At 35.5% G+C, this 57,671-nt stretch carries 61 protein-coding genes (2 of these 61 only partly in view); 10 read left to right on the top strand and 51 right to left on the bottom strand.

The features are described from left to right. The 25 genes from secY to rpsL all read right to left on the bottom strand — a co-directional run. Positions 1-1,300: the 5' portion of a preprotein translocase subunit SecY gene (gene secY, locus ACMHJ2_RS02785; protein ID WP_413511430.1), read on the bottom strand. The gene continues 47 nt to the left of window position 1, outside the view; the window shows 1,300 of its 1,347 coding nt (coding positions 1-1,300); the start codon lies at positions 1,298-1,300; its stop codon lies off the left edge, out of view. Positions 1,301-1,316: 16 nt separating this feature from the next. Continuing rightward, the gene (gene rplO / locus ACMHJ2_RS02780; protein WP_413511429.1) at positions 1,317-1,769 is read right to left on the bottom strand and encodes a 50S ribosomal protein L15; all 453 of its coding nucleotides are present in this window, start codon (positions 1,767-1,769) and stop codon (positions 1,317-1,319) included. A 12-nt stretch (positions 1,770-1,781) separates the two neighbouring features. After that, positions 1,782-1,964, bottom strand: coding sequence for a 50S ribosomal protein L30 (gene rpmD / locus ACMHJ2_RS02775; protein ID WP_413511428.1), 183 nt, complete (start codon positions 1,962-1,964; stop codon positions 1,782-1,784). Between the two features lie 13 nt (positions 1,965-1,977). Further along, on the bottom strand, positions 1,978-2,502 hold the full coding sequence (gene rpsE, locus ACMHJ2_RS02770) for a 30S ribosomal protein S5 (protein WP_413511427.1): 525 nt from the start codon (positions 2,500-2,502) through the stop codon (positions 1,978-1,980). 6 nt (positions 2,503-2,508) lie between these two features. Continuing rightward, positions 2,509-2,859 carry a 50S ribosomal protein L18 gene (gene rplR / locus ACMHJ2_RS02765; protein ID WP_413511426.1) on the bottom strand — a complete coding sequence of 117 codons (351 nt, stop codon included), beginning with the start codon at positions 2,857-2,859 and terminating at the stop codon, positions 2,509-2,511. A gap of 11 nt (positions 2,860-2,870) precedes the next feature. Continuing rightward, positions 2,871-3,413 carry a 50S ribosomal protein L6 gene (rplF, locus tag ACMHJ2_RS02760; protein ID WP_413511425.1) on the bottom strand — a complete coding sequence of 181 codons (543 nt, stop codon included), beginning with the start codon at positions 3,411-3,413 and terminating at the stop codon, positions 2,871-2,873. Between the two features lie 17 nt (positions 3,414-3,430). Beyond that, positions 3,431-3,829: a 30S ribosomal protein S8 gene (rpsH, locus tag ACMHJ2_RS02755; RefSeq protein WP_002987500.1), complete on the bottom strand. Its 399-nt coding sequence runs from the start codon at positions 3,827-3,829 to the stop codon at positions 3,431-3,433. 22 nt (positions 3,830-3,851) lie between these two features. After that, the gene (rpsN, locus tag ACMHJ2_RS02750; RefSeq protein WP_413511424.1) at positions 3,852-4,121 is read right to left on the bottom strand and encodes a 30S ribosomal protein S14; all 270 of its coding nucleotides are present in this window, start codon (positions 4,119-4,121) and stop codon (positions 3,852-3,854) included. Between the two features lie 5 nt (positions 4,122-4,126). Beyond that, positions 4,127-4,678 carry a 50S ribosomal protein L5 gene (rplE, locus tag ACMHJ2_RS02745; protein ID WP_413511423.1) on the bottom strand — a complete coding sequence of 184 codons (552 nt, stop codon included), beginning with the start codon at positions 4,676-4,678 and terminating at the stop codon, positions 4,127-4,129. Positions 4,679-4,680: 2 nt separating this feature from the next. Then, a complete protein-coding gene (gene rplX / locus ACMHJ2_RS02740) occupies positions 4,681-4,998 on the bottom strand; it encodes a 50S ribosomal protein L24 (RefSeq protein ID WP_413511422.1) in 318 nt (105 codons plus the stop codon). Positions 4,999-5,010: 12 nt separating this feature from the next. Further along, on the bottom strand, positions 5,011-5,379 hold the full coding sequence (rplN, locus tag ACMHJ2_RS02735) for a 50S ribosomal protein L14 (protein WP_158962481.1): 369 nt from the start codon (positions 5,377-5,379) through the stop codon (positions 5,011-5,013). Between the two features lie 2 nt (positions 5,380-5,381). Beyond that, positions 5,382-5,639, bottom strand: coding sequence for a 30S ribosomal protein S17 (rpsQ, locus tag ACMHJ2_RS02730; RefSeq protein ID WP_413511421.1), 258 nt, complete (start codon positions 5,637-5,639; stop codon positions 5,382-5,384). A 17-nt stretch (positions 5,640-5,656) separates the two neighbouring features. Further along, positions 5,657-5,848 carry a 50S ribosomal protein L29 gene (rpmC, locus tag ACMHJ2_RS02725; protein WP_413511420.1) on the bottom strand — a complete coding sequence of 64 codons (192 nt, stop codon included), beginning with the start codon at positions 5,846-5,848 and terminating at the stop codon, positions 5,657-5,659. A 12-nt stretch (positions 5,849-5,860) separates the two neighbouring features. After that, positions 5,861-6,280, bottom strand: a complete 420-nt coding sequence (gene rplP, locus ACMHJ2_RS02720; protein ID WP_002987510.1) for a 50S ribosomal protein L16 — start codon at positions 6,278-6,280, stop codon at positions 5,861-5,863. An 18-nt stretch (positions 6,281-6,298) separates the two neighbouring features. Then, the gene (gene rpsC, locus ACMHJ2_RS02715; protein ID WP_413511419.1) at positions 6,299-7,021 is read right to left on the bottom strand and encodes a 30S ribosomal protein S3; all 723 of its coding nucleotides are present in this window, start codon (positions 7,019-7,021) and stop codon (positions 6,299-6,301) included. Between the two features lie 8 nt (positions 7,022-7,029). After that, positions 7,030-7,440, bottom strand: coding sequence for a 50S ribosomal protein L22 (gene rplV, locus ACMHJ2_RS02710; RefSeq protein ID WP_413511418.1), 411 nt, complete (start codon positions 7,438-7,440; stop codon positions 7,030-7,032). A 9-nt stretch (positions 7,441-7,449) separates the two neighbouring features. After that, on the bottom strand, positions 7,450-7,728 hold the full coding sequence (rpsS, locus tag ACMHJ2_RS02705) for a 30S ribosomal protein S19 (protein ID WP_002987514.1): 279 nt from the start codon (positions 7,726-7,728) through the stop codon (positions 7,450-7,452). An 11-nt stretch (positions 7,729-7,739) separates the two neighbouring features. Beyond that, complete coding sequence (gene rplB, locus ACMHJ2_RS02700) at positions 7,740-8,564, bottom strand: 50S ribosomal protein L2 (protein WP_413511417.1); 825 nt, start codon at positions 8,562-8,564, stop codon at positions 7,740-7,742. Between the two features lie 6 nt (positions 8,565-8,570). Then, positions 8,571-8,861 (bottom strand): 50S ribosomal protein L23, encoded by a 291-nt coding sequence (gene rplW, locus ACMHJ2_RS02695; protein WP_413511416.1) that lies wholly within the window; start codon positions 8,859-8,861, stop codon positions 8,571-8,573. Positions 8,862-8,868: 7 nt separating this feature from the next. Next, a complete protein-coding gene (rplD, locus tag ACMHJ2_RS02690; RefSeq protein WP_413511415.1) occupies positions 8,869-9,498 on the bottom strand; it encodes a 50S ribosomal protein L4 in 630 nt (209 codons plus the stop codon). Continuing rightward, a complete protein-coding gene (gene rplC / locus ACMHJ2_RS02685) occupies positions 9,498-10,115 on the bottom strand; it encodes a 50S ribosomal protein L3 (RefSeq protein ID WP_413511414.1) in 618 nt (205 codons plus the stop codon). Before rplC ends, rplD begins: the two co-directional genes overlap by 1 nt. A gap of 108 nt (positions 10,116-10,223) precedes the next feature. Then, positions 10,224-10,529 carry a 30S ribosomal protein S10 gene (gene rpsJ / locus ACMHJ2_RS02680; protein WP_002987520.1) on the bottom strand — a complete coding sequence of 102 codons (306 nt, stop codon included), beginning with the start codon at positions 10,527-10,529 and terminating at the stop codon, positions 10,224-10,226. Between the two features lie 12 nt (positions 10,530-10,541). Then, entirely contained in the window at positions 10,542-12,677 is a 2,136-nt protein-coding gene (fusA, locus tag ACMHJ2_RS02675) for an elongation factor G (RefSeq protein ID WP_413511413.1), read from the bottom strand. Positions 12,678-12,698: 21 nt separating this feature from the next. After that, positions 12,699-13,175, bottom strand: a complete 477-nt coding sequence (gene rpsG / locus ACMHJ2_RS02670; protein ID WP_413511412.1) for a 30S ribosomal protein S7 — start codon at positions 13,173-13,175, stop codon at positions 12,699-12,701. 25 nt (positions 13,176-13,200) lie between these two features. Then, a complete protein-coding gene (gene rpsL, locus ACMHJ2_RS02665; RefSeq protein ID WP_002987523.1) occupies positions 13,201-13,581 on the bottom strand; it encodes a 30S ribosomal protein S12 in 381 nt (126 codons plus the stop codon). 183 nt (positions 13,582-13,764) lie between these two features. On the opposite strand from rpsL, the gene ACMHJ2_RS02660 reads away from it, so the two are divergent. Further along, on the top strand, positions 13,765-15,426 hold the full coding sequence (locus tag ACMHJ2_RS02660) for a hypothetical protein (protein ID WP_413511411.1): 1,662 nt from the start codon (positions 13,765-13,767) through the stop codon (positions 15,424-15,426). A gap of 90 nt (positions 15,427-15,516) precedes the next feature. Further along, a complete protein-coding gene (gene rlmB, locus ACMHJ2_RS02655) occupies positions 15,517-16,251 on the top strand; it encodes a 23S rRNA (guanosine(2251)-2'-O)-methyltransferase RlmB (RefSeq protein ID WP_413511410.1) in 735 nt (244 codons plus the stop codon). Between the two features lie 80 nt (positions 16,252-16,331). Here rlmB and ACMHJ2_RS02650 read toward each other — a convergent pair whose 3' ends face one another. Next, positions 16,332-17,072: a rhomboid family intramembrane serine protease gene (locus tag ACMHJ2_RS02650; RefSeq protein WP_413511452.1), complete on the bottom strand. Its 741-nt coding sequence runs from the start codon at positions 17,070-17,072 to the stop codon at positions 16,332-16,334. Between the two features lie 189 nt (positions 17,073-17,261). On the opposite strand from ACMHJ2_RS02650, the gene ACMHJ2_RS02645 reads away from it, so the two are divergent. Beyond that, positions 17,262-18,539, top strand: coding sequence for a replication-associated recombination protein A (locus ACMHJ2_RS02645; protein ID WP_413511409.1), 1,278 nt, complete (start codon positions 17,262-17,264; stop codon positions 18,537-18,539). Between the two features lie 15 nt (positions 18,540-18,554). On the opposite strand, the gene ACMHJ2_RS02640 is transcribed toward ACMHJ2_RS02645, so the two are convergent. The 3 genes from ACMHJ2_RS02640 to ACMHJ2_RS02630 form a co-directional block, all read right to left on the bottom strand. After that, positions 18,555-19,253: a YjjG family noncanonical pyrimidine nucleotidase gene (locus ACMHJ2_RS02640; protein WP_413511408.1), complete on the bottom strand. Its 699-nt coding sequence runs from the start codon at positions 19,251-19,253 to the stop codon at positions 18,555-18,557. A gap of 56 nt (positions 19,254-19,309) precedes the next feature. Beyond that, entirely contained in the window at positions 19,310-20,050 is a 741-nt protein-coding gene (locus ACMHJ2_RS02635; RefSeq protein WP_413511407.1) for a JAB domain-containing protein, read from the bottom strand. Between the two features lie 133 nt (positions 20,051-20,183). Continuing rightward, positions 20,184-21,536 (bottom strand): UDP-N-acetylmuramate--L-alanine ligase, encoded by a 1,353-nt coding sequence (locus tag ACMHJ2_RS02630; RefSeq protein WP_413511406.1) that lies wholly within the window; start codon positions 21,534-21,536, stop codon positions 20,184-20,186. A 264-nt stretch (positions 21,537-21,800) separates the two neighbouring features. Here ACMHJ2_RS02630 and ACMHJ2_RS02625 point away from each other — a divergent pair, with 264 nt between their 5' ends. The 3 genes from ACMHJ2_RS02625 to ACMHJ2_RS02615 all read left to right on the top strand — a co-directional run bounded on the left by ACMHJ2_RS02625 (position 21,801) and on the right by ACMHJ2_RS02615 (position 24,031). Further along, on the top strand, positions 21,801-22,250 hold the full coding sequence (locus ACMHJ2_RS02625) for a DUF4190 domain-containing protein (RefSeq protein WP_413511405.1): 450 nt from the start codon (positions 21,801-21,803) through the stop codon (positions 22,248-22,250). Between the two features lie 74 nt (positions 22,251-22,324). Next, entirely contained in the window at positions 22,325-22,624 is a 300-nt protein-coding gene (locus ACMHJ2_RS02620) for a hypothetical protein (RefSeq protein ID WP_413511404.1), read from the top strand. A gap of 132 nt (positions 22,625-22,756) precedes the next feature. Then, a complete protein-coding gene (locus ACMHJ2_RS02615) occupies positions 22,757-24,031 on the top strand; it encodes a hypothetical protein (RefSeq protein ID WP_413511403.1) in 1,275 nt (424 codons plus the stop codon). 142 nt (positions 24,032-24,173) lie between these two features. Here the strand turns inward: ACMHJ2_RS02615 and ACMHJ2_RS02610 are convergent, their stop codons facing one another. The 11 genes from ACMHJ2_RS02610 to hpt form a co-directional block, all read right to left on the bottom strand. Then, positions 24,174-26,330, bottom strand: coding sequence for a S46 family peptidase (locus tag ACMHJ2_RS02610; protein WP_413511402.1), 2,157 nt, complete (start codon positions 26,328-26,330; stop codon positions 24,174-24,176). 54 nt (positions 26,331-26,384) lie between these two features. Next, positions 26,385-26,786 (bottom strand): monovalent cation/H(+) antiporter subunit G, encoded by a 402-nt coding sequence (gene mnhG / locus ACMHJ2_RS02605; RefSeq protein WP_413511401.1) that lies wholly within the window; start codon positions 26,784-26,786, stop codon positions 26,385-26,387. Beyond that, entirely contained in the window at positions 26,779-27,054 is a 276-nt protein-coding gene (locus tag ACMHJ2_RS02600; RefSeq protein ID WP_413511400.1) for a monovalent cation/H+ antiporter complex subunit F, read from the bottom strand. The genes mnhG and ACMHJ2_RS02600 overlap by 8 nt, the downstream gene beginning before the upstream one ends. Continuing rightward, positions 27,051-27,536 (bottom strand): Na+/H+ antiporter subunit E, encoded by a 486-nt coding sequence (locus ACMHJ2_RS02595; RefSeq protein WP_413511399.1) that lies wholly within the window; start codon positions 27,534-27,536, stop codon positions 27,051-27,053. The genes ACMHJ2_RS02600 and ACMHJ2_RS02595 overlap by 4 nt, the downstream gene beginning before the upstream one ends. An 8-nt stretch (positions 27,537-27,544) precedes the next feature. Continuing rightward, complete coding sequence (locus tag ACMHJ2_RS02590) at positions 27,545-29,056, bottom strand: proton-conducting transporter membrane subunit (RefSeq protein ID WP_413511398.1); 1,512 nt, start codon at positions 29,054-29,056, stop codon at positions 27,545-27,547. Further along, positions 29,053-29,406: a Na+/H+ antiporter subunit C gene (locus tag ACMHJ2_RS02585; RefSeq protein WP_413511397.1), complete on the bottom strand. Its 354-nt coding sequence runs from the start codon at positions 29,404-29,406 to the stop codon at positions 29,053-29,055. The genes ACMHJ2_RS02590 and ACMHJ2_RS02585 overlap by 4 nt, the downstream gene beginning before the upstream one ends. Before the next feature lie 19 nt (positions 29,407-29,425). Continuing rightward, positions 29,426-29,866 carry a Na+/H+ antiporter subunit B gene (locus ACMHJ2_RS02580; RefSeq protein WP_413511396.1) on the bottom strand — a complete coding sequence of 147 codons (441 nt, stop codon included), beginning with the start codon at positions 29,864-29,866 and terminating at the stop codon, positions 29,426-29,428. Beyond that, complete coding sequence (locus tag ACMHJ2_RS02575; RefSeq protein WP_413511395.1) at positions 29,847-32,165, bottom strand: putative monovalent cation/H+ antiporter subunit A; 2,319 nt, start codon at positions 32,163-32,165, stop codon at positions 29,847-29,849. Before ACMHJ2_RS02575 ends, ACMHJ2_RS02580 begins: the two co-directional genes overlap by 20 nt. 173 nt (positions 32,166-32,338) lie before the next feature. Then, complete coding sequence (gene obgE / locus ACMHJ2_RS02570; protein WP_413511394.1) at positions 32,339-33,340, bottom strand: GTPase ObgE; 1,002 nt, start codon at positions 33,338-33,340, stop codon at positions 32,339-32,341. A 49-nt stretch (positions 33,341-33,389) separates the two neighbouring features. After that, positions 33,390-33,965: an adenylate kinase gene (locus ACMHJ2_RS02565; protein ID WP_413511393.1), complete on the bottom strand. Its 576-nt coding sequence runs from the start codon at positions 33,963-33,965 to the stop codon at positions 33,390-33,392. Between the two features lie 33 nt (positions 33,966-33,998). Continuing rightward, on the bottom strand, positions 33,999-34,532 hold the full coding sequence (gene hpt, locus ACMHJ2_RS02560; protein WP_413511392.1) for a hypoxanthine phosphoribosyltransferase: 534 nt from the start codon (positions 34,530-34,532) through the stop codon (positions 33,999-34,001). A 964-nt stretch (positions 34,533-35,496) separates the two neighbouring features. Between hpt and ACMHJ2_RS02555 the strand changes: the two genes are divergently transcribed. Continuing rightward, positions 35,497-36,651 (top strand): 5-(carboxyamino)imidazole ribonucleotide synthase, encoded by a 1,155-nt coding sequence (locus tag ACMHJ2_RS02555; protein WP_413511391.1) that lies wholly within the window; start codon positions 35,497-35,499, stop codon positions 36,649-36,651. 3 nt (positions 36,652-36,654) lie between these two features. After that, positions 36,655-37,137, top strand: coding sequence for a 5-(carboxyamino)imidazole ribonucleotide mutase (gene purE, locus ACMHJ2_RS02550; protein ID WP_413511390.1), 483 nt, complete (start codon positions 36,655-36,657; stop codon positions 37,135-37,137). Positions 37,138-37,194: 57 nt separating this feature from the next. On the opposite strand, the gene ACMHJ2_RS02545 is transcribed toward purE, so the two are convergent. After that, the gene (locus tag ACMHJ2_RS02545) at positions 37,195-37,923 is read right to left on the bottom strand and encodes a sterol desaturase family protein (RefSeq protein ID WP_413511389.1); all 729 of its coding nucleotides are present in this window, start codon (positions 37,921-37,923) and stop codon (positions 37,195-37,197) included. 231 nt (positions 37,924-38,154) lie between these two features. Between ACMHJ2_RS02545 and ACMHJ2_RS02540 the strand changes: the two genes are divergently transcribed. Beyond that, positions 38,155-39,669 (top strand): hypothetical protein, encoded by a 1,515-nt coding sequence (locus ACMHJ2_RS02540; protein ID WP_413511388.1) that lies wholly within the window; start codon positions 38,155-38,157, stop codon positions 39,667-39,669. Between the two features lie 57 nt (positions 39,670-39,726). After that, positions 39,727-41,520, top strand: a complete 1,794-nt coding sequence (locus ACMHJ2_RS02535; RefSeq protein ID WP_413511387.1) for a cytochrome c peroxidase — start codon at positions 39,727-39,729, stop codon at positions 41,518-41,520. Between the two features lie 33 nt (positions 41,521-41,553). Here the strand turns inward: ACMHJ2_RS02535 and ACMHJ2_RS02530 are convergent, their stop codons facing one another. The 10 genes from ACMHJ2_RS02530 to rplL all read right to left on the bottom strand — a co-directional run. Next, a complete protein-coding gene (locus tag ACMHJ2_RS02530; RefSeq protein ID WP_413511386.1) occupies positions 41,554-42,624 on the bottom strand; it encodes a mannose-1-phosphate guanylyltransferase in 1,071 nt (356 codons plus the stop codon). Positions 42,625-42,634: 10 nt separating this feature from the next. Continuing rightward, a complete protein-coding gene (locus ACMHJ2_RS02525; protein ID WP_413511385.1) occupies positions 42,635-43,258 on the bottom strand; it encodes a SprT-like domain-containing protein in 624 nt (207 codons plus the stop codon). An 11-nt stretch (positions 43,259-43,269) separates the two neighbouring features. Further along, entirely contained in the window at positions 43,270-43,947 is a 678-nt protein-coding gene (locus tag ACMHJ2_RS02520; protein ID WP_413511384.1) for an SDR family NAD(P)-dependent oxidoreductase, read from the bottom strand. A gap of 2 nt (positions 43,948-43,949) precedes the next feature. Further along, positions 43,950-44,897 carry a M20/M25/M40 family metallo-hydrolase gene (locus tag ACMHJ2_RS02515; protein WP_413511383.1) on the bottom strand — a complete coding sequence of 316 codons (948 nt, stop codon included), beginning with the start codon at positions 44,895-44,897 and terminating at the stop codon, positions 43,950-43,952. 118 nt (positions 44,898-45,015) lie between these two features. Next, a complete protein-coding gene (locus ACMHJ2_RS02510) occupies positions 45,016-46,653 on the bottom strand; it encodes a 2-oxo acid dehydrogenase subunit E2 (RefSeq protein WP_413511382.1) in 1,638 nt (545 codons plus the stop codon). A gap of 9 nt (positions 46,654-46,662) precedes the next feature. After that, positions 46,663-47,661, bottom strand: a complete 999-nt coding sequence (gene pdhA, locus ACMHJ2_RS02505; RefSeq protein ID WP_413511381.1) for a pyruvate dehydrogenase (acetyl-transferring) E1 component subunit alpha — start codon at positions 47,659-47,661, stop codon at positions 46,663-46,665. A 1,131-nt stretch (positions 47,662-48,792) separates the two neighbouring features. Next, positions 48,793-49,107, bottom strand: coding sequence for a DUF3467 domain-containing protein (locus ACMHJ2_RS02500; protein WP_413511380.1), 315 nt, complete (start codon positions 49,105-49,107; stop codon positions 48,793-48,795). A gap of 3 nt (positions 49,108-49,110) precedes the next feature. After that, entirely contained in the window at positions 49,111-53,406 is a 4,296-nt protein-coding gene (gene rpoC, locus ACMHJ2_RS02495) for a DNA-directed RNA polymerase subunit beta' (protein ID WP_413511379.1), read from the bottom strand. 71 nt (positions 53,407-53,477) lie between these two features. Continuing rightward, on the bottom strand, positions 53,478-57,290 hold the full coding sequence (gene rpoB, locus ACMHJ2_RS02490; protein ID WP_413511378.1) for a DNA-directed RNA polymerase subunit beta: 3,813 nt from the start codon (positions 57,288-57,290) through the stop codon (positions 53,478-53,480). Between the two features lie 127 nt (positions 57,291-57,417). After that, positions 57,418-57,671: the 3' portion of a 50S ribosomal protein L7/L12 gene (gene rplL / locus ACMHJ2_RS02485; RefSeq protein ID WP_413511377.1), read on the bottom strand. It continues 115 nt past the right edge of the window; only the last 254 of its 369 coding nucleotides appear in the window; its start codon lies beyond the right edge, outside the window; the stop codon is at positions 57,418-57,420.

Here is a 57,671-nt window from a genome sequence, read left to right as displayed (position 1 = left end):
ACTGTTTGTTTAATAGATATGAATTCACTTGTTGGATTGTATCAATTACAACACTCACCATAATCAATAGTGACGTACCACCATAAAACATTGCCCATCCTTGTTGAACTCCTAAAATACTAACAATAATCGCTGGAAATACAGCTATGATAGCAAGATATAAAGAACCTGGAAAAGTAATCAATGACATGATTCTATCTAAGAAATCTGCGGTCTCTGAACCAGGCTTAACCCCTGGAATAAAACCACCACTTCTCTTCAAATCATCAGCCATTTTATTAGTAGGTACTGTAATTGCGGTGTAAAAGTACGTAAAAATAATGATTAATAAAGCAAAAAGTAAATTATACTCCCAACCAAATACATTATGGAATGTATTACTGATTGATTTTGCAGTATCTGAAGTTGATAAACCGGCTACAGCAGCAGGGACAAACATGATTGCTTGCGCAAAGATAATTGGCATAACTCCTGAGGCATTTAGTTTCAAAGGAATCCATTGACGGTTACCTCCTAGCATAGACTGATCAAAAGTCCCAGATGCACTTCTACGTGCGTATTGTACTGGAATTCTTCGTACTGCTAGCGTTAAATAGATACAAGCAACGATAATCAATAACCATAAAATTACTTCAATAACAACTAACATTGGTCCTCCGTTATTTTCTGTAATACGCGATTGGAATTCTTGAATGAAAGACATTGGAAGTCTTGCAATAATACCAACCATAATTAATAACGAAATACCATTTCCAATCCCTTTATCAGTAATCTTTTCACCTAACCACATTGCAAAAATAGTACCCGCAGTTAGAATCATTACTGAAGAAAACAAGAATGAGAAAGAATTAAAACCTAGCAAAAATGCATCTGACGGCAATTGCACATACAAGTTATAGATGTAACTCGGCCCTTGTAATAAGGTAATACCAATAGTTAACCATCTTGTAATTTGATTCATTTTCTTTCTACCGCTTTCTCCATCATTTTGTAATTTTTGCAGATAAGGAACCGCGATTCCCATCAGCTGCACCACAATGGAAGCAGAAATGTAAGGCATAATACCTAAAGCAAAAACAGATGCCTGTGCAAATGCACCACCTGTAAAAACGTTAATTAACCATCCGATTCCTTGATCCGTTTGATCAGTCAACGCTTGCAATTTCGTTGCATCAATACCTGGTAGAGTTACTTGTGTACCGAAACGGTACACAAGCAATAGTCCTAATGTGATTAAGATTTTATTTTTTAACTCTTCTATTTTCCAGATACTGGCTAATGTTTCAAAAAACTTCTTCATCCTGTTCACTAAGATTTTATAACGTTACAACTTCTCCTCCTGCTGCTTCAATAGCTGCTAGGGCAGAAGCTGAAAATTTATGAGCAGAAACTTTTAATTTTGCTTTTAGCTCTCCACGTCCTAAAACTTTAACTAAACAGTTTTTAGTAACTAATCCTAAATCTACGAATTGAGAAAAATCTACTGTATCCGTTATCTTTCCGCTATCAACTAGACCTTGTAAAGCATCTAAATTGATTGCCGCGTACTCAACTCTGTTAATGTTTTTGAAACCGAATTTAGGAACACGTCTTTGAAGTGGCATCTGCCCTCCTTCAAATCCGATCTTTTTCGAATATCCTGAACGTGATTTAGCACCTTTATGTCCTTTTGTAGAAGTTCCTCCTTTTCCAGAACCTTCACCACGACCAAGACGTTTGTTTTGATTGTGTACTGAACCGTTTGCTGGTTGTAAATTACTTAAATTCATCTTTCACGAATGTTATTTAATTTCTTCTACAGAAACTAAGTGTTGAACTTTATTTACCATTCCTAAAATAGCTTCAGTAGCATCATGTTCAACTACGTGTCCTATTTTACGAAGTCCTAAAGCCTCTAATGTTCTCTTTTGATTAAGAGGACATTTGATTTGGCTTCTTACTTGTTTTATTTTGATCTTTGACATAATATCTCTCAAATTAACCTTTAAATACTTTTTCTAAAGAAATTCCTCTTTGTTTTGCAACAGTAGAAGCACTTCTCAATTGTAATAAAGCATCGAAAGTAGCTTTCACCACGTTATGTGGATTAGAAGAACCTTGAGACTTAGATAATAAATCTGTAATTCCTACAGCTTCAACTACCGCTCTCACAGAACCACCAGCAATTACTCCCGTACCTAATGATGCAGGGATCAATAAAACGCGAGCTCCACTGAATTTTCCTTTTTGTTCATGAGGAATAGTATGACCGTTTAATGGAACTTTAACCAAATTTTTCTTAGCATCCTCTACTGCTTTAGCAATAGCTTCAGATACATCTTTAGATTTACCTAAACCGTGACCCACTACACCGTTTTCGTCACCTACTACAACAACAGCAGAAAAACCAAAAGCTCTTCCTCCTTTTGTCACTTTAGTAACACGGTTAACACTAACCAAACGATCTTTTAAATCAAGACCGCTTGGTTTTACAAATTCTACGTTTTTATAATTTTGATACATAACTAATTAGAATTTTAATCCAGCTTCTCTAGCGCCTTCGGCTAATGATTTAACACGTCCGTGGTATAAATAACCGTTTCTATCAAAAGATACAGTTTCGATACCTGCTTTTAAAGCCTTCTCTGCGATTAGTTTTCCAACCGATGCAGCAGTTTCAACATTGGTTCCTCTTGTTATCCCAGCTTCTCTTGACGATGCCGAAATTAAAGTTACTCCATTTACGTCATCTATGATTTGTGCATAGATCTCTTTATTACTTCTGAATACAGAAAGTCTTGTTCTAGTCGGAGTTCCGCTAACAGTCTTTCTAATTCTGAACTTTATACGTTGTCTTCTTTCAGATTTTGTTAATGACATAGTCTTAATTTTTAAGCTGATTTACCTGCTTTTCTTCTTAATTCCTCACCTACAAATTTAATTCCTTTTCCTTTGTAAGGTTCTGGCTTACGGAAAGAGCGAATTTTTGCAGCTACTTGACCCACTAATTGTTTGTCATGAGAAGTTAATTTTACTAGAGGATTTTTTCCTTTTTCTGATATTGTTTCAACTACAACTTCTGGAGCGACGTCTAGTACGATGTTGTGAGAATAACCTAAAGCTAAGTCTAACCTTTGCCCTTGGTTTGAAGCACGGTATCCTACCCCTACGAACTCTAAAGTTAAAGTAAATCCGTCAGAAACACCAGCAATCATATTGTTGATTAAACTACGGTATAATCCGTGTTTAGCTCTCTCATCTTTTAAATCAGATGATCTTTCTACAACTACTTGATTATCTTCAACTTTAACACTAACTGTGTCGAATTTCTGAGTAAGCTCTCCTAATTTACCTTTAACAACAATAACGCCATCTTGAACATCAACTGTTACACCAGCAGGAATTGTTATCGGACTTTTTCCTATTCTTGACATTTCTTAGTCTTTTTAAATTAGTATACGTAACAAACTACTTCTCCACCAACATTCAATTGTTTTGCTTGTTTTCCAGTCATCAAACCTTTTGATGTGGAAACGATAGCAATTCCTAAACCATTTAAGATTCTTGGAAGGTCAGTTGCAGAAGCGTATTTACGCAAACCTGGTTTACTAATTCTTTGGATATCTCTAATCACAGACTCTTTTGTGTCTTTGTCGTATTTCAAAGCTATTTTGATGGTACCTTGAACAGTACTGTCATCGAATTTATAGCTTAAGATATATCCTTGATCGAATAAAATTTTCGTGATTTCTTTTTTGAAGTTAGATGCTGGGATCTCTACCACTTTGTGGTTTGCACGCACAGCATTTCTAATTCTTGTAAGGAAATCTGCTATTGGATCTGTATACATTGTTTTTACCTTTAAATCTTAATTACCAACTTGCCTTTTTAACTCCTGGTATCAACCCTTGGTTTGCCATCTCACGGAAAGTAACACGAGAAATACCGAATTGACGCATATACCCTCTAGGTCTTCCAGTTAGTTTACATCTGTTGTGTAAACGCACAGGAGAAGCATTTTTAGGTAATTTTTGTAACCCTTCGTAGTCACCCGCTTCCAAAAGAGCTTTTCTTTTTTCAGCATATTTAGTTACTAATGCTTGTCTTTTTACCTCACGGGCTTTCATTGATTCTTTAGCCATAACTCTTAATTCTTTTTAAAAGGTAATCCTAATTCAACTAGTAAAGATTTTGCTTCCTTATCTGTATCAGCAGATGTTACAAACGTAATATCAAAACCAGCGATTTTGTTTACTTTATCAATATTGATTTCAGGGAAAATAATTTGCTCAGTTACACCTAAGTTATAGTTTCCTCTACCGTCAAATCCATCAGATTTAATACCAGAGAAATCTCTTACACGTGGTAAAGCAGAAGTAACTAGACGATCTAGGAATTCATACATTTTTTCACCACGTAAAGTAACTTTAGCTCCAATTGGCATTCCTTTTCTCAATTTGAACGTAGCAACGTCCTTTTTAGAAATAGTAGCTACAGCTTTCTGTCCTGTAATTTTAGTTAATTCCTCAACTGCGTAATCAACTAATTTTTTATCAGATACAGCTGCACCAACACCACGGCTAACAACAATTTTCTCAAGTTTAGGAACTTGCATAATGTTCTTGTATCCAAACTCCTCTTTAAGAGCAGAGATCACTCTGCTATTATATTCTTCTTTAAGTCTTGGTATATAAGCCATAACTATAATACTTGATTTGATTTTTTAGAAACTCTTACATTTTTTCCATTTTCATTCTTCTGCATAGTTACTTTCGTAACGTCATTAGTTTTAGGATCTACGATCGCTAAATTAGAAATATGAATAGGAGCCTCTTTTTTCACAATTCCACCTTGAGGATTAGTAGCACTTGGCTTAACATGTTTTGAAACCATGTTTAATCCTTCAACAATAGCTTTGTTTTTTTCGCGTAATACACGTACGATTTTGCCTTCTAATCCTTTGTGATCTCCAGCGATAACACGTACAGTATCACCTGTTTTTATCTTTAGCTTCATCATCTTTAGAACGAATTACAACACCTCAGGTGCTAATGATACAATTTTCATGAATTGTCTTTCACGAAGCTCTCTTGCTACTGGTCCAAAAACACGAGTTCCTTTCATCTCACCTGCAGCATTTAACAATACGCAAGCATTATCATCGAATCTAATGTATGATCCATCAGCTCTTCTAACCTCTTTTTTGGTGCGAACAACCACAGCTGTAGAAACCGTACCTTTTTTAACACTTCCATTTGGAGTTGCATCTTTGATACTTACTACGATTTTATCACCTACTGAAGCGTAACGACGCTTTGTTCCACCTAACACACGGATTGTCAAAACTTCTTTTGCTCCCGTGTTATCTGCTACTTTAAGTCTAGATTCTTGTTGTACCATAATTATTTCGCTCTTTCAATAATTTCTACTAATCTCCAACATTTTGATTTAGATAATGGACGAGTCTCCATAATTCTAACTGAATCACCAATGTTGCAGTCGTTCGTTTCGTCGTGCGCCACATACTTTTTAGTTTGCTTCACGAACTTTCCATATAATGGGTGTTTTACTTTTTTTACTACAGAAACAACAATAGATTTCTCCATTTTGTTACTAGTAACAACACCTATTCTCTCTTTTCTTTCTTTTCTATTTTCCATCTTTCAGCAGAATACAATTATTGTAACTCTCTTTTGCTTAGCTCAGTATTAACTCTAGCAATTGTTCTTCTAACCTTTCTGATTTGAAGAGGATTCTCTATTGGAGAAATTGCGTGAGTTGATTTTAAGCTATTTAATGCGTTAGTCAATGCTTTTAATTGCTCTTGTAAATCAGCTACAGATAGGCTTACTATTTCAGATTGTTTCATGATAAATTCAAATTATGCTTCGAAATCTCTAGCAATTATAAATTTTGTTTTTACAGGAAGTTTTTGAGCAGCTAAGCGTAAAGCTTCTTTTGCTACAGATAGTGGAACACCACCAACCTCAAACATTATTTTTCCTGGTTTTACCACAGCAACCCAGTATTCCACTGCACCTTTACCCTTACCCATACGCACTTCAAGAGGCTTCTTTGTGATTGGCTTGTCTGGGAAAATCTTGATCCACAATTGTCCTTCACGTTTCATAAAACGAGTTGCAGCAATACGCGCAGCTTCGATTTGACGAGAAGTAATAAATGCTGAATCTAAAGATTTAATTCCGAACATCCCATTTGAAAGTTCATGCCCTCTTTGGGAAATCCCTTTCATCTTACCTTTCTGTACCTTACGGTATTTTGTTCTTTTAGGCTGTAACATTTTTCTTCAGTTTAAAAATTACTTTCTTTTGCGTTGGTTAGGTCTACCTTTACTAGATCCTGCTGGTGATTTGGATTGTTTTTTATCCATACCAGCTAACGGAGAAAGATCTCTTTTACCGTAAACTTCACCTTTCATGATCCACACTTTGATTCCCATTCTACCATACGTAGTGTGAGCTTCAGTAAGTGCATAATCGATGTCAGCTCTGAAAGTAGATAATGGAATTCTTCCTTCTTTGAATGATTCTGAACGTGCCATTTCAGCACCATTCAAACGACCAGAAATCATAACTTTGATCCCTTCTGCATTCATTCTCATCGCAGCACCAATAGCCATACGGATTGCTCTACGGTAAGAAATTCTGTTTTCGATTTGACGAGCGATACTAGCAGCCACTAAAAACGCGTCAAGTTCAGGTCTTTTAATTTCAAAGATATTGATTTGAACTTCCTTATCTGTAATCTTTTTCAATTCCTCTTTCAACTTGTCTACCTCTTGTCCACCTTTTCCGATAATGATACCAGGTCTAGCAGTAGTGATAGTAACGGTTACAAGTTTTAAAGTTCTCTCAATGATTACTTTAGACACACTAGCTTTTGATAAACGAGCATGGATATACTTTCTGATTTTATAATCCTCAGCGATTTTATCACCGTAATCATTTCCACCATACCAGTTTGAGTCCCACCCTCTAATAATACCAAGGCGATTCCCGATCGGATTTGTTTTTTGTCCCATACTGTTTATTAATTGCTTTGTGTGTTATTATTAGATCCTAACACGATTGTAACGTGATTAGAACGCTTTCTAATTCTGTGTGCTCTTCCTTGAGGTGCAGGACGAAGTCTTTTCAACATCATTCCTCCATCTACTCTAATTTCTTTAACAAAAAGCGCAGCTTCTTCTATGTTTCCATCGCTGTTTTTTGCTTGCCAGTTTGCAATTGCAGACAAAAGCAATTTCTCTAAACTACGAGAAGCGTCTTTTGAACTGAATTTTAATATATTTAGAGCTTTTTCTACTTTCTGTCCTCTTACTAAATCCGCTACTAAGCGCATTTTTCTTGGAGAAGTAGGGCAATTGTTTAGCTTGGCAAAAGCAATTTGCTTATTAGCTTCTTTAATTTGCTCAGCTCTTTCTCTTTTACGAACTCCCATAGCTTCTTATTATTTTTTACCTTTATTCTTTGCACCAGCGTGACCTCTAAACGATCTTGTTGGTGAAAATTCCCCTAACTTGTGTCCTACCATGTTCTCTGTAACATAAACAGGAACAAATTGACGACCATTATGTACTGCGATAGTCTGTCCAACGAAATCTGGAGTAATCATAGAAGCTCTTGACCAAGTTTTGATAACAGCTTTATTTCCAGACTCCACATTTTTAAGAACTTTCTTCTCTAATTTAAAGTGAACATAAGGTCCTTTTTTTAACGAACGTGCCATGTTTTACTCTTTTATTTCTTTCTACGTTCAACGATATACTTGTTACTCGACTTAACTTTAGAACGAGTTCTATAACCTTTAGCAGGCATCCCGTTTCTTGAACGTGGATGTCCTCCAGAAGAACGACCTTCTCCACCTCCCATTGGGTGATCTACCGGGTTCATAGCTACAGCTCTTGTTCTTGGTCTTCTACCTAACCATCTAGATCTACCCGCTTTACCAGAAACGATTAATTGGTGATCGTGGTTTGATACAGCTCCAATAGTAGCCATACAAGTTAACAAGATTAAACGCACCTCACCAGAAGGCATTTTAATCGTTGCATACTTACCATCTCTTGCTACTAATTGTGCGAAAGTACCAGCTGAACGAGCAATTACTGCTCCTTGTCCAGGACGTAACTCAATACAAGAAATAACAGTTCCTAAAGGAATTTTACTTAAAGGCATAGCATTACCAACTTCTGGTGCTGCATCAGGTCCTGAAACTACAGTTTGTCCAACTTTAAGACCAGCTTGAGCAATAACATAAGTTTTAGCTCCATCCACATACGCAAGTAGTGAAATAAATGCTGAACGGTTTGGATCATACTCGATTGTTTTAACAACCGCAGGTACTCCTTCTTTTGTTCTTTTGAAATCGATAACACGATATCTTTGTTTATGACCACCACCTGTGTAGCGCATGGTCATTTTTCCTTGACTATTTCTACCTCCAGATTTTTTTTTCGGTGCTAGTAAACTACGCTCCGGCTTATCAGTTGTTATAGCGTCAAAACTATTTACAACTCTAAAACGCTGACCTGGGGTAATAGGTTTTAATTTTCTAACTGACATTATTTATTAGATATTTGAATAAAAGTCTATATTATCTCCTTCTTTCAATTCAACTATTGCTTTCTTGAAAGCATTAGTTTTAGCGTTAATCATACCGCTTTTCGTATACTTAACAGAACGTTTAGCACCGTAATTCATAGTATTCACATTAACAACACTAACACCATAAGTAGCTTCCACTGCTTTTTTGATCTGAATTTTGTTTGCTTTTCTATCAACTACGAAACCATAACGGCCAAAAATTTCGCCGTCTTTTGTTACTTTTTCTGTAATTATAGGCTTAATTAAAACACTCATCTTCCTATTATTTACTTAAATTTTCAACAATTCCAGCCACAGATCCTTCTGTCAAGACTAAGCTTCCCGCGTTCAAAATAGCGTAAGTACTTAATTCTGAGTTAGTTACAACAGCAGCTTTCTCTAAATTGCGTGATGACAAATATACATTTTTATTTGATTCACCCAACACAAATAGAGATTTTTTATTTTCTAACCCTAAAGCTTTCAATACACTAATAAAATTCTTAGTGTTTGGTGCTTCGAAGTTGAAGTTTTCTAAAACGATTAAGTTCTCTTCACGAACCTTAATTGAAAACGCTGATTTTCTAGCCAAACGTTTTAAGTTCTTATTCAATTTGAAAGAATAGCTTCTTGGTCTTGGCCCGAAAACTCTACCCCCTCCTCTGAATACTGGTGACTTGATGCTTCCCGCTCTTGCCGTTCCAGTTCCTTTTTGCTTTTTAATCTTGCGCGTACTTCCTGAGATTTCAGCTCTTTCTTTTGACTTGTGTGTACCTTGTCTTTGATTTGCTAAATATTGTTTAACATCAAGATATACTGCATGATTATTCGGCTCAATACCAAATACTGAATCTAAAAGTTCAACTTTTCTTCCAGTATCTTTCCCTGTAATATCTAAAACTTTTACTTCCATTACTTCTGAATGATTACATAAGAGTTTTTGTGTCCTGGAATAGCTCCTTTTACAACAAGTAAGTTTTTATCAGCAACTACTTTTAAAACTCTAAGATTTTGTACTGTTACATTTTCTCCTCCCATTCTTCCTCCCATGCGCATTCCTTTGAATACTCTAGATGGATAAGAAGAAGCTCCTACAGAACCTGGCGCTCTTAAACGGTTTTTTTGACCGTGAGTAACTTGACCTACTCCGCCAAAACCATGACGTTTAACAACCCCTTGGAAACCTTTTCCTTTAGACACTCCTTGAACGTCTACAAACTCACCTTCTGCGAACAAATCAACGGTGATTACATCACCTAATTTGTGCTCATTTGCGAATTCTTTAATTTCAACGACTTTTCTTTTTGCAGATGTTCCCGCTTTCTTAAAGTGACCTAACTCAGCTTTAGTAGCGCTCTTCTCTGTCTTGTCATCGAAACCAAGTTGTAACGCTTCATACCCGTCAACCTCTATGGTTCTGACTTGGGTAACGACACATGGACCAACTTCGATTACTGTACATGGAATGTTTTTTCCATTTTCGTCGAAAATACTAGTCATGCCGATTTTTTTACCAATTAACCCAGACATAAATATTTAATTAAATTATTTAAACTTATTTTAAAGAATTAAGTATTAAAGTCTACACTTCAATACTTAACTCTTACTCTTTATTATCTTGAAATTACTTTCAGATTATCACACTTTAATCTCAACTTCAACTCCACTTGGTAACTCTAATTTCATTAGAGCATCAATTGTTTTAGAAGAAGAAGAATAAATATCTAACAATCTTTTGTAAGAACTAACTTCAAATTGTTCTCTTGCTTTCTTGTTTACGTGTGGTGAACGTAAAACAGTAAAGATTTTTTTATCAGTTGGTAACGGAATTGGACCTGTTACTACTGCACCTGTACTTTTTACAGTTTTTACGATTTTCTCTGCTGATTTATCAACCAACATATGATCGTAAGATTTTAATTTTATTCTGATTTTTTGACTCATTTTACTCTAAAATTAAGCGTTTCCTTTTGCTTTAGTGATTACAGCCTCTGAAATATTTGATGGTGTTTCAGCGTAGTGAGAGAACTCCATTGTAGAAGTAGCTCTACCCGACGATAACGTTCTCAATGTAGTTACATATCCGAACATTTCTGATAATGGCACAGAAGCTTTAACAACTTTTGCTCCATTTCTATCATCCATATTGTTGATTTGTCCACGACGACGGTTCAAATCTCCAACGATATCACCCATGTTTTCTTCAGGAGTCAATACCTCTAATTTCATGATTGGCTCAAGAATTACAGCACCAGCAGCTTTAGCAGCAGCTTTGTAACCCATTTTAGCTGCTAATTCGAACGACAATGCATCCGAGTCAACCGCGTGGTAAGAACCATCTGTTAAAGTAACTTTCATCGAATCCATTTCGAAACCTGCTAAAGGCCCTTGTTTCATCGCTTCTCTAAATCCTTTCTCTACAGAAGGGATATATTCTTTTGGTACGTTACCACCTTTAACTTCATTAACAAACTGCAAACCTACGAATGGCTTACCGTCTACCTCGTCAGCTGGACCAATTTTAAACACGATATCCGCAAATTTACCACGACCACCAGATTGCTTTTTATAAGCTTCTCTATGTTGTGTATCACGAGTAAGTGTTTCTTTGTATTCAACTTGAGGCTCACCTTGGTTAACTTCAACTTTGAATTCACGTCTCATACGATCGATTAACACATCTAAGTGTAACTCTCCCATACCAGAAATAACTGTCTGTCCAGAAGCTTTATCTGTTTTCACTGTGAACGTTGGATCCTCTTCTGCTAATTTAGCTAAAGCAGTACCCATTTTGTCCATATCCGCTTTTGTTTTTGGTTCAATAGCGATACCAATTACTGGATCAGGGAATACCATACTTTCTAATACGATTGGATGTTTTTCATCACATAAAGTATCTCCAGTTTTGATATCTTTAAATCCTACAGCAGCACCAATATCTCCAGCCTCAATAAATTCGATTGGATTTTGTTTGTTTGCATGCATTTGGTAGATACGAGAAATACGCTCTTTGTTACCTGAACGAGTATTTAAAACATAAGAACCAGCATCTAAGTGTCCTGAATAAGCTCTAAAGAAAGCTAAACGCCCCACGAATGGATCTGTAGCGATTTTAAATGCTAATGCAGCAAAAGGCTCTGTAGCTGATGGTTTACGTGTAATTGGCTCTTCCGTATCAGGATCTGTTCCTTCTATAGCTTCCTTATCCATTGGAGAAGGTAAGTAACGACAAACAGCATCTAACATGAACTGAACTCCTTTGTTTTTGAATGATGAACCACAAGTCATTGGGATGATGCTCATATCTAATGTAGCAGCACGAAGCGCTTTATGCACTTCTTCCTCAGTGATTGAATTTTCATCTTCCATATATTTCTCAAGAAGACTCTCGTCATACGCCGCAATCTCCTCGATTAATTGACCTCTGTATTGTTTAACCTCATCCAACATATCTGCTGGGATTTCAACAACGTCAAAAGTAGAACCATGATTTTCATCATGCCATACAATTGCGCGGTTTTTCACTAAGTCAACGATACCTTTAAAATCAGCTTCATCACCAATTGGTAAAACGATTGGCACTGCATTTGATTTCAACATATCTTTAACTTGCTGACAAACCATTAAGAAGTTAGATCCTTGACGGTCCATTTTATTAACGAACCCCATACGTGGAACTTTATAATTATCAGCTAGTCTCCAGTTAGTTTCAGATTGTGGCTCAACACCATCAACTGCACTAAATAAGAATACTAATCCATCTAATACACGTAAAGAACGGTTTACCTCAACAGTGAAGTCAACGTGTCCTGGAGTATCAATAATATTGAAGTGGTACTCCATAGATTCAGGCAACTTCTCACCTTGACTAGTAGGAAAATTCCAAGTACAAGTAGTCGCTGCTGAAGTAATAGTAATACCTCTCTCAGCTTCTTGCTCCATCCAGTCCATTGTAGAAGACCCTTCGTGAGTTTCTCCCATTTTATGGTTTTTACCTGTATAGAACAAAATACGCTCTGTAGTTGTAGTCTTACCAGCATCGATGTGAGCAGCGATACCAATGTTTCTTGTATATTTTAAATCTCTTGCCATTGTATATAGTTTCTGTACGAATTAAAATCTAAAGTGAGAGAACGCTTTATTAGCTTCCGCCATTTTATGCGTATCCATTCTCTTTTTAACCGCAGCACCTTCTTCTTTAGCCGCAGCTAAAATCTCAGAAGCTAATCTTGCAGCCATAGATTTTTCATTTCTTCTTCTCGCATACAAAATCATCCATTTCATTGCCATAGAAATCTTTCTATCTGGACGAATTTGCATAGGGATTTGGAATGTAGCACCACCTACACGACGAGAACGAACCTCTACGTGTGGCATAACATTAGTTAAAGCCTCTTTCCAAAGCTCCAATGAAGATTTTTCTTCATCTTGTTTTTTCTCTTCAACGATTGCTAAAGCATCATAAAATACTTTAAAAGCCGTAGACTTTTTACCGTCCCACATTAAGTTATTAACAAAACGCGTCACTAATTGATCATTAAATTTCGGATCTGGTAAAAGAGGTCTCTTTTTCGCCTGTCTTTTTCTCATGTCTTTTTCTTAAACGTTTAAACGATTATTTTTTGTCTTTAGGGCGTTTTGCACCATATTTAGATCTTCTTTGAGTTCTACCGTTTACTCCAGCAGTATCCAAAGCTCCACGTACGATATGATATCTAACACCTGGCAAATCTTTTACCCTTCCACCTCTAACTAATACTATCGAGTGCTCTTGTAAATTGTGTCCTTCTCCTGGGATGTAAGCGTTTACTTCATTACCATTTGTCAAACGTACCCTTGCAACTTTACGCATTGCAGAGTTAGGTTTTTTTGGTGTAGTAGTATAAACACGCGTACAAACACCTCTTCTTTGAGGACAAGAATCCAAAGCAACCGATTTACTCTTCTTAGTTAATTGGGTTCTCCCTGTTCTTACTAATTGTTGAATTGTTGGCATAATGTTTATTAATAATTTCTACAATATATTATTCCCCACTATATACGGGGTTGCAAATGTATAAAGTTTTTTTCTTTTTTCAAAAGACAATTTATTTATTTTCAAGTAATTTATTTATTTTATTCTTTAAGTCTCAGCTTCTTACTTTTTTTATTTTACTTTACAACCAAATTATTAGCTGAAGTGTCCAAAATAATTCTCTTGTTTTTTTCATTCTTTCTTTTGTGCTTTTCCAGTTATGGACAACAAGCACTTCTGACACTTGAATTAACTTCAAACCAAGAAAAAGAGCGTGAATTGCTTCGTTCTATTGCTTACAAAAGCCAGCATCCAGACTTACAATCTATGTATCAAACCCTTGACAGTGTAGATCAATTGCTTTACAAAAAAGGGTATTTATCTTTTACAAAAAACAAAGCTCAAGAGCAGGATACAATAACGTATACTTATCAATTAGCAAATCCAATACGCCAAATTATTTTATCCAATACGCTCTTGTCTCAAGCAACACAGAAACAAATAGGCTTTCTAAAAGATAGTTTAACGATTGACTTTGAATCCTTAGCCACTATCTTACAGCAATACACTCAACGTTTGGATCAAGAAGGATTAGGCATGTCTACCTTGCAATTAACGAATCACCGAATTCAAAATGATCTTTTATATTGTGATTTAAATCTCAACCTAGCACAAAGTAGGATTTTAAACCAAATCGCGATACAAAGTAGTACGAAGGTTCCGGAAAAGATAATTAAACAGGTGACCAAGCGCTATATTAACAAACCCTATAGTGAACAACTGGTTACAGATTTATCCCAAACACTAGGCGAACTAGACTTTTTGACGCAATACAAAACGCCAGAAACTTTATTTACTGATGATGCAACTACCTTGTATCTATATGTAGATAAAGCGCAAACAAATTCTTTTGATGGTTTTATGGGATTTAGTACGAATGAAGAGGATAAGTTTACTTTAGCGGGTTACTTAGATCTGGCTTTAAACAACGTACTAAATAAAGGAGAATCGCTTCAATTGTATTGGAGAAGTGATGCGAATAAACAAACACAGTTTGATTTTAAAACCTCTTTTGTGTATCTTTTTAATACACCTTTAAACCTCAGTACTCAACTAAACATTCAAAAACAAGATACTATTTTTCAAAATACCAAGCTTGCTTTGCAGGTTGGTTATGCTATTCAATACAATCAAAATATCAAAGTAGGTTATCAAAGTACTTCTTCAACCACCAACAGTGTATTACCTGCCATGGAAAATTTTGACAGTAAATTTTTCACTGTCAATTACACCTTATTTAAAAAGAGGTCAAACCTGCCTTTGTTTCCTGTTAACTACTCGTTGGATCTATTAGTTGGCACGGGAAATCGAACAACAGAATCGGAGAAGCAATCTCAATACATTCTGCAACTCCTGGCTTATAAGAATATTGAATTAGCTCCTAAACACTATTTCTATATCCATTGGACCTATTACTCTTTATTTAGTAAGGACTATTTAATCAATGAATTGTACCGCTTTGGAGGAACTCACTCTTTGCGTGGCTTTCAGGAAAACAGTTTACTTGCTAATCAATTGAACTTACTCAATACAGAATATCGCTTTTTAGTACACCCAAGTTTATATCTACACACCATTTTTGATTATGCAATTCAGGAATACAAACCCTTAGATCAAAAAAACACGTTATACAGTATAGGTATGGGATTAGGCTTTATTACTTCGTCAAGTTATTTTAATCTTTCTTTTGCCAATGGAAAACAGCCAGGTATTCCTTTTTCATTTGACAATACAACCATTCACATTGGATTTAAGACGTTATTCTAGTTCTTTTTATATAGTTAAAAAACAGAATTAACTCCTTATTTAGCCTAAAAAACATCTAACGTATATTAAAAATATAGCTACCTTTGCACCATGGATCAGGAGAATCAAATATTTGGTATTCGTGCGATAATCGAAGCCATAGAAGCAGGAAAAGATATAGATAAAGTATTCTTACAAAAGGATGCTCAAGGGGAATTAATGACTGAGTTAATCAAAGCATTAAAGAGAAATAATGTAAATTTCTCTTATGTTCCGATTGAGAAACTCAATCGCTTAACCAAGAAAAATCACCAAGGAGCTATAGGCACTATTGCCCCTATCACTTTTGTAACCTTAGAGGAATTAGTTGAGACAACCCTAGCGCAAAAAGAGAAGCCTCTTTTCGTAATTTTGGATCAATTATCTGATGCGCGTAATTTTGGTGCCATCATACGTACGGCTGTTTGCTGTGGAGCTGATGGAATTATTATATCAAAAAATGGCGCTGCTCCAGTAAATGGAGATACGATTAAAACTTCTGCAGGTGCTGTTTTCAATATTCCTATTTGTAAAGTTGATCATATTAAAGATGCTATTTTTTACTTACAAGGATCTGGTGTGATAACATTGGGGGCCACAGAAAAAGCAGAAAAAGATATCTATGATGTTGACTTAAATGTTCCATTGGCTCTTGTTATGGGAAGCGAAGATAGAGGAATCAATCCTTCTGTATTGAAAGTGATTGATGAAAAGGCAAAACTTCCGATGCTCAGCACTATTGATTCTTTGAATGTTTCTGTTGCTTGTGGAGCTTTTTTATATGAAATAATCAGACAAAGACGATAATTTAGGTGATGTGTGAAGATGAGTGAACCGTCTCAGGAAAAGGACTTGTGTATTAAAAAAATACACAAGTCCTTTTTTGTTTATGCTTTATATAAAATAGGTAATGTTTTTCGATAGGGGTTTTTCATTTCCAGTGCTTCTTTGAGTTCTTTCGGGATAATAACAAAGTTACCATTTTCATCAAAGCACTGCATAAAGGGGTCTATACTAGCATCGTAGTTGGGCGCTTGCCAGTCATATTTATATACTTTTTCTGCATAGACAGGAGATTTCAATACAAAAGATAAAATCATTCCTGTAATAAACCCACTTAAATGTCCTTCCCAAGAGATTCCTTCTTCAATATCCGGAAAAACATACCATATCATGCTTCCATAGAGTAATACGATTAAAAAAGATAAAGCTACTAATCGAAAATATCGGGTTTGGATTCCTTTAAAAAACATATAACTCACTAAAACATAAATCAAGCCGCTTGCCCCAATATGATAACTTTCGCGCGCAATCAACCAAGTACCAAATCCAGATAATAAAATCCCCCAACCTAAAACTTGCCACACTTGTTTTTTATAAAAAAACTGAAGCAATAGCAACAAGACAAATAGCGCTATCGAGTTATTGTATATATGTTTTATCCCCCCATGAATAAAAGGACTGAATACAATCCCTCTCAAACCTTGCAAGGTACGTGGATAAACTCCGTATTGATATAATTGTAAATAATCTTTCCAATCCAACCAAAAAACACTCCAAATCACCATTAAAAATACAATAGGAAGAATGATTAGGTTTGCGGATAGGACCAATTGCTTATCTTTCATTCGTATACTCTCATTACTGCGTTGTTCCTCCATTTAAAATAATTGTACCGTTAGGGATGAAGTATAAAGATATAAAATAGTACTTCATAAGCAAGCGTATAAATCGGATGGTTTAGCTACAATTTTACCTGACTTCTTTTTATTCGGCATTATAGGTTGTATTTTTGTCTTTCTTAAAATCATATTGTCATGGATGCACCATTAGCAGAAAGAGTACGACCACAAACTTTGGCTGACTATGTTAGTCAAGCTCATTTAGTTGGTGAACAAGGAATTTTAACGAAGCAGCTACAAACTGGTTTTATTCCCTCTTTACTTTTTTGGGGACCTCCAGGCACTGGTAAAACAACGTTAGCTGAAATTTTAGCTAAAGAGAGCAAACGTCCCTTTTATGCGTTAAGTGCTATCAATTCGGGAGTAAAAGATGTTCGCGAAGTGATTGAAAAGGCTAAATCTAATCCAGGTTTATTCACTGCGCGTAATCCCATTTTATTCATTGATGAGATTCACCGCTTCAGCAAATCACAGCAAGATTCACTCTTAGCTGCTGTTGAGCGTGGTTGGATTACCTTAATTGGAGCAACCACTGAAAATCCAAGTTTTGAAGTGATTCCCGCTTTGCTTTCTAGGTGTCAGGTTTACACGTTAAATGCGTTTACTGTAGAGGATTTAGGCCTACTATTAGAGCGTGCTATTGCCAGGGACTCCTTTTTAAAATCCAAGCACATTACACTTAAAGAAACGGAAGCCTTATTTCGCGTATCTGGGGGTGATGGTCGAAAGTTGCTAAATACTTTTGAATTGATTGTCAATGCAACAATAGGAGATGAAATCATTGTAACCAATGCGTACGTCATGCAGGTTGTACAAAAGAATACTGTACTTTATGATAAAACAGGAGAGCAACACTATGATATTGTATCGGCCTTTATTAAATCCATTCGAGGTAGTGATCCGAACGGAGCAGTGTATTGGTTAGCTCGTATGATTGAAGGAGGGGAAGATGTAAAATTCATTGCGAGACGCTTGGTCATTGCAGCCTCTGAAGATATTGGCAATGCTAATCCAACCGCTTTGATTATGGCAACAAACACCTTTCAGGCTGTTTCTGTAATTGGTTATCCCGAAAGTAGAATCTTACTCAGTCAATGCGCTATTTACTTAGCTACATCTCCTAAGAGCAATTCAACCTATCTGGCTATTGGCAAAGCGCAACAATTGGTCAAACAAACAGGGGATTTATCGGTTCCTATTCACTTGCGCAATGCACCTACCAAATTAATGAAAGAACTTGGATATGGAGAGGATTATAAGTATGCACATGACTATCCCAATAGTTTTGTCAATCAAGAATTTCTACCTGTCGAACTAAGTAGTACCATTTTATATGAACCTGGACAAAACAGCAGGGAAAATAGCACCCGTGAATTTTTAAAAAATAGATGGCAATTCAAATACGACTACTAATAAAAAAGCCTGCAATTAGAGCAGGCTTTTTATATCTAATAAGGTATTCACTTGGGGTATCGTATCTGGAACTGTATTATAATGTTCATTGTAATAAATCACATCCATCCCTACCTTTTGCGCTCCTTCAATATCTGCTAAAAGATTATCGCCAATCATAACCGTATCACTTACGGCTACCTTAGCTAATTGTAAAGCATAAGTAAAAATCTTAGCATCTGGTTTTTTCACACCTGCTAATTCAGAATTTGTTATGGTTTGAAAATACTTTTCTATTCCTGAATTCTTTATTTTTCGTGCTTGTACTTGATCAAAACCATTTGTAATAATATGAAGTTTATATTTATCATTCAAATAAGTAAGGATTTCTATAGCGCCATCAAATAAGTAATTATAACTAGTTAAATAGTTCAGATATTTATCACCTACTTCAACAATTTGATCCGACGATGTTGAAAAATCTAGTAAATTAAAGGTATCGCGTATTCTTCCAACTCGGAGTTCTTGTTGTGATATTTGATTTAAACTATATCGATCCCAATATTCGGCATTGATACTTACATAATAGTTTAAGAATTGTTCAATGCTAAAAGGCATTTTCATTTCTGCTAATACTTGTTCAAAAGCTAAGGCTGAATTCTTTTCAAAATCCCAAAGCGTATGATCAAGGTCAAAAAATATATCGGTTTTATGTTCAAATTTTTTCAAAGACATACCTACTTTTTCAATTTAGACTACAAAAGTAAACAATTTGAAAAAAACAAGGCTACTTATAATAGACCATGATCTGCAAAACTATAATAATCATATTCGGTGATGATAAAATGATCTAAAATAGAGATATCCATAATATGCCCTGCTTCTTTAATTTTCTTTGTTATCTGTATATCTGCTTCACTTGGGTTTAGTTTTCCAGAGGGATGATTATGAACCAAAATTACTGCTGTGGCAGATTTTTCGAGCGCTAGTTTGAATAAAATTCTCAAATCTACTACCGTCCCTGTCACACCACCTTTGCTGATATTTACACTATCGATCAATTGGTGTAGAATAAAAGGCTCTTCTCGATTAGCGACAATACCTCGAACTAAGTTGGCATTGTTTAAAAAAACTACCCAAAATTCTTCATGGGTTAATTCGCCTATTTTGGGTTGCATCAACTCAAAGACATCTTTGCTACAGCTGATCTTATGTCGATTCGTACTATCTGCCATTCTACGACGTTGTCCTAACTCCAAAGCAGCGATAATAGTTATCGCTTTAGCCTCTCCAATTCCTTTAAAGCGCTGTAAATTCAAAACCGATTGTTTGGCTAACTCCGCCAAATTTGTTTCATTAGCCTCCAAAATTCTACGACTGAGATCAATGGCTGATTCAGTTTTATTTCCGGAACCGATTAAAATGGCAATCAATTCTGCATTACTCAATGCGCTTTTACCTTTTAGGATCATCTTTTCTCTTGGTCGATCATCTTCCGCCCAAGTTGAAATTGGTTTTCTAGTTTCTGACATATTCTCACAGCGTTAACTCTTACACTACTGTTTCAAAAACCAATCCTAAATTATACTCCTCCTCCTCGGGTGTGCGAATAGTGAATATACCTCTATAAAAAAATCCTTTCAATGAAAGGATTTTTTGTTTCTGTTATAAAGTTTGTACATATTCATTTAAATCTAAACCGCCATAGTCACCTGAACTCATAAATACCAAGACGCTATCTTTTAGATTTAACGTTTTGATATAGGTTTTAAAATCACCTGCATTGGTATACGTTGCTAATGTAGATAACGCAAAAGCGGTTTTCATTTGGTCAGCAGAGATTTCTGGCATTCGCTTAATTTTTAAAGCATCCAAAGAATAGAAAACGACAGCTTGATCGGCAGCATCTAAGCTTCCTTCATACTCCGATAAGAAATCGGCATTTAAACTACTGTAGGTATGCAGTTCTAAACAAGCTACTAATTTTTTATTGGGATACTGTTCACGCACCGCTTTCATCGTAGCTTTTACTTTACTGGGTGAATGAGCAAAATCTTTATACACCACAGTTGTGTCTTTGTCATACAATTTCTCTAAGCGTTTTGACGCTCCTTTAAAGCTTGTAATTGCATCAAAGAAATCATCTTCATCCACGCCCATATTCTGACAGACCCATTTTGCACCACTAATATTACTTATATTATGTTGTCCAAAAACCTCAAGTGGCATAGGTCCTTCAGAGGTAACTAAATAAGCTACACCGTCGACAATTTCATTTGCCAAGGTTGTATAGGGAATCCTGCGTATTGGATTGGTACTGTCTTCTGCAATTTGCTTTACAATAGCATCTTCTTCATTGTAAATCAAAATACCACCATTGGTGATTTTATCAATAAAGATTTTAAATTGGTCAACATAATTTTCAAAAGTGGGAAATACATTAATATGATCCCAAGCAATACCGCTTAATAAAGCAATATTCGGTTCATACAAATGAAACTTTGGTCTTCGATCAATAGGAGAAGACAAGTATTCATCTCCTTCTATAAGAATAAAGTCATTTTCATTCGTTAGGTTGACCATACGATCAAAACCTTCTAATTGTGCACCTACTAGATAGTCTACTTCAATTCCATTATAATTCAAAACATGTAACACCATAGAAGTAATGGTTGTTTTTCCGTGGGATCCACCAATAACTACACGGGTTTTATCTTTGGAATGCTCATAAATAAACTCAGGATACGAATATATTTTTAGACCCAACTCCTTTGCTTTTATCAACTCGGGATTATCTTCTTTAGCATGCATTCCAAGAATCACAGCATCGATATCTGTTGTGATTTTTTCTGGAAACCATCCTTCTTTTTCTGGCAGTAGACCCTGTTTGGCCAAGCGCGTCTTGGATGGTTCAAAAATAGCATCATCACTTCCTGTAACACCCTCTCCTTTTGCATGCAATGCCAACGCTAAATTGTGCATGGCACTCCCTCCTATTGCGATAAAATGTATGCGCATTATCTTTCTTTTTAAGTCCATTTTTATTTGAGGTTAAAATTACGCTTTTATTACTAAAAAAACAGAATACATTTAGGATTGGATTTAGAAAAAAACGGCGGCACATTTGTCTGAAATTGCAGCACATTTAAACTCAGGTGCATAACTTTATCAACTTTATATTTGATGATTAAATCTTATAGGAACTAAATTTTCCTTTTTTCTAGTAACACTTTAGATAAAATATATCGTATTTTCGCTAAAAATTTTTATAAATATCACCCTATGGAAAATTACACACCACCCCCAGTACCACAACAAAAAAGTGGTAACAACACACAAGTTTTAGGTATTTTAGCCCTTGTTTCAGGAATTATTGCTTTAGTTACTTCTTTTATCCCTTGCTTTGGAATTATTGCGCTTATTGTTGCAGTTGTAGCTGTAGTACTTGGGATTTTAGCTATTTCAAGTGCTAAAAAATTCAATGAGTCTAAAGGCTTAGGAATAGCTGGACTTGTTCTTGGTGCTATTGGTTTAATCATTTTACTTGCTTGGGGGGCTTTACTTGCTTCTTTTACAACTGCTGCATTTAAAGATATAAATGAGATGCAGAAAGAAATGGATAGCATGAATACGGAAGATTATACGCCATATTTAGATGAAGAAGGTACGGAAGATGATTCTCTTAAAAATGCAGAAGATCTCTTTATTATAGAAGATCAAGCGGCTGAATAAACGTGACTAATTACAGGATTATTAATTGGATTTTTTTCTTGCTGACATGTGGTTTATTCGGTTATATCTGGTTATTGAATGCAATACCTACAACTGCATTGAGCCTTCGTTCTTCTTGTGAAGGACTGCCTGAAACACTCTGTAGAAGTAGAGGATTAACTAGAGATTTCAAGTCGTTATTACAAGGGAAAAACGATTTAATTAACCCCAACAGTTATTCCCTGTTTTTATTTTTTATCTATGTCGGAGTCAGTAGAGGAATTTTACTTTTACTTCCTTTGGCAAACGATAAAAAAGCAATTCTATATTTAGATATTGCAATTTTAACTAGCTTCTTTTTATATGCTTTTTTACCTCTATTAGGTATCATTTAAAAATAGATTTTGAGTAAAAAAATCAAAGATTAAAATACATAAAACGGTTGTAAATTTAATATTTACAACCGTTTTATGTTTGTATAGACTACTGCTTTTTTTTTGTAAATTAGCTTAAACGTGATTTTTTAAATGAAAAAAGAAATAAAAATGTTCTTTTGTAAACGACCAATGATGCGAATATTTACCCTTTTTATTCTACTAGTTACACTACCAGTACTGTCACAAAACAAAAAAGAGTTTTTAAGACAAAACTGCTTTGACTTGGAGCAAAGTACTTTTATTTTTCCCGAAACAAACTTCAATATCCTTGGTTTTGGAGCCTTCCATGGAAGTGCAAAAACGTATGATGCTGAATTTAGCTTGATCCGAAGTTTGAAAAAACAAAACGCAATAGACTACTATATTCCGGAAACAAATTTTAGTCAGGCTTTTTTCTTTCAGCGCTATTTAGACACAGGAGATGAAGCGCTTTTGAAAGAATTAGTAGTAGCATTTCAAAGTATTGTCAATCAGGAGGGAACTGTTGAGACTTTTACACATTGGAAAAAGCTGAGAGCGTTAAATCAATCGTATCCAAAAAACCCAATCAAAATAATTGGGTTTGACATTATCAATGAATACCGATTTCCAATAAAGCACCTTTTGTACTTAACCGAAAATAGTCAAAACTGGGCGTTGAAAGAGGAGTTAAAAAAGACATTCTCTACCAAACATATGGATTTTAGCCTTGAGAACAAAGAACTGTCTCAACTGCTAAAAAGCTTTATAAACGATTATGAAATACATAAAAACATATATGCTAATCAGATTAGTGACACCTTAAGTTTTCATCATATACTAAAAAACATTGCCTCTAATTTTGAAGAAAAAAGAGATAGAGAGCAACTCATTTTTGAAAACTATCTATTTTTAAAAGACGTTTATCATTTGGAGACCAAAAAGCAATTTGCCAAGTATGGTTTTTTTCATATCGAAAAAGAACGTGAACAGGATTATCCTTCTTTTTTTACAAGACTAATTGAACAAAAGGTATATGATAGAGATAAAGTAATCACAATTATAGGATATTTGACGAACAGTGAAGTTCTCTGGGATACGATTTATGATAAAGATGGTAATTACCAAAGCTATACCGTCGAAAAGGGATACGGAATTGGCGATTATTGGAAAGAGTATTTTAAAGGGATCCGAAATCTAAAGAAAACCAAATTATCCAATCTAACGCTTTTTAAATTAAATAATATAGACTCTCCTTACCATTCTGGAACAGATTTAATCGAAGTAAAACTCTTTTTAAAAAAGAGCAACGGAAAAGAATTGAAGGGAAAAGTCACCACGGATTTTATGGATTATGCGCTTTTGATAAGCAACTCAAAACATCAAACTCCAATTGAAGCGATGTAATTGATTTAAGAGACAACCTATCTAAATTGGTTAGTGTTTGTTTGTCCAATGCTTTTACCTTGCCTTATCCTGTCTGAATGCAAATAAAAAAGCAGTAATAGACCTGAGTTTATTACTGCTTTTCTGCTTGTTGTATTTTGTCTTACTTGGTTACAACGTTCATTTCTTCAACAATGTGTTTTGCATCTGCAAATTTGTCGATAATAAACAATACATAACGAATATCAACATTAATCGTTCTTTGTAATTCTGGATCATAAATTACATCTCCAGCCATAGCTTCAATATTACCATCAAAAGCTAAACCGATTAATTCACCTTTTCCATTTAATACTGGCGAACCTGAGTTACCTCCAGTAATATCATGGTTTGTCAAGAAGTTAACTGGCAAATACCCTTCTTTATCAGCATATACTCCATAATCTTTTGCAGTATACAGATCGATTAATTTTTGAGGTACTTCAAATTCATCATCACCAGGAATATTTTTAGCAACAGTTCCTTTTAAGGTTGTATACCAGTTTTCTTTGGCGTCATTTACTTTATTTCCTCTTGGTAATCCTTTTACAGTACCATAAGTTAAACGCAAGGTTGAATTAGCATCTGGATAGTATTTCCCTGTTGGATTACTTTTTCTTACTCCATCTACAAATAGGCGATATGCTTTTTGGTACTTATCTTCTAATACAGTTAGCTCATCGCTTTTTGCACGATATTGCTCCATAATCGCTACTGACAATTTTAATAGAGGATCTCTAGAAATTGTTGTTTTCGATGGATCAGCTAAGTAAGCTTCAATTTTCTCTTTGTTTACAAATACACTTTGTTCAAAAGCTTCATTGACGAATTTTTCGAAATCACCGTTGTATTCTTTTTGGATTTGAGCAATATAAGGAGCGATAGCATATCCTTCCGATTTAGTAGCATAAAGGGCTAACTGTTTTGCCAACATCTCTTTTTCTAGAGCTGCATCTTGTCCTTCATATATATCATTTACATAAGCAGTAAACTCTTCGCGCATTTCGTCCCTTTTCTTAGCATCTCCAGCCGCATAGGCTTCCATTCCACCAGATAAACGGTAAGGAGTAGCAGCTAAAGCAGAAGTACGCAACAGCGTCATTAAATAATTATCCTGACGCGATTTTAAATTCGTAGCCGCATAGTATGCATTGATATCTGCAATTACCTTTCCATACTTTGCCTTATTTTCTTTTTTATCCGCCCATTTCTGGTACTCTTTTTCTGCTTTTGTTTTTGTAGCTACGGTTTGATGTTGGTTTAAAGCATCAATCATTCCCTGTCTATTTTTCCAATAGTTAGCTACACCAGCATATTTAGAAGCATAATTTAAACGTACTGCATCATCTTTTGCCATGTACTTTTTCATTACATCCATTCCCAGTTTAGAACCTTCTACCCAAGCTGGATAAGCATAGGTAATATTTTGTGCTACCCCTTGTGCTGGCATCCAACGGTTTGTTCTCCCTGGATATCCTAAAATCATAGAGAAATCACCTTCTTTAATACCTGCAATAGAAACAGGCAAAACATGTTTAGGTTTCATCGGAACGTTCTCAGCTGCATATTCTGCAGGTTTTCCACTCTTATCAGTGTACACGCGGAACATAGAGAAATCTCCGGTATGACGAGGCCATTCCCAGTTATCTGTATCTCCACCGAATTTTCCAATACTGTTTGGAGGTGTTCCTACTAAACGAACATCATTATAATCTTCGTACACGAAGTAATAGTATTCATTTCCTTGAAAAAATGATTTTACAGATACGGTATACTTTCCATCTCCATCATTTTCTTTTTGAATTTTAGCAATTTCTTGATTGATTGCTTTTTCTCTATCTCCTTCAGACATTTTATCGTTAACAACGCTTACTATACGTTTTGTAACGTCATCCATACGAACGAAGAAACGCACAGATAAACCTTTTGCAGGTCTTTCTGCTGCTTTATCTTTAGCCCAAAATCCTTTGGTTAAAATATCATCTTCTGGCGTAGATAAACTTGCTATTTTATCATATCCACAGTGGTGGTTTGTCAAAACCAACCCTTGATCTGATATCATTTCTGCTGTACAACCCCCATCAAATTGCACGATTGCATCTTTCAATGAGTGATTGTTAATACTGTAGATTTCTTCAGCGGTAAGCTGTAATCCCATTTTTTCCATATCGCGTTGATTCAAACGCTCAATGAACATTAAAAACCACATTCCCTCATCTGCCTTAATTTTCAAAGGCGCAACAAGTAAAAATGCAGTCAGTAATAGAATGATTTTTTTCATAATTATAATAGTATGTTACTTAGGTATGCGAAGATAATTGAATAAACAAAATATTTAATCCTTATCTTCATTTTTGTGGTTATTAATCTTTGGTTTGCTATTTTTCCCTTCCATCTCTCTCGTTTCTTCGAAGCCATAACGATCTTTTAATTCGTCAATCACGGATTTATTCCACAGTTTAATTCCTGTCATATATGCCGTTCTCGCTATTAAGAAAGCGGCTACAGGAGACGTTATAAACAAGAAAAAAATAATGGCGAAAACTTTAGTTGTAATGGAAAACTCAGAGAAATGAATAGCCGCAGCGCCGAGAATACATCCAATACCCAACGTTGCTGCTTTAATGGTAATAGAAAGTCGCGTATAAAAATCGGGCAATCTAAAAATACCTATAGAAGCGATTAAAATAAAAATAGCTCCTAAGGTACTCAATATCATGATTAGTAAATCAGTCATTTCTATCTCTTTTATCTAAATAAAACGAAAAGGCTACTGTACTCAAAAAAGCGATTAGCGCCATAATTACAGCAACATCCAAAAAAATAGGATTATTGGCAATCAAACTAAACAAGCCAATAAAACCAACTCCTACGGTAATAAGTAAATCAATCGCTACAACGCGATCCGCAACTGCAGGTCCTTTTAAAAATCGTATAAAAATGAGAATTAAGGACAAACAGATGATAGGCATTACTACATATATCAAATAGTTTTCTACTGTCATCGTAAAATAGCTAATAATTTCATTTCTGTTCTTTCTTTCATGCGTTGAATGAATTTTTCTTTATCCTTCAAATACATGGTATGAATAAAGATATGGCTTTTATCATCTGAAATATCAATTACCATCGTTCCCGGAGTAAGTGCAATAATATTGGCCAGCATCGTTATTTCAAAATCTGTTTTTGCATCAATTTCATACTTAATAATTCCTGGTGTCGTATGATAATTTGGCGTAATTACATCTATCGCTACTTGCAGATTGGCTTGCAGCATATCAATAAAAAAGTAAAATACAAAAACAATAATTTTGGGTACGCGATAAAAATATTCTTTATCTGCTTTATTTGAAGATGTCTTTGTAAGCATCCACAGGATAAAGAAACCAGCCACACCACCAAAAAAGAAGTTGGCATAATTTAATTGTCCTGTCAGGGCAACCCAAACAAAAGTCAATAATATATTAAGTAAAAAGTACTTTAACATCTATTTCTTTATTTTATACTTTGTAAAACTGATTCTATGTATATTGAAGGATTCATCATTTCGTGGGCTACACGTTCAGAAACTTTAAATATTAAAGGCGCATTCAATCCGATAAATAAGGAAACACCTGCTAAGGCGACCACGGGTAAAATGAGTGCTACCTTACCAGAGCTAACAAAAGGTGCGAAATGGTCAATTTCTTCACTATTCGGTTTAGGTAGGTCCTTCCAAAACACTTCAGACCAAATTCGAGCTACGATAAACAAAGTAACAAAGCTAGCAAAAATTAAAGTACCCAATAAGACGTATTGTTCCATTCTGAATGCTTCTTGAAACAGCAAAATTTTAGGCCAAAAACCAGATAAAGGAGGTATTCCAACCAAAGAGAATAGGATAATAGCGAATAATATGGATAGTTTTGGATAGTCTTTATACAATCCGCCAAGGCGATTAATATCTTGTGTTTCCCTAATCTTCTGGATCAATCCACTCATCATAAACAAATTGCTTTTGACAATTACATCGTGAATTAAATAGAATATGATTCCAACAAAAGCCAATTCCGTATACAACCCAAAACCAGCTAGTAGATATCCGATATGACAGACGATGAAATAGGATAAAATACGTCTAATATTTCTTTTATTAATAGCACCTAAGGCACCACTTATCATTGTTAAAATCGCGATTACTACAAAAACACCTAAGATAAAATCATCGGGTTGAAATACAATGGTAAAGACTCTAAATATGGAATAAACGCCCATTTTAGTTAGTAATCCACCAAAAATAGCACCAATCGCTGAAGGTGGTGTATGGTAAGAAGAAGGCAACCAGAAATACATCGGAAATACCGCCGATTTAATTCCAAACCCCACAAAAAACAGTAAGGCTGTAACACTGACTAATCCTCTATTTTCAACAATAGCCACTTGATGCGCTAAATCTGCAATATTTAAACTTCCCGTTATACCATATAAAATTCCTATAGCGGTAAGAAAAATAGTTGAAGCCAACATATTCATCGTAACGTACTTTACGGCAGATTCCATTTGTCTTTTCTTTCCTCCTAAAGTCAGTAATACGAAGGAAGAAATAATCACAACTTCAAACCAGACATATAAGTTAAAAATATCTCCTGTTAAAAATGCACCTAACAACCCCATAATAAGGAAGTGGAATATAATAAAATAGCCAAATTTAATACGGCTGACGTTGATAGCTGACGTTGAATAAATACCAACAGCTAACGCTACAGTAGCGGTAAGTAATACCATAACGGCACTGAGTGTATCGGCAACAAAAGTTATTCCAAAAGGGGCTTTCCAATTACTCAATTGCAAGGTAATTGCGCCATGTTCCCACGTTGCTGTAAACAAGTTCCAGCATAGTAAAAAAGCGATACTATTACCTACGATGCTTATTATCTTTTGAATTTTCACATTTTGCCAAAAAATTAATAAGACAACCGCTGTTAACATATGAGCAAAAATTGGCGCTAATATGAAGTTCGAAATCATATATCTAAATCTTGAATATTAAGAGAATCTAAATCATCAGTACCTGTCGTACTATATACCTTATTCAATAAAACAATAGCAAAAGCGGTTAAACCGAAACTAATAACAATTGCTGTTAAAATAAGAGCCTGAGGCACAGGATCGGCGTAGGCATCAAAAAATCGGGTATGTTCTTCATCGATGATAGGCGCTTTGCCTTTGGTTAATTCTCCCATCAAAAAGATGAGAATATTTGCTCCATTTCCTAACATCATTAACCCTAAAAGCAATTTAACCATGCTTCTGCGAAACATTAAATAAATTCCGGCAGAATATAATATACCTACTAAAGCAACTAGTAATAATTCCATTCGAATGTTTCTAATTTAATTAAACATTTTCTGCGATTGTAAAGAGAATCGTTAAGACGACGCCAATTACAACCAAATAAACTCCAATATCAAAAAACAAGGCGGTTCCAACAGCGCCAATAACGGCCACTGATTCGGCAAACCAAACGCCAGTCATTACTGGTTTTCCAAGAAAAACAGGAATTAAAGCGCTTATTATTGATATACTTAATCCAATACCTATTAAACGCATTGGAGAGAATTGAAACAAAGCCAGCGTTTGTTTTGTAGTATATGCAAACGAATGTAATACGAATGCGATAGATGCAATTAAACCGCCTACAAACCCCCCTCCAGAAAGATAATGCCCTCTTAATAAAACAAACAAAGAAAACAGAATCAATAAAGGCAACAAATAATTGGTTGCTGTACGTAAAATAGTAGAATCTAATACTTGATTCTTATTCTGACATTTCTTCATCCTTTGTTCTATATTTTAAAAGACCATATACTCCTAATGCTGCTATTGAAAGTACAATTGTCTCAATTAATGTATCAAAACCTCTAAAATCAACCAAAATAACATTGACCACGTTTTTTCCTTTGGCTAATATGTAGGCATTGTCTGCATAGTACCTACTAATTTCCTTATTTGCTGGAGAAACCAAAGCTTGCAAAGTAATCAGGGAAATTAACCCACCGAAAGCAATTGAAACAACGGCATCTCTAAATTGTATTTTTCGATTACTAAGTTTTAAGAATCCTGGGAGTTTAAATAAAACTAATACAAATAATACCACTGTTAATGTATCAATAGCAAATTGGGTCATAGCTAAATCTGGTGCTCCATAAAAAACGAAGATTAAACAGATACAATAGCCTACTACACCTGTTGCTGCAATAGCAGATAAGCGAGAAGGTGTATTAATAGCAAAGAAAATCGCTATTACGGTTATCAAGAAGACTACTAATTCATAAACTCGGAACTCGGATAAATCTTCCGTATTGACACGTAAAGGAACATCAGCAAACAGTTTATAGCCAACTAAACCGATAAAGAATACGATAATTACCAACAAATACAAACGCAAATAACCATTTTGAAATAAACGCGTATAGACGTAGGCAAATAATCGAAACTTCTCTACGATGAAACCGAAGATATGCTGTGGGGATAAATTTTGAAATCGAGTCACAACTTGAGTCGAATGGTCATAGCCTTTAAAAATAAAGTATAAACCCGTTCCCAATACAATTGTTGCTCCACTTAGCGCAACAATTTCATTAAAACCATGCCACAAATGCAACTGCATATCGATAGGTTTTCCATAAACAGCTCGGGCAATACTTCCTATAATTCCCTGGTTAATCATTTGAGGTAGTAGTCCAAAAATCAAACTAAATCCGGCTAGTATAACAGGAGGCAACCACATTTGAATCGAAGGTTTTGGTACATCTGTGCACCATTCTTTCACTTTTCCAAAAAAGGGTTTAATTCCTACTAAAAAACCAGATGCTGTTAGAAACACATTCGTTACTACGGCTATTCCTGTAAAAACAAGTGCCCATGAATTAATTGGATACGTAAAGGTTGCATCATAGATTACCTCTTTACCTATAAAACCAAAAGTCAATGGAATACCGGCACTAGATAAAGCTGCAATCAAAGCTGCTCCAGCTAAAGCGGGCATTGTTTTTCGCAAGCCTCCTAATTTTGTAATATCTCTGGTATGGGTTTGATGATCTACGGTTCCCGTTATTAAGAAAAGAGCGGCTTTATACAAGGCGTGAACGAGGATAAAAATACTAGCGCTATAAATAGCTTTCTCGGACCCTACTCCTAACAAGAAGACAATCATTCCTAATGCTGAAATAGTAGTATAAGCTAAAATACTTTTCATGTCCTTTCTGAATACGGATTGTAAAGCACCAAATAACATAGTTAGACCTCCAACTAGCTGTAAAGTGGTATTCCAATATATATGATCCCCTAGAATAGGCGTAAAACGAGCCAGTACATAGATTCCCGCTTTTACCATTGTTGCTGAATGCAAATAAGCCGAAACAGGCGTAGGTGCTTTCATGGCTCCTGGCAACCAAAAATGGAAAGGAAATTGCGCTGACTTTGTAAATGCGCCAATAAATAAAAAGAAGAGCAATACACCATAAGAGGCGTGATTCTTTAAGACATCGGATTGGGTTAATAATTCATGAATCGAATAATTCCCTATTACACTGCCAATGATAGCGGCAAATGACAATAAGAAAAAACCACCAAGTCCCGTAATTCCGAGTGCCCAAAGGGCGCTTTTCCTAGAATCCTCATCTTGATTGTTGAATCCAATAAGAAAAAATGAAGTAATACTAGTTAATTCCCAAAATATAAATAGTGAAATTAAGTTATCCGAAAGAACAACCCCTAACATGGCTGCCATAAAAAGGCCTAAATAGGCAAAAAAGCGATTTGTATACACGTGTCCTTTCATATAGTAAGACGCATACCAATACACTAATGTTCCAATCCCAGTGATAAGTAAGGAAAAAAGCAATGAAAGACCATCTAATTTAAAATCGAAGGCAATCCCTAAAGACGGTACCCATTCATTTTTAAAAAGTAGCACTTCTTGTCCTGATTTTATTTGAGGCAAATAAGATAGGAAATAAACAAAAAGGCTTAATGGTATTAAAGTCAATAATCCTGTAAACTTAGAACGTGCTAAACCTTTCAAGAAAAATGTACTAAACGCTAGTACGAAAGTGAGTAAAATAATTAATAGCATACGTGAGCTTTATATCTCTTTTAGAGTATTTTTCTACTGAGGGTAAATATATAAAAAAATCAAAAAAAAACGAATAAAAGCCAAATAACCGAACTTATTTTAACAAAACTATAACCATTTTTTACAGCTTCTAGCCATAAAAAAAGCGAGACTATACAATCTCGCTTTTTGGGTTAGTTGTTTAGCATTTGCCACAACCTATCTTTTAATTCTTGAAGACCTTGATTGGCAATTGCCGATATAAATAGATACGGCACTTCTTTTAAAGCTTCATCTAATTCTTCTTTCATCTCTGCTTTTAGCTCCTCATCTAACATGTCAGATTTAGTAATAACTAAAAGACGATCTTTATCTAGCATTTCAGGATTATACCTTCTCAATTCATCTAGCAAGATTTCATATTCTTTTTTGATATCGTCCGCATCTGCAGGAACCATAAAAAGAAGTGTTGAATTTCGCTCAATATGGCGCAAGAAGTAGTGCCCTAATCCTTTACCTTCTGCGGCACCTTCAATAATTCCAGGAATATCTGCAATCACAAAAGATTTAAAATCGCGATAAGCCACAATTCCTAAATTGGGTTTTAAGGTTGTAAAAGGATAATCTGCAATTTTTGGTGTTGCTGATGTCAAGACAGACAGTAACGTTGATTTTCCTGCATTGGGAAATCCTACTAATCCAACATCGGCTAATACTTTTAATTCCAGAATTATATCTACTTCTAACCCAGGCATACCCGGTTGAGAATAACGAGGTGTTTGGTTGGTAGATGTTCTAAAGTGCCAGTTTCCTAATCCACCTTTCCCACCTTTTCCAAGAATTCTTTTTTCGTTGTGTTCTGTAATTTCAAAAAGGACTTCTCCGGTTTCTTTGTCTTTTACAACAGTTCCTAAAGGCACCTCAATAACTTTATCTTCACCATCGGCACCAGTACTTCTTGAACTTCCGCCATCACCTCCATGTCCTGCTTTGACGTGTCGTTTAAATTTTAAGTGGTACAAAGTCCAAAGTCCTTCATTACCGACGATATAGACATGACCTCCACGTCCACCATCTCCACCATCTGGACCTCCTTTTTCAATAAATTTTTCACGGTGCAAATGTGTAGAACCTCTTCCACCTTTTCCTGAGGCTACATAAATTTTCACATAGTCTACAAAATTCCCTTCAGTCATCTTTTATTTTATTACCTTCTCTTTATTTCTTTTTTATTCAAAAGATTGATTAGATCAAACTGTCAATAACAGCATTTAATCTCTTTGTAATTTCTTCAACACTCCCAATTCCATCTACTGAATTATAACATTTTTTTGCTGTATAATACTCAATTAATGGCGCTGTTTTTTCGTTGTACTCTTCATAGCGACCTCTGATGATTGCTTCATCTTGATCATCTGCTCTTCCACTTGTTTTTCCTCTTTCTAAGATACGTTGTACAAGTATATCATCATCTGCTTCTAACCCAACAGTTCCTACGAAGCGAATGTTTTTTTGTTGTAATAAAGCTTCTAGTGCTTCTGCTTGTTGAATAGTACGAGGAAAACCGTCAAACAAAAATCCAGCTTTATCCATATTTTTTTCTACTTCATCCGCAAGCATATCGATTGTAATAGAATCTGGAACTAATTCAGCTTTATCCATAAAGACCTTCGCCTGCTTCCCTAATTCTGTTCCGTTTTTTAAATTAAAACGAAATACATCTCCAGTAGAAATATGAGTTAAATTATATTTTTCTTTAAGAAATTCTGCCTGTGTGCCTTTACCTGCACCAGGTTTTCCAAATAAAACTATTGCAATCATGCTACTTTACTTTATTTTTGCTGTTACTGTTTATTATTCTTTAATTTGATAAATCTCCGGAATATTTCTACCATGTTTATCGTAGTCCATACCATAGCCTACAATGAACTTGTTCTCTATTTCAAAAGCTACGTAGTCTAATTTAATATCTTTCGTATAAGCTTCTGGTTTTAAACATAAGGTACAAATCTTTACTTCCTTAGGGCGTTGTTGCTCAAAAAGTTTCTTTAAAGCCACCAAAGTATTTCCAGTATCTACGATATCTTCAATAATAATCACCTGTCGATCAGTCACATCAATATCCAACCCTAAAAGTTGATTAACCTGATTAGAAGATTGGGTTCCGATATAAGAAGCCATTTTAACGAAACTCATCTCACATTTGCCCTTATATTGTTTAACTAGATCGGAAACAACCATAAAAGAACCATTCAAAACACCAATAAATATAGGTATTTCACCATTCATATCACGCAAAATTTCGCTTGCTATTTCTCCTAATCTCTCTTGAATTTGTTTTTCCGAAATAAAAGGAACAAAAGTCTTGTCTAAAACTTGAATTTCCATAAACAATTAAATTGATAATTTGCAAATATACAAAAAAGATATACCACATACGTACACCTTAACAGATGAATTCCAAACAAATTGATGAAAAAGCCTCATGATTTTGTGCGATTAAAATACAAATTATCGTTTTTACTACTTTTTTTATGCTGTATAAATGAAAAGTGATAACTATACAATCTCCATTCAAAAAAAGAGTATTCCTCCCACTCTTCCTATTTCTCTACATTGCGAATACCGTATATTTTGAATTACAATCAAAGGGAAAAAAGAGCGAGCTAAAATAATAACTATTCCAATTAGATAGGGGTTAAGCTATTGGATGCAATCTTTCGTGCCTCAGGGCGCAACTATTGGGTAGAAGTAATGCATGGGCAATTGTAGAGGATTAGCATGTGCAACTGTCAGATAACATTAAAAATTCACTTCTCACTTTTTGCCATTAGCTAAACGCTTGTGCCGTCCCCAATTTTCATACTTGATCTCTAATATAGATTGACTTGGTACAAGTTCAAAAAAAAACGCAGCGCTTTGAACAAACGCTACGTCTAAAACAAACTAATTCAATCTAACTCTAAAACCAAAGCTAATAAGTTTTATTGTTAAGATTATTTTTTATACACCAGATCAAGGGTATATATTATCTTATAATTTAATACACCATAATTATATTGGCTCAAATATAAGTTAATTTTTTAACTAAACAAGTTTTGCTTTGTGTTTTTTTTCACAACTAATAAATCAAGCTATTTAAAATTCAACTTAGATATAAGACAAAAAATACACATAAAATAAATTATACGTTAAAATAAAAAACTTAAGACATAAAAATAAAAAGCACTGTCTTACAAAGGTTTCGAACGAAAAGTATAATTCCCAACTTTATAAATTACTTTTTTAGTGCTATTTTATGTTCACCATTTGAATTAGTATATCTTTGCACAAACACAATTACAACAACATAATGAATTATTATTCAACTGATTTTCGCTTGGGAATATTAGGAGGTGGACAACTTGGCAAAATGCTTTTGTACGACACACGCAAATTTGACATTGCTACTTTGATACTCGATCCAAGTAAAGAAGCGCCAGCTCAATATGGAGCACAACAGTTTTTTCAAGGAGATTTAATGGATTATGAAACCGTCTATCGCTTTGGAAAAAAGGTAGATATTTTAACCATCGAAATAGAAGGCGTTAATCTTGATGCTTTGGATCAACTCCAAAAAGAGGGGACGAAAGTTTACCCTGCACCAGAAACACTGCGTCTAATTCAGAATAAAGGCAACCAAAAAGATTTTTATACCACGCATCATATTCCTACGGCACCTTATTTCCGATTTAATTCGAAAGAAGCATTGCTAGTTGCAGTAAATCAAACTCGTATTTCTTTACCTTTTGTATGGAAATCGGCTCAATTTGGTTATGATGGCAACGGTGTAAAAGTAGTTCGCACAATAGCAGATCTTACTTTATTACCAGAAGTTGAATGTATTGCAGAAACGATGATTCCTTTCAAAAACGAACTAGCCGTTATTGTTGCACGGTCCGTATCAGGAGAAATCAAAACTTTTCCGGTTGTAGAAATGGAATTTCATCCAGAGGCCAATCAAGTAGAGTACGTTATTTGTCCTGCTCGTATAGATGAAAAAATTGCTGATAAAGCTCGAGCAATAGCCTTAAGCGTATCAGAAAAGTTCAACCATGTTGGTTTATTAGCCGTAGAGATGTTCCAAACACAAGAAGATGAGATTTTGGTGAATGAAGTCGCGCCTCGTCCTCACAATTCTGGTCATTATTCGATTGAAGCAAGCTATACCTCTCAATTCGAGCAACACATTCGCGCTATTTTAGATTTACCTTTAGGCAATACAGAAAGTAAAGTAGCTGGTGTAATGGTAAACCTAGTAGGCGCAGAAGGGCATACAGGTCAAGTATATTACGAAGGGATGAATGAAATCTTAGCTATTCCAGGCGTTACTCCTCATATATACGGAAAAAGAGAAACAAGACCTTTCCGAAAAATGGGACATGTAACCATTGTAAATAGCGACATGAATAAAGCGAGAGAAATTGCTCAAAAAGTAAAAGAAACCATCCAAGTAATTAGTCAATAAAATATGAAAATAGCAGTAGTAATGGGCAGTATTTCAGATATGCCTATCATGCAAGAGGCCATCAACATTATCAAAGAATTTGGTATTGATGTAGAAGTTGATATTGTTTCAGCACACCGAACTCCAGAAAAATTAGTTGACTTTTCGAGTCATGCTCATCAAAGAGGTATTCAAGTCATTATTGCTGGTGCTGGTGGAGCAGCTCATTTACCAGGTATGGTTGCCTCAATGTCGCCACTTCCTGTAATTGGGGTTCCAGTTAAATCGAGTAATTCTATCGATGGATGGGATAGTGTTCTCTCTATTTTGCAAATGCCAGGAGGAGTTCCTGTTGCAACAGTCGCATTAAATGGAGGAAAAAATGCAGGATTACTAGCCGTTCAAATTTTAGGTAGTCAAGATGAAACGATAAGAAATCAAATGATTGCTTATAAAAACGGGTTAAAGGAAGCCGTTTTAAAAGCAGCTGAAGGTCTTAATCAATAAAGTAGTTTATTTGTAAACGACATTCAAACCAGTAGTTGTATTTAGCTGCTGGTTTTTTTATTTCTGTTTCTCTTCTTCTTGTACTCTTGCTTTTATACGTGTTTTAAACAAGCGATCCCAACAGGTTGTATAAAATCCAAAATTCGAATCTGGTCTAACATGGTGTGTATTGTGAAAACTGGCAGTTCCTAACCAAGTCATCCAACCTTTTGTTGACACTGACCTCACTTTATTGAAGTGACCAATAGTACCCCATATCACATTAATGATTACATAGAGCCCCACTGCTATATAATGAAAGGGGTACAAAAAAAGCACAACGAGTAACATAATTCCGAACCCAACAGCTTCTAAAGGACTTAAAACAAATAAACTCAACGCATTCACACCAATATGTTGGTGGTGTTTTTGATGAATAAGCGAATAAAAAGGCTTTACATGGGCGAGCTTGTGAAAACAATACATCAAAAAATCAATGATCAAAATCAAGACAATCACTTGTCCTAATACATCCCTTATACTTTTCTCAGTAAAGTCGACATTTAAATACCCTTCTTTCCATAAAAAAGCGCCCAAAACAAATACGACAATATTACAAATCAAAGTTGTCAATACAGCCCAACCATCAGATGGAACAATAGGCTGGTAGGCGTTAACTGCAGTTTTACTCTTTTTTAAGGCATGCCAGAGCAAATAAAATAATATTGATCCCAGAATCAACAGTAGATTAAGCAGGAATGCAAATCCAACAATCGGGAGGTAATCTTGAATTAATACAGTTTCCATTGGATTCATTGTCTTTGTTTTCGAAAATAGGAATGGTCAAAATACGTTTTAATGCATGGATATTAAAAGTTTTAACTACTTTTTTAGCTTATTTCTTCCAAGTATTTTATGTCAATTGTTTACTAGAAAAACCAATACCCCTACTCTTTTTTTGTTAAAGATTTGATAAAGTATCAATAACCTTACAGATACTTTCAACTCCTATGTTTGTCCTAACAAAAATAAACAAAAATGAAAGTAAACAACACACTAACGGTATTGACTGCAAGCTTTCTACTCACACTTGCTGTAACATCGTGTAACAATGACGACAACAAAGTAATGGGTAAAGATCCTATTATAGAGGAGCCTAAACCAGAAGACCCTAAAAATCCTGTGGTATTAAAGAACCATTCTAAAACCCCAGCATTTGTATATGCCATGCCCGGTTTCAGCAATCTAGAAATTTTTTCTCTTATTTCGAGTGAAGATCAATTAGAAGGGTCTCCAGCGTTTGTATTTGGAGGTCAACCTGATGGTGCTGGTTTTATGAAGGATCCTAACGGAGAAGGTTACTTAATGATTACCAATCATGAAATCATGCAATCCGTATCGCGTGTTTATATAGATAAGACATTCAAACCTGTCAAAGGAGAATATATCGTAGATGGAATCGGTGGAATCACTCGTTTGTGTTCTGCAACATTAGCTAAACCAGCATTACATGGATTTGGACCTGTTTTCTTAACTGCGGGAGAATCTGGTGAAGAAAGTATGGTACATGCCATTGATCCCTTAGGTTCAACAGATTTAAAATCCTCAACAGATCGCGTTTTACCCGCCTTAGGAAAAGCGAGTATGGAAAATGCCGTTCCATTACCTATGGATGTTTCTAAAGGTAAAACATATATTGTAATTGGCGAAGATCAAGGTTATAGCTCCGGCCATCAAAGTGCGGGGCAATTATTGATGTATGTTGGAAATCAAGGTGATTTACACGACGGAAAATTATATGCTCTAAAGAGAAAATCTGGTGGATATACGGAAATGGATATGTCTAAAGGCATGGAATATGATGTAGAATTTGTAGAGATACCTAATGCTAAAAATCTAACTGGAGCACAGATTAACCAAAAGAATATGGAATTGGGTGTTATCCGTTTTTCACGTGTCGAAGACATTGATTACCGCAAAGGAGCAACCAAAGGAAATGAAATGTATTTCACTGCAACAGGACAAGCTAGTGGTGGTAATCCAGTAGAAGGTTTCACCATGTGGGGTCGAGTGTATAGATTAGTCCTAGACAAAAACAATATGCTATCAGGTAAGCTTTCTGTTGCAGCAGAAGGGGACAGCAACCCAGGTAATAATCTAATTAATCCAGATAACCTTTGCGTGACAGAGAACTACGTTTACATTCAAGAAGACGGAGACTCTTACTATACAGAAGCAAAGCACGATTCATACATCTGGCAATATAAAATTTCAGACGGAACGTACAAACCGTGGTTGAACATGAAACACAACAGACAAGATGCACAATGGCAAGCGAATTACAACCAATCAGGTAATTTACAAAAATTTGGTTCTTGGGAATTTGGTGCCATGGAAGATATTTCAGACTTAACAGGGATTCCAAATACGTTTGCAGTTAATATCCACTCTCATACTTGGCAAAAAGATGAGTTTATGAACGCGGATAAAGCTGGCGTAAACAAAAATAAAGAAGGCGGACAAGTCGTAATAATTCGCAACGTTGAAAAATAGATGTATCATTTATTACACTTTACATGCTCTTTGGCATGTAAAGTGTCTTTTTATACTATGCAGCACATAAAACCCTATTTCCTTTTGCTTTTGCTTGCAATTGGAATCACAAGTTGTCAAAAAAAAGACACCTATCAATCTCTTACTTACAATACTTATTTGGTAGAGCAAGTTGATACACTCAGCTCCAACATCGATCAACTTATTCACGCTATAGAACATAATCAAGATAGTACGCAAATTAGACAAACGTTTATTGCTAGTAGACTTGCTTATAAAAAAATTGAATGGGCGGTATCTTATTTCCTACCTCATACTGCGGCAGCTATCAATGGCCCTGCATTAGATCAACTCGATTTAGACGAAAACAAATTCATCCCTGCTGAAGGATTTCAAGTTGTGGAAGAACTAATTTACCCCGTCTATGCTACCACCTCAAAGGATGAACTATTACTACAAGCACGAAAGCTCAAAAACTTATCTAACAAAATCCATAAGAACTTTGAGGCTATTACCTTTGAGTCCGCTTCAGTGCTAGAAGCTCTTAAATTAGAGATTTTTCAAATCACGACCTTAGGGATTACTGGTTTTGACACTCCCGCTAGCAAGTTACAATTCATAGAAGCTACTGCTAGTTTAGCAGGAGTTGGACAAGCCATACAGGTCTCTAAAGCATGGACAAATACACAAGCTTATTCTACTATAGATCAATTGCTAACAGAAGCGATTGCCTTATGCAAGGTTAATCCTGCTAAAAACACCTTTAACTACCTCAATTTCATCTTGAAGTATTTGGATCCGCTAGCCAAAGAAATTGTTGCTTTACAACGAGAAGTAGCTATCCCATTTTTACAAACCAATCAGGTTATTGAAGGCGAAACAGGTTCTTTATTCGATGTCAATACCATCAACCTCAATGCTTTTTTACCCGATAGCACTTATTATCCAACATCAATTAAAATTGCTCTAGGAAAGGAATTGTTTTTTGATAACCAATTATCGAAAGAAAATACAAGAAGCTGCGCAACTTGTCATCATTCCAATAGAGCCTTCAGCGAAAACAGAAAAACGTCTCTGGATTTAGCTAATAATCCTTTACATAGAAATGCCTTGTCCTTAAACTATGCCGCTTATTATCACGGGCAATTTTGGGACATGCGTAGCCTTACCTTAGAAAGTCAAACCTCAGATGTAATTACCAACAAGGATGAAATGCACGGTAATTTACAAGAGATTGTTCAGGTATTAAATCAAAGTGAAACTTATAAAAAACACTTTGCTGATGCTTATCAAACGGATGCTCCTATTGCAGTTTGGCAAGTAGAGAATGCTTTAGCTTCTTATATACGATCGCTCTCAACATTCAACTCAAGATTTGATCAATATATGAGAGGAAATAAAACCGCCATGACACAGCAAGAACAACAAGGATTCAACCTGTTTGTTGGAAAAGCTCAATGTGCTACCTGTCATTTTTTACCTGTGTTTAACGGAACCGTTTCTCCATATTTTAGAAGTTCTGAACAAGAGATTCTCGGCGTTCCAAAAGACAAAGCGGGTACACATTTAGATGATGATTTAGGTCGATATGTATTCAATACAGATTTGGATCAATTGAAGCACTCGTTTAAAACGCCAACGGTTCGAAATATCAACGAAAGTGGTCCCTATATGCATAATGGAGTTTATGAAACTCTCGAAGAAGTTATGGACTTCTACAACAAAGGAGGTGGTATTGGTTTAGGGCTGGAAGTAGACAACCAAACCCTTCCAGATACACCTTTAGATTTAACAGAACAAGAAATTCAAGCTATTATAGCTTTTATGAAGGCTCTAAGTGATCAAGTATAAAAAAAGTCCTTGGTGTGCCAAGGACTTTTACTTTTATTTCTCTTTTTTATTCGTTATATATTGACTAACGGTCTTTATTTCTTGTTCTTTTTTCTTCGGATAAATCAAAAGTATATCTTCTTTATCGACAATAATGTAGTCATTTAGCCCATCTACTACAACTCGTTTTTCCTTATCCGTACGAACGATATTATTCGTTGCATTATTAAAATATACATTAGCATTGACCACCGCATTATCAGCTATATCCTTAGGAAGTTTTTCATATAAGGATCCCCAAGTACCTAGGTCATTCCAATCAAAAGTTGCGGGTAATACATATACATTATTTGCTTTTTCCATCACCGCATAATCAATTGAAATATTTTCTGCTTTGGAATAATTCTCATCAATAAAGCCTTTCTCTTGCGCTGTATTAAGTAAATCATACCCAGACTCAAACAATTCGGTCATAGCGGGTTGAAAATTAGAAAAAGCCTCCAAAATAGCATTGACACTCCATACAAAGATACCAGAATTCCACAGAAAATGTCGACTTTGAATAAACTTTCGTGCAGTTACATAATCTGGTTTTTCTCTAAATTGCACTACTTTTTTAATCGGTCGAGAATCTAATTTATTAAATTCAATGTACCCATATCCCGTATTGGGAAAGGTAGGAAGAATTCCCAAAGTCATTAGGACTTGATCTCTTTCACAAACATCGAAAGTACGCTGTAGGTTAGATATAAATTGAAGTTCATCTTCAATCCAATGGTCACTTGGCGCAACTACCATTACGGCATCTGGATTGAGTTTTTTTATTTTCATGGCTGCGTACAAAATACATGGCGCTGTATTTCGCATGGCTGGCTCTAAAATTATATTATTTGGTTCAACTGATGGCAATTGTTCTTGAACAATACTTTTATAATTATCGTGTGTTAAGATCAAAATGTTCTCTTTCGGTATTACCTGAGACAAGCGCATAAATGTTTTTTGAATCAAGGTTTCACCTGATCCAAGCATATCGTGAAACTGTTTTGGAAATTCTGGGGTACTCACTGGCCAAAAACGCGAACCAACTCCACCCGCCATTACTACAGCATAATAATTCGAACTCATACTATTTATCTTATCTTTTTACAACATAATGTGTCATCATTTCAACTTCAGCATTTGCTTTAAAAACAAACAAGTGCCCTGTTGTTACTTCCATACACTCAAATCTTTTTACACGCAAAGGTCCGCGTTTAAAAACCTTTCCATTAGCGGCCTTAAAATGACTTCCCAGAGGGATTTCATATACAAAACAGCAATTACTATGCTTTTCTACTGTATCATACATACGCATCGCAATAGATAGTCGCTCATCTGTATCACTGCTTGCAGCAGGATTCCTGAAATGATTAGCCAAAAGAGGTAATAATTTAGCAGGAAATACCTCGGGTCTCAAAAAAGGCAGCATCAACAATTGAAACGTTTGTTTCCACTCTATTCCGTGAGGTTTTATATTTCGTCCATATTTTTGAAAAGCAACCAGATGGGCAATTTCATGAATCAAGGTCATTAGGAATCGATAGGGATTTAGATTTGAATTTATGGTAATCAAATGCTTCCCATCCAATCGCTTGGTATAATCTCCATGACGCGTTACCCTTTCATTCACAATTTTTAAATGAACGCGATAATGCTTGATTAATTCAAACACTGCTTCTACAGTTTGTTCTGGTAAATAAGGTTTGAGTGTTGTAATCAATTTATTTATTCTTAAGGAGTTGTACTCGATGCTTGTACTACTTTTCCATTAAAATATTTATTTCCTGAAAGTGCAAAATCACTTATATATTCACTGATTTCTTCTGGCATCAAAGGGGCTTGATAGCCAGGAAAAGCTTCTTCTAACATTTCCGTTTGTATAGCTCCTAAGGCGATAACATTAAATGCAATTCCTTTTTCCTTATATTCTTCAGCTAAAAGTTCACTCAAGATTATCACAGCTCCTTTACTAGAGCTATAAGCAGCTAAACCAGCAAATTTCATCGTCCCTTGAACACCACCCATGCTACTAATAGTCACCACATGACTATTAACAACAAAGTATGGAATACACAACTGTACCAAGCGCGCTAAGCCAAATACATTGACTTTATATACCCACTCAAACTCATCTTGTGTGATTTCTTCAAAAGGTTTATTCACCAAAGCTCCAGCATTGTTAATCAAAATATCAAGATGTCCCCATTGGTTTTCGACGAAATCTTTGACTTTTTGTAAATCTGCTTCAATAGTTATATCTATTTCTAGGCATGTTACATTTTCTAAAGCAGCTAATTCAGAAGATTTTTTTCGAGAAATGGCTAAAATCTTATGTCCTTTTTCCGCTAATATTTTCGCGGTTTCTAAGCCAATACCACGGCTTGTTCCGGTAACAATAATATGTTTCATCTTTAGTTTTTCAATCTAATTTCACCCGAAGGTAAGTTAATCAATTTTTCAACGACAGGAACAAATTTATTTGTCAGTGCTGTCATAAACGGTATATCCATTAAATGCGCTTCATCTTTTACATGATGATAATACTTAAAATTATCAAAATCAGAGGAGCTAAACGTTTGACTTGGTATTTTAAAAGCCGAATAAAAAGGGTAATTATCCGAGCGCATAAATAACTGCATTTTTTCTGCATCTTCAAATCGTCCTGCTAAATTTTCTCCTGCGATTTCATTAATCTTAGTTGCTAAATTACTTTGGTCGTATCCCGTTAAAAAAGTCACATACTCTCGTTTCATAGGCACTCCTAGCATTTCAAAATTCAACATCAATACCACATTCGCTTCTTCCTGTTTCAAGCGATTGGCTAAGTGTTTCGATCCCAAAAGCCCTAATTCTTCTGCTGTAAAAAAGCAAATCAAAACCGTTCTTTTCATTTCTTTCTTGGTCAGATTACGTGCTAATTCAAGCAAAATACTTACCCCTGAGGCATTGTCATTCGCTCCATTGGCAATTGAATCACCTGCAATAGGTTTTTGAATACCAATATGATCATAATGGGCTCCTAGTACAACAATTTCATTTTTCAACTTCGGGTCTTGTCCAGGAATCACTCCAACCACATTCCACGTGTTTTCAACCTCTAGGAGTTTATCCTCATAGTTTTCACTATAGGGCTTAATTCCATACTCACGCAATGCGTTAGCTAAATAATTAGCAGCCTTAACATTGCCTTCGTGTCCTGAATCTCTACCCAACAATTCATCAGACGCTAAATAATCTAACGTTGTTTTAATTCTATCCGCAGAGCCATCATTTTTCGGTTCGTTATAGGTAGTAGTAGCCACACTACAAGAAGCTGCTAAAATTGCTAGTAAAAAACTCAAATACTTTATTCTAAACATAATTCAAAAATACAAAATACGCTTCTTATTTTACAGTATTTCGCGTATTGTTTCAACTAAAATCACAAAAAAAAGCCTGCAAAATGCAAGCTTTTTTATTTTTATCGTTTTAGATTGATTACGCCAGCATCGCTACTGGGTTCTCAATGTAACTTTTCAGTGTTTGTAAAAACTGTGCTCCGGTAGCACCATCTACTGTTCTATGATCACATGCCAAAGTAACAGTCATGGTATTACCTACAACAATCTGCCCATTTTTCACAACTGGCTTTTCAATAATCGCTCCTACAGATAAAATAGCAGCGTTTGGTTGATTGATAATTGAAGTGAAAGATTGGATACCAAACATTCCTAAATTAGAAACTGTAAATGTACTTCCATCCATCTCAGCAGGTGTCAATTTTTTAGTCTTAGCTTTACCTGCCAATTCTTTTACTTTACCCCCAATTTGTGTTAATGACATTTGATCTGTAAAAGGCAACACAGGTACTACTAATCCATCTTCAACAGCAACAGCAACACCAATATTGATGTGGTGGTTGTAGATGGTTGCATTTTCTGTCCATTGTGTATTCACTTGTGGATGTTTGCGCAAGGCCATAGCACAAGCTTTCACAACCATATCATTGAATGATACTTTTGTATCTGGCAATTCATTAATCAATTTACGAGAGGCCATTGCATTATCCATGTCCATCTCTATTGTTAAATAATAGTGAGGTGCCGTAAATTTAGATTCTCCTAAACGACGAGCGATTGTTTTGCGCATCTGAGAGTTTTTCACCTCTTCAACGCTCACTTCTCCAGCAGGTACAAAAGGTTTTACTTCTGTTACAGCCGAAGCTGTTTGTGCAACTGGTGTTGCCGTTTGTGTAGGAGCTTGACTTACAGTAGTTGGTACAAAGTTTTCAACATCGCGTTTAATAATTCGACCATTTTCACCTGTTCCTTTTACTTGGGCAATATTAATACCTTTCTCTTCCGCAATTTTCTTAGCTAAAGGAGAAACAAATATTCTCCCTCCTGCTACAACTTCAGTATGTACAGGTGTTGCAACATTTTCAACTGTTTTTGGTGCATCTACAGCTGTAGCTACCTCTGTTGACGTTGCGGCCACTCCTGCATCCTTAACTCCGTTTACCAAAGCTGAAACATCTGTTCCTGCAGGCCCTAAGATAGCTAAAACACTATCAATAGGTGCAGATTCACCTTCTTGTATTCCTACATATAATAGCGTACCCGCTTCAAAAGCTTCAAATTCCATTGTTGCTTTATCTGTTTCAATTTCCGCTAAAATATCACCTTCTTCAACTTTATCACCTACTTTTTTGATCCAACTAGCCACTGTTCCCTCTGTCATGGTATCGCTCAAACGAGGCATAGTTATTACTTTAACACCTTCTGGAATAGTTGGTGCAGCAGTAGGACTTGTTTTTTCTTGTGCTTTAGGAGCTTCAACTTCAGCTACTTTTTCAGCAGGAGCTGCATTCCCTCCAAGTAAAGCAGAAATATCTTCCCCTTCGTTTCCAATAATAGCAAGAAGAGAGTCCACTGGAGCAGCTTCTCCTTCTTGTAATCCAATGTATAACAATGTACCTTCATAAAAAGATTCAAATTCCATTGTTGCTTTGTCCGTTTCAATCTCAGCAAGGATATCACCTTCTGAGATCTTATCTCCAACTTTTTTTAACCAGGCCGCAACAACACCTTCTGTCATGGTGTCGCTTAAGCGAGGCATTGTAATTACTTCTGCCATATTATTTTATTATAATCTATGAGGTAAAAAAGGATAATTTTCTTGATCGTACACTACATCGTACATCACATTAAGCTCTGGGAATGGAGACTCTTCTGCAAATTTTTCACATTCAGCAACTAAGTCTTTTACACGTTTGTCCATTGCCGCGATTTCACTTTCTGTAGCGTATCCGTTCGCTTTAATCACATCTAACACTTGCGTGATTGGATCGATTTTTTTATACTCTTCAACCTCTTCTTTTGTACGGTAATTTTGCGCATCCGACATTGAGTGACCTCTATAGCGATACGTTTTCATTTCAAGCAAAGTAGGTCCATCTCCACGACGTGCTCTTTCGATTGCCTCGTACATAGCCTCTGCTACTTTTATTGGATTCATTCCATCAACAGGTCCACTAGGCATTTCATATCCTAATCCCAATTTCCAGATTTCTGAGTGATTTGCTGTACGCTCAACCGAAGTTCCCATTGCATATCCATTATTTTCAATAATGAATACTACAGGTAATTTCCAGTTCATCGCCATATTGAATGTTTCATGCAAAGATCCTTGACGTGCAGCACCGTCTCCAAAATAACACATGGTTACTGCTTTTCTATCAAAATATTTATCTGCAAATGCCAATCCAGCACCCACAGGAATTTGTCCACCTACAATACCGTGTCCTCCATAGAAGTTATGTTCCTTAGAAAAGATATGCATTGATCCTCCTAAACCTTGAGAAGTACCCGTACCTTTTCCTAACAACTCAGCCATAATTCTACGTGGATCAACACCTAGTCCAATTGGCTGTACATGATTTCTGTATGCTGTAATCATTTTGTCTTTCGACAAATCCATTGCGTGTAAAGCTCCTGCCAAAACCGCCTCTTGCCCATTATACAAGTGTAAGAAACCTCTTACTTTTTGTTGAATATATAAAGCTGCAAGTTTATCTTCAAACTTTCTCCAAAATAGCATGTCTTCATACCACTTTAGATAAACTTCTTTTGTAATTTCTTTCATATGACTTTACTTTTCATGAGTAGGATAAACTATCCTAAATACAGACTTTGCTTAATATCCACTATACTGTGGAAAAGCAAAAATAGCACATCTACTTTAGATTGAAAAATTTATTTGAAGTATTTTAAATTATACCTATAATTCTTTATATTTTTTAAGAAAATATTTAATTTTCATTAAACATATCTCCTTAACACTAGTACTAATTTGGCATATCTCTTTTGCATCCTACCTATTATTCACAGTAGAAATAGTCTTTTTATAGGAAAGACGTATAGAGAATACTAGACGACCACTTTTTCATAATTTTACTAGAGGAAAAAGGACTTATAAATTTAGCTTTTTTACTTCACTTTTTTGCGATTAATGACAACAATCTAAGATAAAAAATAAAGCCCTTTTAGAGAATTTCTCTTCAAAGGGCTCGATTCACGCTTAAAATAAAATATTAACTTGAATAATTACTTCCATCTAGTAAACTAACAGGTAGTAATTACTATGCTCATTCTTGCCTTCTAGACTTTTTAGCGCTTTAGCTTAGAGAATAAAGAAATCCTTTTTCTCTTAGTAGCGTTTAATCTCTTTTGAATCTAAAATTCAACCCTGCGACTCTCCTTATTTGAAGTTCCTTTACCATACGCTAGATTATGGAAAGACTCAGCTGAAACTTACTCAAAAACATCTTTCCCCAGCGTTTTAGACTTGCTTCTTTCTACAGGCCTCTTTTCGAATTTGATTAAACAAAACAACTCATTTTATCTCTTAATTCCAATAAAATTAGATTAAGCTATAGTTAACACACATCAAGCTTCAGTTACGAAATCTAGTTTAATTCATACCTTTCCCCCCTTTGTTATCCTTTTTATTTTTCTTCAAGGCTTGTGATCTAAAAAAAGGAAAGAAATAAATCAGATTTTCGCCTACAAAATCAACAATTTCACATCAAAATAAGGTCTAAGTTCTCTAAAAATAAATTCCAACTAGTTTTTGATGCTTTAATACTAAAATAACATACAACCGTATAGGGAATATAGGCATTGAGTTACCACCATCTATTTTCTCAACATTCGACAATTTTAAACTAAAAAAGCCTCGTACATTGAGTACGAGGCTTTTTTTATTTTGAGCAAATTAAGCTTCTCCTTTTGGACCAAAATTGATGGGTGGAACCATTGAATTAGTACTAGTTTCATAATCCTTAATCTCACCATTTGACTTTTCAAACCTATTGATATTATCTTCTAGTGCTTGTAAGAGTCTTTTTGCATGTTGTGGAGTTAAGATAATTCTCGACTTCACTTTTGCTTTTGGCACTCCTGGCATAATGTTAACAAAATCGACAACAAATTCAGTATTTGAATGATTAATTATTGCCAGATTTGAATACGTCCCTTCTGCCGTTACTTCATCCAACTCAATGTTGAAATTATTTTGTTCTTCAGCCATTTCTTAGAAATTTAATTCTTGTTCTTGATTCAAAATATCACCATTTTCATTGGTAGAAACAAGGATACTTTCATACTCACGCATACCAGTACCCGCAGGGATTCTATGTCCAACAATTACGTTTTCTTTTAATCCCATTAAAATATCAATCTTACCAGCAACTGCTGCTTCGTTTAACACTTTTGTTGTTTCTTGGAAAGACGCAGCAGAGATAAATGACTTCGTTTGTAAAGATGCTCTAGTAATACCTTGCAAAATTGGTGTACCTGTTGCAGGCATAACATCTCTTGATATCACGATGTTTTTATCTTCGCGTTTCAATAATGAATTCTCATCACGTAATTCTCTCATTGAAACAATTTGTCCTTCTTTCAAGTTCTCAGATTCTCCTGCATCCACAACTACTTTCATACCGAATAAACGATCGTTTTCAACGATAAAGTCGCTAGTGTGAATTAATTGATCTTCTAAGAATAATGTATCTCCTGGATCTTGAATTTGAACTTTACGCATCATCTGTCTAATAACAACCTCAAAGTGTTTGTCATTAATTTTTACCCCTTGTAAACGGTAAACCTCTTGGATTTCGTTTACTAAATACTGCTGTACAGCAGAAGGACCTTGGATACGTAAAATATCATCTGGAGTAATTGCTCCATCAGATAAAGGTAAACCAGCTCTTACGAAGTCATTTTCTTGAACTAAGATTTGGTTTGAAAGCTTAACTAAATACTTTCTTACATCACCTGTTCTAGATTCAACAATGATTTCTCTGTTACCTCTCTTCACTTTACCGAAAGATACAACACCATCAATCTCAGAAACTACAGCTGGATTCGACGGATTACGCGCTTCTAAAAGCTCCGTAATACGCGGTAAACCTCCTGTAATATCCCCTGCTTTTGATGTATGACGAGGAATCTTAACTAATACTTTACCAGCCTTAATTTTCTCTCCATCATTTACCATTAAGTGAGATCCTACTGGTAAGTTATAAGAACGGATCAATTCACCATCTTTACCATAAATTAATAAAGTAGGAATTAATTTTTTATTTCTTGATTCGCTAATAACTTTCTCTTGGAAACCAGTTTGCTCATCGATTTCAACCATGAACGTTTGTCCTTGTTCGATATCTTCATAAGCAACTTTACCCGTAAACTCAGAAACGATAACTCCATTATATGGGTCCCATTTACAGATAGTAAAACCTTCTTCAACTATATCTCCATCATTTACATAGATTGTAGATCCGTAAGGAATATTGTTTGTTGTTAACAAGATACCTGTATTTACATCAAACAATTTAACCTCTGTAGAACGAGAGATAACAATGTTTATTGCTTTTCCATCGTTATTTTCACTTTCAACTATTCGAAGTTCTTCAATCTCTAAACGACCTTTAAACTTAGTAACGATTGTAGAAGTTTCAGAAATATTTCCTGCAGTACCCCCAACGTGGAAAGTTCTCAAAGTTAACTGTGTACCAGGCTCCCCAATAGATTGAGCAGCAACAACTCCAACAGCTTCTCCTTTTTGAACCATTCTAGCTGTAGCAAGGTTACGTCCGTAACATTTCGAACAGATACCTACTTTTGCTTCACAAGTTAATGGAGAACGCACTTCAACTGATTCAATAGGTGATAGGTTGATTGCTTTAGCAATTGCTTCTGTGATTTCCTCACCAGCGCCAACAATTATTTCTGAGTTTAATGGATTAATCACATTATTTAATGCAACACGTCCTAAAACTCTTTCACCTAATGTTTCAATAACCTCTTCGTTTTTCTTTAAAGGAGTCACATCGATTCCTCTTAAAGTACCACAATCTACTGAGTTAACGATAACATCTTGAGCAACATCATGCAAACGACGAGTTAAATATCCAGCATCTGCTGTTTTTAACGCCGTATCCGCAAGACCTTTACGTGCACCGTGTGTAGAAATGAAATACTCTAAAATCGACAATCCTTCTTTAAAGTTAGAAAGAATCGGGTTTTCGATAATTTCACCACCACCTGCAGTTGATTTTTTAGGTTTAGCCATCAAACCACGCATACCTGTTAACTGACGAATCTGCTCTTTAGAACCCCTCGCTCCAGAATCCAACATCATGTATACAGAGTTAAATCCTTGTTTATCTTCGCGAATATTCTTCATTGCTAATTCGGTCAACATCGCATTGGTAGAAGTCCAAACATCAATTACCTGGTTATAACGCTCATTATTTGTGATAAGCCCCATGTTATAGTTCACTGTAATATGAGCTACTTGTTGGTTTGCATCATCAATCAAATCTTGTTTTTTCTCTGGAACCATAATATCACCCAAACTGAATGATAATCCTCCACGGAAAGCGTAACCATACCCCATTCCTTTGATATCATCTAAGAATGCAGCAGTTGTAGGTACATCCGTTGTAGCTAAAATACCACCAATAATATCACGTAATGATTTCTTAGTCAATACCTCATTGATATAACCTGCTTTTTCAGGAACCACCTCATTAAATAAGATACGTCCAGCCGTTGTGTCAATAATTCTATAGGCTAATTCACCATGTTCATTATAATCTTTTGCACGAACTCTTACACTCGCATTCAAGTCTAGTTTCCCTTCATTGATAGCAATGTGTACTTCTTCTACAGAGTAGAATGTTAGTCCTTCTCCTTTCACAATTTCTTCTGGTGTAGACTTACGTAACTTAGTCATATAATAAAGACCAAGCACCATGTCTTGAGAAGGTACTGTAATAGGTGCACCATTCGCTGGATTCAAGATATTATGTGAAGCCAACATTAACAATTGAGATTCCAAGATTGCTTCAGGTCCTAGTGGCAAGTGAACTGCCATCTGGTCACCATCGAAATCGGCATTAAATGCAGTACACACTAAAGGGTGTAACTGAATTGCCTTTCCTTCAATCAATTTAGGTTGGAAAGCTTGGATACCTAAACGGTGTAAAGTAGGAGCACGGTTCAATAGAACTGGATGTCCTTTAATTACATTTTCCAAAATATCCCAAACTACAGGCTCTCTTTTATCAATAATTTTTTTAGCAGATTTTACTGTTTTCACAATTCCTCTCTCGATCAATTTACGGATAACGAAAGGTTTGTAAAGTTCAGCAGCCATATCTTTTGGCAATCCACACTCGTATAATTTCAATTCAGGTCCAACAACAATTACCGAACGTGCTGAATAATCCACACGTTTACCTAGTAAGTTTTGACGGAAACGTCCTTGTTTACCTTTTAAAGAATCTGATAAAGATTTTAAAGGTCTGTTTGATTCCGTTTTAACAGCAGAAGATTTTCTTGTGTTGTCAAATAGGGAGTCAACCGCTTCTTGAAGCATACGTTTTTCATTACGTAAAATTACCTCAGGCGCTTTAATCTCCATTAATCGTTTCAAACGATTATTTCTGATAATTACACGACGATATAAGTCATTTAAATCTGATGTAGCAAAACGACCACCATCCAAAGGCACTAATGGGCGTAATTCAGGTGGAATAACAGGAATTACTTTTAAGATCATCCATTCAGGTCTATTCTCGCGATTCAAATTCGATTCACGGAAAGCCTCAACCACTTGAAGGCGTTTTAATGCTTCTGTTTTTCTTTGTTTCGATGTTTCATTATTAGCTGAGTGACGCAGATTATAAGACAATTGGTCTAAATTCGTTGTCGCTAATAAGTCCATAATACATTCCGCACCCATTTTGGCGATGAATTTATTTGGATCAGTATCATCTAAAAATTGGTTTTCCATCGGAAGAGAATCAGCAATATTCAAATACTCTTCTTCAGTTAAGAAATCTAAGCGTTTTAATGGCTCACCCTCAACATTTTTAGCAATACCAGCTTGAATTACAACATAACGTTCGTAGTAGATGATCATATCCAACTTCTTCGATGGAAGTCCTAGGATATAACCAATTTTATTAGGTAAAGAACGGAAATACCAAATATGTGCAATAGGCACAACTAAATTGATATGCCCAACTCTATCTCTACGTACTTTCTTTTCTGTAACTTCAACACCACAACGGTCACAAACGATTCCTTTGTAGCGAATTCTTTTATACTTACCACAAGCACACTCATAATCTTTTACAGGACCAAAAATACGCTCGCAGAATAAACCATCACGTTCTGGTTTATGCGTACGATAGTTAATTGTTTCTGGTTTTAAAACTTCCCCTCTTGATTCTGCAAGAATCGATTCAGGTGAAGCCAAACCAATTGAGATTTTATTAAACCTTTTTACGGGATTTTTCTCTTTATTTCTATTCATGGTAAACTTACTTGTTAAAGTGTATGATAAAGAGTAAGCAGCATAAAACTGCTTACTCTAAAATCTATAGTTTATTCTTCTAATCGGATGTCTAATCCAAGCCCTTTTAATTCATGCATTAATACATTGAATGACTCAGGTAGTCCTGGTTCTGGCATAGTTTCACCCTTAACGATAGCTTCGTAAGTTTTCGCTCTACCAATAACGTCATCTGATTTTACCGTCAAAATCTCACGTAGTGTGCTTGATGCTCCGTATGCTTCTAGAGCCCAAACCTCCATCTCTCCAAAACGCTGACCTCCAAATTGAGCTTTACCTCCTAATGGTTGTTGCGTAATTAGTGAGTATGGTCCGATTGAACGCGCGTGCATCTTATCATCAACCATGTGACCTAATTTCAACATGTAAATAATTCCTACTGTTGCTCTCTGGTGGAATCTTTCTCCTGTTCCTCCATCGTACAAATAAGTATGTCCAAATCTAGGAATACCCGCTTCATCCGTAAGTGCATTAATTTGATCTAAGTTAGCACCGTCAAAAATTGGAGTAGCATATTTTTTACCCAATTTTTGTCCAGCCCATCCTAATACAGTTTCATAGATCTGACCAATGTTCATACGAGAAGGTACCCCTAATGGGTTTAATACGATATCAACTGGTGTACCGTCTTCTAAGAATGGCATGTCTTCATCTCTAACGATTCTAGCAACAATACCTTTGTTACCGTGACGTCCTGCCATCTTATCCCCCACTTTTAGCTTACGTTTTTTAGCAATATAAACTTTTGCAAGTTTTAAAATTCCTGATGGTAATTCATCCCCAACAGTAATCATAAATTTCTCTCTACGCAAAGCACCTTGTAAGTCATTCAACTTAATTTTGTAGTTGTGAATTAAATCAGTAATCATACTGTTTGTTTCTTCATCAACTGTCCACTGTCCTTTTGTTAAGTGAGCAAAATCTTCTACGGCATGAAGCATTTTTTGAGTAAATTTCTTCCCTTTTGGCAAGATTTCTTCTCCTAAGTCATTCAATACCCCTTGTGAAGTTTTACCATTTACAATGAAGAACAATTTCTCAACTAAACGATCTTTCAAATCATTGAACTTCACTTCAAATCTTGTTTCTAGTAAAGCTAAATCATCTTTATCTTTTGAACGCTTACGCTTGTCTTTTACCGCTCTTGCAAAAAGTTTTTTATCTAATACAACTCCTCTTAATGAAGGAGAAGCTTTTAATGACGCATCTTTTACATCTCCAGCCTTATCACCGAAAATTGCGCGTAATAACTTCTCTTCAGGTGTTGGATCCGATTCACCTTTTGGTGTAATTTTACCAATAAGGATATCACCAGGTTTAACTTCAGCACCGATGCGGATCATACCGTTTTCATCTAAATCTTTGGTAGCTTCTTCACTTACGTTCGGGATATCATTAGTTAACTCTTCGTTTCCTAATTTAGTATCTCTCACTTCTAGTGTGTAGTCATCAATATGAATAGATGTAAAGATATCTTCACGCACTACTTTTTCTGAAATTACAATAGCATCCTCGAAGTTGTACCCTTTCCATGGCATAAAAGCCACTTGTAAGTTACGTCCAAGAGCTAATTCTCCTTTTTGTGTAGCATATCCCTCACATAATACTTGTCCTTTTGTTACTCTATCTCCTTTGCGAACGATAGGTTTCAAGTTAATACAAGTACTTTGGTTTGTTTTTCTAAACTTAATTAGATTATATACTTTTTCGTCTGGATCAAAGCTAATTAAGCGCTCTTCATCTGTACGATCATATTTAATAATAATCTTCTGTGCGTCTACATATTCAACAACCCCTTCGCCTTCTGCATTAATTAAAACACGTGAATCCGAAGCAACTTGTCTTTCTAATCCTGTACCCACGATTGGAGAATCCGCACGTAATAAAGGCACAGCCTGACGCATCATGTTAGATCCCATCAAAGCACGGTTCGCATCATCGTGTTCTAAGAACGGAATCAACGAAGCTGAAATAGAAGCAATCTGGTTTGGAGAAACGTCGGTATAGTGTAAATCTTTAGGCTCAACCACAGGGAAATCACCTTCTTCTTTTACAACCACACGTTCTTCTGTAATATTACCTTCTAGATCCATCAGAACGTTTGCTTGTGCAATTAACATTCCTTCTTCTTCTTCAGCACTTAGATAGATAGGTTCATTAATGATATCCACTTTACCATTCACTACAGGACGGTATGGAGTTTCAATGAATCCCATATTATTCACTTTTGCATACACAGCCAAAGAAGAAATCAAACCAATGTTTGGTCCCTCTGGGGTTTCAATTGGACATAAACGTCCGTAGTGTGTATAGTGAACGTCACGTACCTCGAAACCAGCTCTTTCTCTAGATAAACCTCCAGGTCCTAAAGCAGATAAACGACGTTTGTGTGTAATCTCTGCCAATGGATTGGTTTGATCCATAAACTGAGATAACTGATTTGTTCCGAAAAATGAATTAATCACTGACGATAAAGTCTTAGCATTAATCAAATCGATTGGCGTAAACACCTCGTTATCACGTACATTCATACGTTCGCGAATTGTTCTAGCCATACGTGCTAAACCAACACCGAATTGTGCTGATAATTGTTCACCTACAGTACGTACACGACGGTTTGATAAGTGATCAATATCATCAATTTCAGCTTTCGAATTAATTAATTCAATCAAGTATTTAACAATCGTGATAATATCTTCTTTTGTTAAAACTTGTTTATCAATTGGGGTATCAAGATTAAGTTTTTTATTCATTCTGTAACGACCTACCTCACCTAGATTGTAACGTTGGTCGGAGAAGAATAATTTATCAATAATACCACGTGCAGTTTCCTCATCTGGCGGTTCTGCATTACGCAACTGACGGTAGATGTGCTCTACAGCCTCTTTTTCAGAGTTTGTAGGGTCCTTCTGTAATGTATTATGAATGATGGCATAATCTGCCTGATTATTGTCTTCTTTATGTAGGAGGATATTTTTAACGTTCGCCTCAATGATTTCTTCGACATTATCTTTATCTAGGACTGTATCACGGTCTAAGATAATCTCATTTCTCTCAATTGAAACTACTTCTCCTGTATCTTCATCCACGAAATCTTCATGCCATGTATTTAAAACACGTGCAGCCAATCTTCGTCCGATGTATTTTTTCAATCCTGTTTTTGATACTTTTACCTCTTCAGCTAGGTCGAAAATCTCTAGGATATCCTTGTCTCTTTCGAATCCAATAGCACGGAATAGGGTAGTAACAGGTAATTTTTTCTTTCTATCAATGTATGCGTACATTACGCTATTGATATCAGTAGCAAACTCAATCCAAGATCCTTTGAAAGGAATTACTCTCGCCGAATACAATTTAGTACCATTGGCATGGAAAGACTGTCCAAAGAACACACCAGGTGAACGGTGTAATTGAGATACTACCACACGCTCAGCTCCATTGATTACAAATGTACCGCTTGGCGTCATATACGGTATTGTTCCTAAATACACATCTTGAACGATTGTTTCAAAATCCTCGTGTTCAGGGTCAGTACAGTACAATTTTAAACGCGCTTTTAACGGAACGCTATACGTTAGTCCTCTATCAATACATTCTTCAATTGAATAGCGAGGAGGATCAACAAAGTAATCAAGAAACTCCAATACAAACTGATTTCTCGTATCAGTGATCGGGAAGTTCTCCATGAAGGTATTATATAGACCTTCATTACCTCTTTCTTCTGATTTCGTCTCTAACTGAAAGAAATCTTTAAAAGACTTAACCTGGATATCCAAAAAGTCTGGATACGCAGGAATGTTCTTTGTAGAGGCAAAATTTAATCTTTCATTCTGATTTGTGATCATCAATGGACAATAAATTTTGTTTATAATGTTTAATAAGAATTACGCACAAATTACTTTATACGCAAAATGGTTTAGGCCTTTGAGATTGCTCTCAAGACCTAAACCTAAAATATTTTGGTTAATAAGCTTATTTAAGCTCAACAACAGCTCCAGCTTCTTCCAATGCTTTTTTAAGCCCTTCAGCCTCATCTTTAGAAACACCTTCTTTGATGTTTGCAGGAACTGAATCAACTATATCTTTAGCTTCTTTAAGACCTAAACCAGTTAATTCTTTAACAGCTTTAACTACTGCTAATTTAGAAGCACCAGCTTCTTTTAATACAACTGTGAATTCAGTTTGCTCTTCAGCAGCAGCAGCGTCTCCACCACCAGCTACAACTA

The organism is Myroides odoratus (assembly GCF_965118575.1).
Classification (GTDB): domain Bacteria; phylum Bacteroidota; class Bacteroidia; order Flavobacteriales; family Flavobacteriaceae; genus Flavobacterium; species Flavobacterium odoratum_B.
This window is presented reverse-complemented; position numbering and strand designations above follow the sequence as displayed.

Bases quoted from the DNA above. Each gene is read 5' to 3' on its own strand.
- rplO (WP_413511429.1), bottom strand. From the start codon at position 1,769: ATGAATTTAAGTAATTTACAACCAGCAAACGGTTCAGTACACAATCAA.
- rpmD (WP_413511428.1), bottom strand. From the start codon at position 1,964: ATGTCAAAGATCAAAATAAAACAAGTAAGAAGCCAAATCAAATGTCCT.
- rpsE (WP_413511427.1), bottom strand. From the start codon at position 2,502: ATGTATCAAAATTATAAAAACGTAGAATTTGTAAAACCAAGCGGTCTT.
- rplR (WP_413511426.1), bottom strand. From the start codon at position 2,859: ATGTCATTAACAAAATCTGAAAGAAGACAACGTATAAAGTTCAGAATT.
- rplF (WP_413511425.1), bottom strand. From the start codon at position 3,413: ATGTCAAGAATAGGAAAAAGTCCGATAACAATTCCTGCTGGTGTAACA.
- rpsH (WP_002987500.1), bottom strand. From the start codon at position 3,829: ATGTATACAGATCCAATAGCAGATTTCCTTACAAGAATTAGAAATGCT.
- rpsN (WP_413511424.1), bottom strand. From the start codon at position 4,121: ATGGCTAAAGAATCAATGAAAGCCCGTGAGGTAAAAAGACAAGCATTA.
- rplE (WP_413511423.1), bottom strand. From the start codon at position 4,678: ATGGCTTATATACCAAGACTTAAAGAAGAATATAATAGCAGAGTGATC.
- rplX (WP_413511422.1), bottom strand. From the start codon at position 4,998: ATGATGAAGCTAAAGATAAAAACAGGTGATACTGTACGTGTTATCGCT.
- rplN (WP_158962481.1), bottom strand. From the start codon at position 5,379: ATGGTACAACAAGAATCTAGACTTAAAGTAGCAGATAACACGGGAGCA.
- rpsQ (WP_413511421.1), bottom strand. From the start codon at position 5,639: ATGGAAAATAGAAAAGAAAGAAAAGAGAGAATAGGTGTTGTTACTAGT.
- rpmC (WP_413511420.1), bottom strand. From the start codon at position 5,848: ATGAAACAATCTGAAATAGTAAGCCTATCTGTAGCTGATTTACAAGAG.
- rplP (WP_002987510.1), bottom strand. From the start codon at position 6,280: ATGTTACAGCCTAAAAGAACAAAATACCGTAAGGTACAGAAAGGTAAG.
- rpsC (WP_413511419.1), bottom strand. From the start codon at position 7,021: ATGGGACAAAAAACAAATCCGATCGGGAATCGCCTTGGTATTATTAGA.
- rplV (WP_413511418.1), bottom strand. From the start codon at position 7,440: ATGGGAGTTCGTAAAAGAGAAAGAGCTGAGCAAATTAAAGAAGCTAAT.
- rpsS (WP_002987514.1), bottom strand. From the start codon at position 7,728: ATGGCACGTTCGTTAAAAAAAGGACCTTATGTTCACTTTAAATTAGAG.
- rplB (WP_413511417.1), bottom strand. From the start codon at position 8,564: ATGTCAGTTAGAAAATTAAAACCTATTACCCCAGGTCAGCGTTTTAGA.
- rplW (WP_413511416.1), bottom strand. From the start codon at position 8,861: ATGAGTGTTTTAATTAAGCCTATAATTACAGAAAAAGTAACAAAAGAC.
- rplD (WP_413511415.1), bottom strand. From the start codon at position 9,498: ATGGAAGTAAAAGTTTTAGATATTACAGGGAAAGATACTGGAAGAAAA.
- rplC (WP_413511414.1), bottom strand. From the start codon at position 10,115: ATGTCTGGGTTAATTGGTAAAAAAATCGGCATGACTAGTATTTTCGAC.
- rpsJ (WP_002987520.1), bottom strand. From the start codon at position 10,529: ATGAGTCAAAAAATCAGAATAAAATTAAAATCTTACGATCATATGTTG.
- fusA (WP_413511413.1), bottom strand. From the start codon at position 12,677: ATGGCAAGAGATTTAAAATATACAAGAAACATTGGTATCGCTGCTCAC.
- rpsG (WP_413511412.1), bottom strand. From the start codon at position 13,175: ATGAGAAAAAGACAGGCGAAAAAGAGACCTCTTTTACCAGATCCGAAA.
- rpsL (WP_002987523.1), bottom strand. From the start codon at position 13,581: ATGCCAACAATTCAACAATTAGTAAGAACAGGGAGAACCCAATTAACT.
- rlmB (WP_413511410.1), top strand. From the start codon at position 15,517: ATGGATCAGGAGAATCAAATATTTGGTATTCGTGCGATAATCGAAGCC.
- ACMHJ2_RS02650 (WP_413511452.1), bottom strand. From the start codon at position 17,072: ATGAAAGATAAGCAATTGGTCCTATCCGCAAACCTAATCATTCTTCCT.
- ACMHJ2_RS02645 (WP_413511409.1), top strand. From the start codon at position 17,262: ATGGATGCACCATTAGCAGAAAGAGTACGACCACAAACTTTGGCTGAC.
- ACMHJ2_RS02640 (WP_413511408.1), bottom strand. From the start codon at position 19,253: ATGTCTTTGAAAAAATTTGAACATAAAACCGATATATTTTTTGACCTT.
- ACMHJ2_RS02635 (WP_413511407.1), bottom strand. From the start codon at position 20,050: ATGTCAGAAACTAGAAAACCAATTTCAACTTGGGCGGAAGATGATCGA.
- ACMHJ2_RS02630 (WP_413511406.1), bottom strand. From the start codon at position 21,536: ATGCGCATACATTTTATCGCAATAGGAGGGAGTGCCATGCACAATTTA.
- ACMHJ2_RS02625 (WP_413511405.1), top strand. From the start codon at position 21,801: ATGGAAAATTACACACCACCCCCAGTACCACAACAAAAAAGTGGTAAC.
- ACMHJ2_RS02615 (WP_413511403.1), top strand. From the start codon at position 22,757: ATGAAAAAAGAAATAAAAATGTTCTTTTGTAAACGACCAATGATGCGA.
- ACMHJ2_RS02610 (WP_413511402.1), bottom strand. From the start codon at position 26,330: ATGAAAAAAATCATTCTATTACTGACTGCATTTTTACTTGTTGCGCCT.
- mnhG (WP_413511401.1), bottom strand. From the start codon at position 26,786: ATGACTGATTTACTAATCATGATATTGAGTACCTTAGGAGCTATTTTT.
- ACMHJ2_RS02600 (WP_413511400.1), bottom strand. From the start codon at position 27,054: ATGACAGTAGAAAACTATTTGATATATGTAGTAATGCCTATCATCTGT.
- ACMHJ2_RS02595 (WP_413511399.1), bottom strand. From the start codon at position 27,536: ATGTTAAAGTACTTTTTACTTAATATATTATTGACTTTTGTTTGGGTT.
- ACMHJ2_RS02590 (WP_413511398.1), bottom strand. From the start codon at position 29,056: ATGATTTCGAACTTCATATTAGCGCCAATTTTTGCTCATATGTTAACA.
- ACMHJ2_RS02585 (WP_413511397.1), bottom strand. From the start codon at position 29,406: ATGGAATTATTACTAGTTGCTTTAGTAGGTATATTATATTCTGCCGGA.
- ACMHJ2_RS02580 (WP_413511396.1), bottom strand. From the start codon at position 29,866: ATGAAGAAATGTCAGAATAAGAATCAAGTATTAGATTCTACTATTTTA.
- ACMHJ2_RS02575 (WP_413511395.1), bottom strand. From the start codon at position 32,165: ATGCTATTAATTATTTTACTCACTTTCGTACTAGCGTTTAGTACATTT.
- obgE (WP_413511394.1), bottom strand. From the start codon at position 33,340: ATGACTGAAGGGAATTTTGTAGACTATGTGAAAATTTATGTAGCCTCA.
- ACMHJ2_RS02565 (WP_413511393.1), bottom strand. From the start codon at position 33,965: ATGATTGCAATAGTTTTATTTGGAAAACCTGGTGCAGGTAAAGGCACA.
- hpt (WP_413511392.1), bottom strand. From the start codon at position 34,532: ATGGAAATTCAAGTTTTAGACAAGACTTTTGTTCCTTTTATTTCGGAA.
- ACMHJ2_RS02555 (WP_413511391.1), top strand. From the start codon at position 35,497: ATGAATTATTATTCAACTGATTTTCGCTTGGGAATATTAGGAGGTGGA.
- purE (WP_413511390.1), top strand. From the start codon at position 36,655: ATGAAAATAGCAGTAGTAATGGGCAGTATTTCAGATATGCCTATCATG.
- ACMHJ2_RS02545 (WP_413511389.1), bottom strand. From the start codon at position 37,923: ATGGAAACTGTATTAATTCAAGATTACCTCCCGATTGTTGGATTTGCA.
- ACMHJ2_RS02540 (WP_413511388.1), top strand. From the start codon at position 38,155: ATGAAAGTAAACAACACACTAACGGTATTGACTGCAAGCTTTCTACTC.
- ACMHJ2_RS02535 (WP_413511387.1), top strand. From the start codon at position 39,727: ATGCAGCACATAAAACCCTATTTCCTTTTGCTTTTGCTTGCAATTGGA.
- ACMHJ2_RS02530 (WP_413511386.1), bottom strand. From the start codon at position 42,624: ATGAGTTCGAATTATTATGCTGTAGTAATGGCGGGTGGAGTTGGTTCG.
- ACMHJ2_RS02520 (WP_413511384.1), bottom strand. From the start codon at position 43,947: ATGAAACATATTATTGTTACCGGAACAAGCCGTGGTATTGGCTTAGAA.
- ACMHJ2_RS02515 (WP_413511383.1), bottom strand. From the start codon at position 44,897: ATGTTTAGAATAAAGTATTTGAGTTTTTTACTAGCAATTTTAGCAGCT.
- ACMHJ2_RS02510 (WP_413511382.1), bottom strand. From the start codon at position 46,653: ATGGCAGAAGTAATTACAATGCCTCGCTTAAGCGACACCATGACAGAA.
- pdhA (WP_413511381.1), bottom strand. From the start codon at position 47,661: ATGAAAGAAATTACAAAAGAAGTTTATCTAAAGTGGTATGAAGACATG.
- ACMHJ2_RS02500 (WP_413511380.1), bottom strand. From the start codon at position 49,107: ATGGCTGAAGAACAAAATAATTTCAACATTGAGTTGGATGAAGTAACG.
- rpoC (WP_413511379.1), bottom strand. From the start codon at position 53,406: ATGAATAGAAATAAAGAGAAAAATCCCGTAAAAAGGTTTAATAAAATC.
- rpoB (WP_413511378.1), bottom strand. From the start codon at position 57,290: ATGATCACAAATCAGAATGAAAGATTAAATTTTGCCTCTACAAAGAAC.